The organism is Promicromonospora iranensis, from assembly GCF_028994775.1.
GTDB lineage: Bacteria > Actinomycetota > Actinomycetes > Actinomycetales > Cellulomonadaceae > Promicromonospora > Promicromonospora iranensis_A.
On sequence record NZ_JAJQMN010000013.1, the window covers coordinates 56,915 to 113,593 of the forward strand.

55 protein-coding genes (2 of these 55 only partly in view) are annotated in these 56,679 nt (G+C 70.3%); 38 read left to right on the forward strand and 17 right to left on the reverse strand.

Features of this window, described 5'->3' with window-relative positions; translation table 11 throughout:
* The 4 genes from LUU90_RS21805 to LUU90_RS21820 form a co-directional block, all read left to right on the forward strand.
* A protein-coding gene (locus tag LUU90_RS21805) for a hypothetical protein (RefSeq protein ID WP_275006058.1) crosses the window boundary here: on the forward strand, positions 1-267 show its final stretch. Its footprint begins 1,347 nt before the window's first position; 267 of the gene's 1,614 nt are visible here — the last part of the coding sequence; its start codon lies off the left edge, out of view; its stop codon occupies positions 265-267.
* A gap of 61 nt (positions 268-328) precedes the next feature.
* Complete coding sequence (locus tag LUU90_RS21810) at positions 329-1,120, forward strand: DinB family protein (RefSeq protein WP_275006059.1); 792 nt, start codon at positions 329-331, stop codon at positions 1,118-1,120.
* An 11-nt stretch (positions 1,121-1,131) separates the two neighbouring features.
* Positions 1,132-2,217, forward strand: coding sequence for a redox-regulated ATPase YchF (gene ychF / locus LUU90_RS21815; RefSeq protein WP_275006060.1), 1,086 nt, complete (start codon positions 1,132-1,134; stop codon positions 2,215-2,217).
* A gap of 323 nt (positions 2,218-2,540) precedes the next feature.
* Positions 2,541-2,738, forward strand: coding sequence for a hypothetical protein (locus LUU90_RS21820; protein ID WP_275006061.1), 198 nt, complete (start codon positions 2,541-2,543; stop codon positions 2,736-2,738).
* Between the two features lie 356 nt (positions 2,739-3,094).
* Here the strand turns inward: LUU90_RS21820 and LUU90_RS21825 are convergent, their stop codons facing one another.
* The 4 genes from LUU90_RS21825 to LUU90_RS21840 all read right to left on the reverse strand — a co-directional run bounded on the left by LUU90_RS21825 (position 3,095) and on the right by LUU90_RS21840 (position 6,295).
* Entirely contained in the window at positions 3,095-3,394 is a 300-nt protein-coding gene (locus LUU90_RS21825; protein ID WP_275006062.1) for a carboxymuconolactone decarboxylase family protein, read from the reverse strand.
* Between the two features lie 75 nt (positions 3,395-3,469).
* The gene (locus LUU90_RS21830) at positions 3,470-4,900 is read right to left on the reverse strand and encodes an MFS transporter (RefSeq protein ID WP_275006063.1); all 1,431 of its coding nucleotides are present in this window, start codon (positions 4,898-4,900) and stop codon (positions 3,470-3,472) included.
* A gap of 602 nt (positions 4,901-5,502) precedes the next feature.
* A complete protein-coding gene (locus tag LUU90_RS21835) occupies positions 5,503-5,790 on the reverse strand; it encodes a transcriptional regulator (protein ID WP_123815438.1) in 288 nt (95 codons plus the stop codon).
* 7 nt (positions 5,791-5,797) lie between these two features.
* A complete protein-coding gene (locus LUU90_RS21840) occupies positions 5,798-6,295 on the reverse strand; it encodes a hypothetical protein (protein ID WP_275006064.1) in 498 nt (165 codons plus the stop codon).
* Between the two features lie 333 nt (positions 6,296-6,628).
* Between LUU90_RS21840 and LUU90_RS21845 the strand changes: the two genes are divergently transcribed.
* Positions 6,629-7,066: a hypothetical protein gene (locus LUU90_RS21845; protein WP_275006065.1), complete on the forward strand. Its 438-nt coding sequence runs from the start codon at positions 6,629-6,631 to the stop codon at positions 7,064-7,066.
* 386 nt (positions 7,067-7,452) lie between these two features.
* Entirely contained in the window at positions 7,453-7,872 is a 420-nt protein-coding gene (locus LUU90_RS21850) for a hypothetical protein (protein WP_275006066.1), read from the forward strand.
* A 297-nt stretch (positions 7,873-8,169) separates the two neighbouring features.
* Here LUU90_RS21850 and LUU90_RS21855 read toward each other — a convergent pair whose 3' ends face one another.
* Entirely contained in the window at positions 8,170-8,637 is a 468-nt protein-coding gene (locus LUU90_RS21855) for a VOC family protein (RefSeq protein WP_275006067.1), read from the reverse strand.
* 107 nt (positions 8,638-8,744) lie between these two features.
* On the opposite strand from LUU90_RS21855, the gene LUU90_RS21860 reads away from it, so the two are divergent.
* The 3 genes from LUU90_RS21860 (at position 8,745) to LUU90_RS21870 (ending at position 12,340) form a co-directional block, all read left to right on the forward strand.
* Positions 8,745-9,782, forward strand: a complete 1,038-nt coding sequence (locus LUU90_RS21860; protein WP_275006068.1) for a helix-turn-helix transcriptional regulator — start codon at positions 8,745-8,747, stop codon at positions 9,780-9,782.
* Between the two features lie 106 nt (positions 9,783-9,888).
* Positions 9,889-10,257, forward strand: coding sequence for a nuclear transport factor 2 family protein (locus LUU90_RS21865; RefSeq protein ID WP_275006069.1), 369 nt, complete (start codon positions 9,889-9,891; stop codon positions 10,255-10,257).
* Between the two features lie 313 nt (positions 10,258-10,570).
* On the forward strand, positions 10,571-12,340 hold the full coding sequence (locus LUU90_RS21870) for a thiamine pyrophosphate-requiring protein (protein WP_275006070.1): 1,770 nt from the start codon (positions 10,571-10,573) through the stop codon (positions 12,338-12,340).
* A gap of 52 nt (positions 12,341-12,392) precedes the next feature.
* Here LUU90_RS21870 and LUU90_RS21875 read toward each other — a convergent pair whose 3' ends face one another.
* Together LUU90_RS21875 and LUU90_RS21880 are read right to left on the reverse strand one after the other, a co-directional pair.
* Positions 12,393-13,337, reverse strand: coding sequence for an RNA polymerase sigma-70 factor (locus LUU90_RS21875; RefSeq protein ID WP_275006071.1), 945 nt, complete (start codon positions 13,335-13,337; stop codon positions 12,393-12,395).
* Complete coding sequence (locus tag LUU90_RS21880) at positions 13,334-14,530, reverse strand: NAD(P)/FAD-dependent oxidoreductase (protein WP_275006072.1); 1,197 nt, start codon at positions 14,528-14,530, stop codon at positions 13,334-13,336. Before LUU90_RS21880 ends, LUU90_RS21875 begins: the two co-directional genes overlap by 4 nt.
* A 149-nt stretch (positions 14,531-14,679) precedes the next feature.
* On the opposite strand from LUU90_RS21880, the gene LUU90_RS21885 reads away from it, so the two are divergent.
* Positions 14,680-15,054, forward strand: a complete 375-nt coding sequence (locus tag LUU90_RS21885; protein WP_275006073.1) for a VOC family protein — start codon at positions 14,680-14,682, stop codon at positions 15,052-15,054.
* A gap of 85 nt (positions 15,055-15,139) precedes the next feature.
* On the opposite strand, the gene LUU90_RS21890 is transcribed toward LUU90_RS21885, so the two are convergent.
* On the reverse strand, positions 15,140-16,849 hold the full coding sequence (locus LUU90_RS21890) for a DUF1349 domain-containing protein (protein ID WP_275006074.1): 1,710 nt from the start codon (positions 16,847-16,849) through the stop codon (positions 15,140-15,142).
* Positions 16,850-17,119: 270 nt separating this feature from the next.
* Between LUU90_RS21890 and LUU90_RS21895 the strand changes: the two genes are divergently transcribed.
* The 7 genes from LUU90_RS21895 to LUU90_RS21925 all read left to right on the forward strand — a co-directional run bounded on the left by LUU90_RS21895 (position 17,120) and on the right by LUU90_RS21925 (position 25,897).
* Entirely contained in the window at positions 17,120-18,256 is a 1,137-nt protein-coding gene (locus tag LUU90_RS21895; RefSeq protein WP_275006075.1) for a LacI family DNA-binding transcriptional regulator, read from the forward strand.
* Positions 18,253-19,875, forward strand: coding sequence for an FAD-dependent oxidoreductase (locus LUU90_RS21900; RefSeq protein ID WP_275006076.1), 1,623 nt, complete (start codon positions 18,253-18,255; stop codon positions 19,873-19,875). Before LUU90_RS21895 ends, LUU90_RS21900 begins: the two co-directional genes overlap by 4 nt.
* A 102-nt stretch (positions 19,876-19,977) precedes the next feature.
* Positions 19,978-21,300 (forward strand): ABC transporter substrate-binding protein, encoded by a 1,323-nt coding sequence (locus tag LUU90_RS21905; protein WP_275006077.1) that lies wholly within the window; start codon positions 19,978-19,980, stop codon positions 21,298-21,300.
* Positions 21,301-21,302: 2 nt separating this feature from the next.
* Entirely contained in the window at positions 21,303-22,208 is a 906-nt protein-coding gene (locus tag LUU90_RS21910) for a carbohydrate ABC transporter permease (protein ID WP_275006078.1), read from the forward strand.
* Positions 22,198-23,058 carry a carbohydrate ABC transporter permease gene (locus tag LUU90_RS21915; RefSeq protein ID WP_275006079.1) on the forward strand — a complete coding sequence of 287 codons (861 nt, stop codon included), beginning with the start codon at positions 22,198-22,200 and terminating at the stop codon, positions 23,056-23,058. The genes LUU90_RS21910 and LUU90_RS21915 overlap by 11 nt, the downstream gene beginning before the upstream one ends.
* Before the next feature lie 161 nt (positions 23,059-23,219).
* On the forward strand, positions 23,220-25,061 hold the full coding sequence (locus tag LUU90_RS21920) for a BCCT family transporter (RefSeq protein WP_275006080.1): 1,842 nt from the start codon (positions 23,220-23,222) through the stop codon (positions 25,059-25,061).
* A 47-nt stretch (positions 25,062-25,108) separates the two neighbouring features.
* The gene (locus tag LUU90_RS21925) at positions 25,109-25,897 is read left to right on the forward strand and encodes a GNAT family N-acetyltransferase (protein ID WP_275006081.1); all 789 of its coding nucleotides are present in this window, start codon (positions 25,109-25,111) and stop codon (positions 25,895-25,897) included.
* A gap of 3 nt (positions 25,898-25,900) precedes the next feature.
* Here LUU90_RS21925 and LUU90_RS21930 read toward each other — a convergent pair whose 3' ends face one another.
* The gene (locus tag LUU90_RS21930; RefSeq protein ID WP_275006082.1) at positions 25,901-26,431 is read right to left on the reverse strand and encodes a GNAT family N-acetyltransferase; all 531 of its coding nucleotides are present in this window, start codon (positions 26,429-26,431) and stop codon (positions 25,901-25,903) included.
* Entirely contained in the window at positions 26,428-27,036 is a 609-nt protein-coding gene (locus LUU90_RS21935; protein WP_275006083.1) for a histone deacetylase, read from the reverse strand. The genes LUU90_RS21930 and LUU90_RS21935 overlap by 4 nt, the downstream gene beginning before the upstream one ends.
* Positions 27,037-27,220: 184 nt before the next feature.
* Here LUU90_RS21935 and LUU90_RS21940 point away from each other — a divergent pair, with 184 nt between their 5' ends.
* The 5 genes from LUU90_RS21940 (at position 27,221) to LUU90_RS21960 (ending at position 34,293) form a co-directional block, all read left to right on the forward strand.
* The gene (locus LUU90_RS21940) at positions 27,221-27,676 is read left to right on the forward strand and encodes a cold-shock protein (RefSeq protein ID WP_275006084.1); all 456 of its coding nucleotides are present in this window, start codon (positions 27,221-27,223) and stop codon (positions 27,674-27,676) included.
* Positions 27,677-27,914: 238 nt separating this feature from the next.
* Complete coding sequence (locus tag LUU90_RS21945) at positions 27,915-29,735, forward strand: ABC transporter substrate-binding protein (protein WP_275006085.1); 1,821 nt, start codon at positions 27,915-27,917, stop codon at positions 29,733-29,735.
* Between the two features lie 194 nt (positions 29,736-29,929).
* Positions 29,930-31,450: an ABC transporter permease gene (locus LUU90_RS21950; protein ID WP_275006086.1), complete on the forward strand. Its 1,521-nt coding sequence runs from the start codon at positions 29,930-29,932 to the stop codon at positions 31,448-31,450.
* A 27-nt stretch (positions 31,451-31,477) separates the two neighbouring features.
* A complete protein-coding gene (locus LUU90_RS21955; protein WP_275006087.1) occupies positions 31,478-32,476 on the forward strand; it encodes an ABC transporter permease in 999 nt (332 codons plus the stop codon).
* 2 nt (positions 32,477-32,478) lie between these two features.
* Positions 32,479-34,293, forward strand: coding sequence for an ABC transporter ATP-binding protein (locus LUU90_RS21960; protein ID WP_275006088.1), 1,815 nt, complete (start codon positions 32,479-32,481; stop codon positions 34,291-34,293).
* A 102-nt stretch (positions 34,294-34,395) separates the two neighbouring features.
* Here the strand turns inward: LUU90_RS21960 and LUU90_RS21965 are convergent, their stop codons facing one another.
* Positions 34,396-35,364, reverse strand: coding sequence for a hypothetical protein (locus LUU90_RS21965; protein WP_275006089.1), 969 nt, complete (start codon positions 35,362-35,364; stop codon positions 34,396-34,398).
* Between the two features lie 25 nt (positions 35,365-35,389).
* Positions 35,390-36,337, reverse strand: coding sequence for a 2,3,4,5-tetrahydropyridine-2,6-dicarboxylate N-succinyltransferase (gene dapD / locus LUU90_RS21970; protein ID WP_275006090.1), 948 nt, complete (start codon positions 36,335-36,337; stop codon positions 35,390-35,392).
* 43 nt (positions 36,338-36,380) lie between these two features.
* Here dapD and dapE point away from each other — a divergent pair, with 43 nt between their 5' ends.
* The 4 genes from dapE (at position 36,381) to LUU90_RS21990 (ending at position 39,606) form a co-directional block, all read left to right on the forward strand.
* The gene (gene dapE / locus LUU90_RS21975; RefSeq protein WP_425596287.1) at positions 36,381-37,508 is read left to right on the forward strand and encodes a succinyl-diaminopimelate desuccinylase; all 1,128 of its coding nucleotides are present in this window, start codon (positions 36,381-36,383) and stop codon (positions 37,506-37,508) included.
* Between the two features lie 9 nt (positions 37,509-37,517).
* Entirely contained in the window at positions 37,518-38,372 is an 855-nt protein-coding gene (locus LUU90_RS21980) for a TIGR00730 family Rossman fold protein (RefSeq protein ID WP_275006091.1), read from the forward strand.
* Complete coding sequence (gene folP, locus LUU90_RS21985; protein WP_275006092.1) at positions 38,373-39,305, forward strand: dihydropteroate synthase; 933 nt, start codon at positions 38,373-38,375, stop codon at positions 39,303-39,305.
* A gap of 133 nt (positions 39,306-39,438) precedes the next feature.
* Entirely contained in the window at positions 39,439-39,606 is a 168-nt protein-coding gene (locus tag LUU90_RS21990) for a DUF3117 domain-containing protein (RefSeq protein WP_119138860.1), read from the forward strand.
* Positions 39,607-39,658: 52 nt separating this feature from the next.
* Here LUU90_RS21990 and LUU90_RS21995 read toward each other — a convergent pair whose 3' ends face one another.
* A complete protein-coding gene (locus LUU90_RS21995; RefSeq protein ID WP_342470966.1) occupies positions 39,659-40,231 on the reverse strand; it encodes an O-methyltransferase in 573 nt (190 codons plus the stop codon).
* Positions 40,232-40,409: 178 nt separating this feature from the next.
* Between LUU90_RS21995 and sigE the strand changes: the two genes are divergently transcribed.
* The 7 genes from sigE to LUU90_RS22030 all read left to right on the forward strand — a co-directional run bounded on the left by sigE (position 40,410) and on the right by LUU90_RS22030 (position 46,598).
* On the forward strand, positions 40,410-41,015 hold the full coding sequence (sigE, locus tag LUU90_RS22000; protein WP_275006093.1) for an RNA polymerase sigma factor SigE: 606 nt from the start codon (positions 40,410-40,412) through the stop codon (positions 41,013-41,015).
* Positions 41,012-41,962, forward strand: a complete 951-nt coding sequence (locus LUU90_RS22005) for a zf-HC2 domain-containing protein (protein ID WP_275006094.1) — start codon at positions 41,012-41,014, stop codon at positions 41,960-41,962. Before sigE ends, LUU90_RS22005 begins: the two co-directional genes overlap by 4 nt.
* The gene (locus LUU90_RS22010) at positions 41,959-43,440 is read left to right on the forward strand and encodes a trypsin-like peptidase domain-containing protein (RefSeq protein WP_275006095.1); all 1,482 of its coding nucleotides are present in this window, start codon (positions 41,959-41,961) and stop codon (positions 43,438-43,440) included. The genes LUU90_RS22005 and LUU90_RS22010 overlap by 4 nt, the downstream gene beginning before the upstream one ends.
* 55 nt (positions 43,441-43,495) lie before the next feature.
* Positions 43,496-43,882 carry a twin-arginine translocase TatA/TatE family subunit gene (locus LUU90_RS22015; RefSeq protein ID WP_275006096.1) on the forward strand — a complete coding sequence of 129 codons (387 nt, stop codon included), beginning with the start codon at positions 43,496-43,498 and terminating at the stop codon, positions 43,880-43,882.
* A gap of 40 nt (positions 43,883-43,922) precedes the next feature.
* Positions 43,923-44,996 carry a tryptophan--tRNA ligase gene (gene trpS / locus LUU90_RS22020; RefSeq protein ID WP_275006097.1) on the forward strand — a complete coding sequence of 358 codons (1,074 nt, stop codon included), beginning with the start codon at positions 43,923-43,925 and terminating at the stop codon, positions 44,994-44,996.
* Positions 44,993-45,529: a 2'-5' RNA ligase family protein gene (locus tag LUU90_RS22025; protein WP_275006098.1), complete on the forward strand. Its 537-nt coding sequence runs from the start codon at positions 44,993-44,995 to the stop codon at positions 45,527-45,529. Before trpS ends, LUU90_RS22025 begins: the two co-directional genes overlap by 4 nt.
* A gap of 115 nt (positions 45,530-45,644) precedes the next feature.
* Positions 45,645-46,598 carry a YihY/virulence factor BrkB family protein gene (locus LUU90_RS22030; protein ID WP_275006099.1) on the forward strand — a complete coding sequence of 318 codons (954 nt, stop codon included), beginning with the start codon at positions 45,645-45,647 and terminating at the stop codon, positions 46,596-46,598.
* 102 nt (positions 46,599-46,700) lie between these two features.
* On the opposite strand, the gene LUU90_RS22035 is transcribed toward LUU90_RS22030, so the two are convergent.
* The 4 genes from LUU90_RS22035 to sdhC are packed head-to-tail and all read right to left on the reverse strand — an operon-like array spanning position 46,701 to position 50,198.
* Entirely contained in the window at positions 46,701-47,459 is a 759-nt protein-coding gene (locus LUU90_RS22035) for a succinate dehydrogenase iron-sulfur subunit (protein WP_275006100.1), read from the reverse strand.
* Positions 47,459-49,291, reverse strand: coding sequence for a succinate dehydrogenase flavoprotein subunit (gene sdhA, locus LUU90_RS22040; RefSeq protein WP_275006101.1), 1,833 nt, complete (start codon positions 49,289-49,291; stop codon positions 47,459-47,461). The genes LUU90_RS22035 and sdhA overlap by 1 nt, the downstream gene beginning before the upstream one ends.
* Positions 49,292-49,350: 59 nt before the next feature.
* The gene (locus LUU90_RS22045; protein WP_275006102.1) at positions 49,351-49,815 is read right to left on the reverse strand and encodes a succinate dehydrogenase hydrophobic membrane anchor subunit; all 465 of its coding nucleotides are present in this window, start codon (positions 49,813-49,815) and stop codon (positions 49,351-49,353) included.
* A complete protein-coding gene (sdhC, locus tag LUU90_RS22050; RefSeq protein WP_275006103.1) occupies positions 49,815-50,198 on the reverse strand; it encodes a succinate dehydrogenase, cytochrome b556 subunit in 384 nt (127 codons plus the stop codon). Before sdhC ends, LUU90_RS22045 begins: the two co-directional genes overlap by 1 nt.
* Before the next feature lie 269 nt (positions 50,199-50,467).
* Between sdhC and LUU90_RS22055 the strand changes: the two genes are divergently transcribed.
* The 5 genes from LUU90_RS22055 to LUU90_RS22075 all read left to right on the forward strand — a co-directional run.
* The gene (locus LUU90_RS22055; RefSeq protein WP_275006104.1) at positions 50,468-51,601 is read left to right on the forward strand and encodes a mannose-1-phosphate guanylyltransferase; all 1,134 of its coding nucleotides are present in this window, start codon (positions 50,468-50,470) and stop codon (positions 51,599-51,601) included.
* Between the two features lie 159 nt (positions 51,602-51,760).
* Complete coding sequence (locus LUU90_RS22060) at positions 51,761-52,990, forward strand: amidohydrolase (RefSeq protein WP_275006120.1); 1,230 nt, start codon at positions 51,761-51,763, stop codon at positions 52,988-52,990.
* 153 nt (positions 52,991-53,143) lie between these two features.
* Positions 53,144-54,220 carry a BMP family lipoprotein gene (locus LUU90_RS22065; RefSeq protein WP_275006105.1) on the forward strand — a complete coding sequence of 359 codons (1,077 nt, stop codon included), beginning with the start codon at positions 53,144-53,146 and terminating at the stop codon, positions 54,218-54,220.
* A gap of 121 nt (positions 54,221-54,341) precedes the next feature.
* A complete protein-coding gene (locus tag LUU90_RS22070) occupies positions 54,342-55,865 on the forward strand; it encodes an ABC transporter ATP-binding protein (RefSeq protein WP_275006106.1) in 1,524 nt (507 codons plus the stop codon).
* A protein-coding gene (locus tag LUU90_RS22075; RefSeq protein ID WP_275006107.1) for an ABC transporter permease crosses the window boundary here: on the forward strand, positions 55,862-56,679 show its 5' portion. Its footprint extends 535 nt past the window's final position; the window shows 818 of its 1,353 coding nt (coding positions 1-818); it begins with the start codon at positions 55,862-55,864; its stop codon lies off the right edge, out of view. The genes LUU90_RS22070 and LUU90_RS22075 overlap by 4 nt, the downstream gene beginning before the upstream one ends.

The window sequence follows — 56,679 nt, forward strand, 5'->3', positions numbered from 1 at the left end:
AGCCCGCTCAAGTCTCCGCAGGGTGCCGCGATGGCGACCATCGTGTCGCAGGGCATCGGGTTCATCGTCACGGTGGGGCTGGCGTTGCCGGTCTTCGCGGTGGGTATCGCGGCGATCGTGGTGGGCGGACTGCTGTGGGGAATCGCGACCCTTGCGGTCGGTCTCCTCTACGGCGCCCTCATCCTGGTGCTGGCCGTGCGGTTCGGCGCTCGTGTGTACGACCGGCGCCTGCCGGAGCTGCTCCAGCAGGTGCAGTCGTTCCCCTGACGTCGACGTAGCGTCGCCCCAGGTCAGCCGTCGTGTCAGTGACCCGGCCTAGCCTGGGGCGATGACGCGATTCACGGCCGATGACGACCTGCGGGACGCCGAGTTCGTCGCGGCGGACCTGACCGGTTCCCGGTTCCGCTTCACCGACCTGGACGGTGCGACGTTCGACCAGTCGTACCTGCCCCGCGTGGTGATGCGCGGCGTCGACCTGACCGGCGCGGACATCGACGGGCAGATCGATGGCCTCAAGATCAACGGCGTCGAGGTGCTGCCGTTGATCGAGGCCGAGCTGAACCGTCGCCATCCCGGCAGGGAGCACGCCCGATCCCAGGTGCTGGCCGAGCAGCGAGAGTCGTTCGAGGCCGCGCTGCGCACCTGGTCGGCCACGCTCGACCGGGTGGCCGCCATGCCCGCGGGGACGGTGGACGAGCAGGTCGACGGCGAGTGGTCGGTCGCCCAGACGCTGCGGCACCTGGTGTTCGCTGTCGACGGCTGGGTGCGGCACGGGATCCAGGGCCTCGACGGTGCGTTCAGCCCGATCGGCCTGCCGTTCTCCGAGTACGACGACGAGGCGCGTGCGCTCGGCGTCGACGTCACGGTGACTCCGTCGTTCCAGGAGGTGCAGACGGCGTTCGCCGACCGCACGGCCCAGGTGCGCGCGCTGTACGACTCCCTCACGCAGGAAGCCTTCGAGTCGCCGGCCCGTCGGCTGCCGCCGTGGGAGCCAGAGACCCGCAGTCTTCCCGTATGGCGCTGCCTCGGGGTGATCGTCAACGAAGCCTGGGAGCATCACCGGTTCGCAGAGCGTGATCTCGACGAGCTCGAGCGCAGACGATTGGCGCCGGGCACGTAGAATGTGGCGACGTGGCTCTTACTATCGGCATCGTCGGCCTGCCCAACGTCGGCAAGTCCACCCTCTTCAACGCTCTGACCCGCAACCAGGTGCTCGCCGCGAACTACCCGTTCGCGACGATCGAGCCCAACGTGGGCGTGGTCTCGCTGCCGGACGAGCGGCTCAACAAGCTCGCCGAGATCTTCGGGAGCCAGAAGATCCTGCCGGCGACCGTGTCGTTCGTGGACATCGCGGGCATTGTCAAGGGCGCGTCCGAGGGTGAGGGCCTGGGCAACAAGTTCCTCGCCAACATCCGCGAGGCCGACGCCATCTGCCAGGTCACTCGCGCGTTCGACGACCCCGACGTCGTGCGCGTCGACGGCTCCATGGACGCCCCCGGTGACATCGAGACAATCTCCACCGAGCTGATCCTCGCCGACCTCCAGACCCTCGAGAAGGCCCTGCCGAGGATGGAGAAGGAGGTCAAGATCAAGCGCGGCGACCCGGTCCTGTTCGCCGCCGCCAAGAAGGCGCAGGAGATCCTGGACAAGGGCGTGACCCTGTACCAGGGTGCCGCCGACGCCGGTCTCGACCTGGCCGAGATCGCCAGCCTGCAGCTCATGACGGCCAAGCCGTTCATCTACGTCTTCAACACGGACGACGCCGGCCTCGCGGACACCGCGTCCCAGGAGGCCCTGCGCAAGGTCGTCGCGCCTGCCCAGGCGATCTTCCTGGACGCGAAGTTCGAGTCCGAGCTCGTGGAGCTGGAGCCGGACGAGGCCGCCGAGATGCTGGCGGAGTCCGGCCAGCCGGAGTCCGGCCTGGACCAGCTCGCGAAGGTCGGCTTCGAGACGCTCGGCCTGCAGACCTACCTCACGGCGGGTCCCAAGGAGGCGCGGGCCTGGACCATCCACAAGGGCTGGACAGCCCCGCAGGCCGCCGGCGTGATCCACACCGACTTCGAGCGCGGCTTCATCAAGGCCGAGGTCATCTCGTACGAGGATCTGGTCGAGGCCGGTTCGGTCGCCGCGGTGAAGGCGGCAGGCAAGGCGCGCATCGAGGGCAAGGACTACGTCATGCAGGACGGTGACGTGGTCGAATTCAGATTTAACGTCTGAGTGTCGACCGGCATCTGGCCTGATCTCCTGGCCTGCCCAGACGCAGGTTGACCTGCGGCAATACCTCCGCCCCCCGGGACGGTAGTGGACAGAAGTGGCCTCCAAGGGCCACCCATTCCCCCACAGTTCCCCACGGGGTCGGAGGCCTTTTCGCAGGTCGGCGCTCGGGTTGGGGGGCGGGTAGGGCGATCTGTTCCCCCACAAGGAGGCTGCGGTGCATCTGGCGGGTGGAGAGGACCACCCACGGCAGGCAAACCCGGCAAGCAGTACTGGAGGATGTGATCGCCGAGATCCTCGAGCTTCTCGGGCTGAGCTTCCCTGGAATGAGAGCCTCCATCAGACCCGGGGCGAGACACACGATCTTCGACGACGACAAGGACCATCATCAGTACGACCAGATCGCGTGGTTCAGTGACCCCACCCAGCCCGGCGCACCGTCGCTCCTGGACGGGCTGACCCACACAGGACACGGCGGCAACTTCGACTTCATCCCGCACGCGCTGCGGGACCCGCCCGAGTAACCGATGAACGGGGGCACTCGCTCGGACGCGTTCGCTAACTGGATGCTCTCGTGCCAGGTAATCAGAATCCAGGCACGCCGTCCCGGATGAACCTACCCGGACCCGACGGGCAGGTACCAGAGGGCGTAAGCGGGCCGTTTACAGTAGTGCCAGGCAGTAGGCACGACCGTGCCGAAGGTTTTCCGGGTTGCCGCCCACGAAAGGCCGCTCCCTCGAGGTCGAGCGGCCTTTAGTGTGGTGCACCTCGGCGGTCCTCGTGCGCATTTGCTTCGACTTCGCCTACAACGCCGATATGTCCGTCCGGCGGCATGCGGTAACGCTGGGTGCGTCATCCGGCCGCTGGGCGATATCTGGGACTACTCGTCCTCGTCGATCGCCCTCATCGCCTTCCACCCGTGGGTGACGCCGCCGCCGGCCCGTAGGGCGGCGGCGACCATGACGGCTTCGGCGACGTCGCCCTTGGACGCGCCGGCCTTGACGGCGCGCTTGGCGTGGTCCTCGATGCAGAACGGGCACTGCGTGGTCACTGCGACGCCGACAGCGATCAGCTCCCGGGTGGCCAGGTCGAGTTTTCCGGTGTCTTTGCTGAACACTGCTTTGTCGAATCCGAAGAAGGCTGAGACCATCTCCGGCGCGGCCTCCTTGATGTCAGCCATGAACCGTGCTTCTTCGTTGTGCGAATGCATATCTGCTCCCGTTCGTCTGGTTGTTTCCGTTGCCGAGTGCTTGCCTCACGCGCGCGGGTGATCGAGGCCCGGAGCTGCCGACTCCTCGGCGTTCACTCGACTGCTGAGGGTGAGCAGCGCGAGGACCGCCGCCGCGAGCAGGATGCCCGTGCCGACGACCAGTGCGGTGCTGTAGCCGTCCACGAGCGCCTGTGGCGTGGTGCTGCCCGTCCCCGCGGTGACAGTGGCGGCGACCCCGGCGAGGATCGCTAGGCCGAGGGCGACGCCGATCTGCTGGGCGGAGTTCAGGAGGGCCGAGGCGATGCCGGCCTTGTCGTCGTCGACGCGGGACACGGCGGCCTGGGTGAGCGCGATGACGCCGAGCCCGAAGCCCAGGGCGATGACCAGCATCGCCGGGGCCATTCCCGTCCAGTAGACGGTGCCGACGGTGATGCGGGAGAACCAGAACGCGCCGGACGCGCCGAGCATTGCCCCGAGGGCTGCCACGTATCGGGGAGCGACCTTCAGTAGCAGCTTGGGCGCCATCCCGGCTCCGAGGACGATGCCCGCTGCGAAGGGCAGCCAGGACAGGCCGGTGAGCAGCGGGCTGTAGTCGCGGACCTGCTGCAGGTAGAGCGTTATGACGTAGAAGGTACCCATCGGGCCGATCGCGAGCCCCAGCATGGTCAGATACGCGCCCGTTCGGTTGCGGTCGGCGAACAGGCTCAGCGGGATGAGGGGGCTGCGGCTCGTGCGCTGGGTGAGGACGAAGGTGACGAGCAGTACTGCGGCGATGCCTACGAGGGCGTAAGCGATCGGGTCGCTGAACCCGTCCTCGCCGAAGCGGGTGATCGCGTAGACAAGGGAGATCATGCCGCCGGTGCCCAGCACCGCGCCGAGGGTCCCCAGCCGGCCGGCGTGAGGTTCGGCGGCGACGAGCGTCCGGCTGCCGACCAGGACCAGCAGGCCGATGGGGACGTTGATGAAGAACACCCACCGCCAGTCGAGCAGGTCTGTGAGAATCCCGCCGAGGACGAGGCCGAGGATGATTCCGATCCCGGACATCGCGCCGTAGAGCGACAGCGCGGTGTCGCGCATCTTTCGGCTGTCGAACGTCGTCGCGATCAGGGCCAGAGCGTTCGGTGCTGCCAGTGCCGCGCCGATGCCCTGCACTGCGCGCGCGATGACGAGCATCTCGACGTTCTGACCGAGGCCTCCGTCGAACGAGGCGACGACGAAGACCGCGATGCCGACCTGGAGCGTGCGCCTCCGGCCCCACAGGTCGCCGATCCGTCCTCCCAGAAACAGAAGCGCTCCGAAGGCGAGGATGTAGGCGTTGACCACCCAGGGCAGGTGCACCGGGTCGACGGCCAGCTCGCTCTGGATGCTTGGCAGCGCGATGTTCACGATCGAGTCGTCGAGCACGAGCATCAGCTGCGCCGTCGCGATCACCAGCAGTGGCAGGAGCCCGGCCCGGGCCTTCGTCGACGCTGTCATCCTCGTTCTCCTTCGTGCGGCCTGGAACCGGCCGGGATCGCGTGCATGGTCGTGCCCGCCGGCTGTGACGATTCGCCGACGAGCACCTGTACCATATACCCCTATGGGGTAGCGTCGTTCGTGATGTCCGACACCGCAGCACAGCGAGGAACCCTGCTGCCTCCTGGGCGACCGGGTTCCTTCGGCTTGGGAGCGCGCCGACCTCGATCCGCGCCAAGACGGTCGCGCCGCAGCCGGAGACGCCCGGAACGCTGCAGGGCCTGGCTGCTCTCGACCAGAACCGGCGCAAGGGCACGGTCCTGCTCGGCGGGACCGGTAGCCCTGTCACCGTCGATGTCGAGGGGCTGGAGCCGTCGGTGTTCGGCACGGAGGTCGACGTGCGCCTCGAACGCACCCGGTTCACGGGTCAGGAAGGCCTCAGCGGCGCTCCGCAGACACTCGGCGGAACGAATCCGGGTCGTTCGCGTAGGTGAGGCCGATGTCATAGTCACCTGGCTCGGTCAGAGGGTTCGCCGCACACCGGGTGGGGGAACTACGGGGAATCGGGTTCGTGTGTCGCTTCCCTGCACGCTTCAACGTCCAGGTTCCTGGTTGTCCCGTGCTCACTGCCCGGCAATGCGGTTCAGTGAGGTCAGGAGTTTCTTGAACGCTTCCTGCCCCTCTGGCGTCAGCCGCACCACGGTCGCGCCATACCGCGTTCGTCGCTCCTTGGTGACGTGGACGAGTCCGCGCTCCTCGAGATCGCGGATGATCTTCGACAGGTCCGGCGTCGAGAGTTCGGTCGCCTCCTGTAGCGCTGGATAGTCTGCCTGCTCTACCTGGTGCAGATGGGCCAGGGTGACGAAGCGCTTCGGTGCGATGAGGTGGGCGTCTATATCTCTGAACGTCATCGTCGTCTCAGCGGCGGATCAGCAGGATGAGGTAGAACACGAGCCAGGCGATCGGCGCGAGGCCCGCGAAGAGAAACGCTTCCGGGAGGGGGATCGTCTCGCCGCGAGTGATGCCCCGCCAGATGGGGATCGAAAGCCATGTCGTGAAGGCGATGCTCACGGCCAGGGTCGCCCTGAGCCGCGGCTCGTTGGCTCTGCCCCGGCGTGCACTCAGCCAAGAGTGCGAGATGACCAGGGCACCTATGGCCGGCAGGACCGCCCACCAGGGGTGGCCACCGAGCGCGAGCAGACCTGCGACGAAGGCGAGGACGATCGTCGCGACAGCGCACACGTGATCGACAGCCGCGAGCCGCCGTCGGGGTCTCCGTGGGACGGACGCGAGCAACTGTCGAGCCTGCTCGGGTGTCACGGGTGTGTTGTCGAACGGCGCGGACGAAGGTCGGTCGGTCACACGCTCGAAAGTAGCAACCACTTGCAATATCTGCAAGTAGTTGCTGATCGGCAATCAAGCGGGCGAGGGTATGCGCGGCATGCCTCCGACACTCCTGTGGTGCGGCGATCGGACGCGAGAGCCTTGGCTGCGCATCGCGTCGATCTCCTGGCACATCCTGACGTTCCGACCGCGGGAACGTGGTGGCCCGGGTTCGGTCACGCCACGCAAGCCCGACCTGACAGCTGAATCAGCGCACCACCTGAGTCATCGAGGCTGGTTGCAGGTTGATGCAACGTGTCGCCGGTTCGATGCGTAGCCTCCCGGTTTGCGACGTATCGACTACGTCGTAGACGACGTACCGACTACGTCGTAGACCTAGAGGAAGGCAACCGTATGAGAACGAGAATGCGATTCACCATCCTGGGGATCGTTGCGACCTTTGTCGCATCTCTCCTTGTGGCGTCGCCAGCCGCCGCCCTGCCCCACACCTCTCCAGAGTGCTTCACGGACCGGGGGGTCACGAGGTGCGTGCGCTTCGATGTCAACGCGGGTCTGGTTCAGGCCAGGGCGAGTATCGCCGACATCCAGACCGACAACACCAACTTCGACGTCTCGGTCACGCGGGTCGTGCTGCAGTACACAGTTCCTGGCGCGGGCGCCTGGGCGAACGCGAGCACGGGAAGCAGCCCTGGGTGGGACCCCGTCGATGACACCGCAGCGACGGGCTGGGTGACGTGCCAGAGGGGTTATCAAGTGCGAGTCGCTGCGGACTTCCACTGGAGGATCGTCTCCACCGGGGCCGAAGGCACCGAGCGGGTGTATTCGCTCACCTGGGACTGCTAAGAAATTGCGCGGGTAAATGGGTGGCGGTCATGGTCGTCGGGCGGGGCGAGTGTCCCAGCGGTGGGTGGCCCAGGCTTCGCGGACCAGGCGTCGGACAGAGATGATCGCGTTGATCATCGCGAGGTAGGCCTATATGACTGTGCTGCGTCGTTTGATGCAGGACAGGACGAAGTTGTCGCCGCGGTTGTCCCCGTCTGGCTGTACCCGGCTGAGTGCTGGCGCGATCCAGCGACGGCGCTCAGCCCGGACCGCGACGGGCTTCCGGCTGACCTCACCGCGGAGATCGACCGGCTACGGGACTCGGCCGAGTTTCGCTTCGGCGATAGCCTGTGGCCTGCACGGGCACCAAGGAGCCACGCCGGACAGCGAACCAGGAGACAGGCCCGATGAGCGACCGGATCTCGCAGAGCCAGTGGCACATCACGACCGACGGGTCGGTCATCAAGTCGTACCCGAAGGCGCTGGACCACTCCGACCCGCAGCGCGACCCGCCACCCGGTCGGAAGTACCTGCGTTACACCACCACCCGACAGGTCGGACTCGCGGACCTGTACGCCCTGGACGAGGGCCTTGCCCGGTCCAACACCTTCTTCGACCGGCTCAGCATCGTGCTGCGCGTCCCGGCTTGGGTGGGGCTGGTGGGCGTGGTGCTCCTCCCCGGCGTGATGCGCCGCCGTTTCGAGCGAATCCACGTCGACGGAGGGCTTGCGTCCTCGACGCCCGAGGTCCTCAAGGAGCCCGAGGCGAAGGCGCTGATCGACACCCGTGGGACCATCTCCGGGAGCCCGAGCGGCGACGGGCGCTGACGGCGAGGCGTCAGCGAGTGGCGGGGACCGCGGTTCAACCGCCGGCCCCCCGAGGAGCGCACGCCCTCGCCCGGTACCGAGCTCGTCCTCGGCCGTGCCCCGCGCTCGTTCAGCGACTGGGTCGCCCGCAACGTCGACGCTTTCCGGTAGAGCGCAGAGCCCCGGGCCGCCGTCGGCAGAACACGGCGTCCCGGGGAGCGGCACGGCTGACAGGGGCCGCGACCAGATCGGACGACCGAAGCTGAGGTACGGCCGGCCCGGCTGCGGCTCAGGTCCAGTGGTGATCCGGTACCAGGTTCAGGACTGGGTGTACTCGGCCGCGACCTCGAGGATCCAGGTGATGCCGAAGCGGTCGGTCAGCATCCCGAAGGCGGGTGCCCACTGCGCCGGGCCGAAGGCCTCGATGACGGTGGCACCCTCGGCCAGCCGCTCCCACAGCGCGCGGACCTCCTCGACCGTCTCGCCACGGACGGAGAGGAAGAACGGCTCCTCGGTGACGGTGGTGCCGTTCTCGCGACGGGTGGTCGGCGCACCCTGCGTGACGGGGGCGCCTTGGCCCGGGACGTCATACGCCATGACGCGGAAGCCGGTGTCGGCGACGACCTGGCCGAACACCACCTTGGCGGCGTCGGGCAGCTCGGCGGGCATACCGAAGTCGCCGTAGGTGGCGATGGTCGCCTGTCCTCCGAACACGGACCGGTAGAACTCGAGGGCGCTACGGGCCTGACCATGGAAGTTCAGGTGGGCAACAGCGTTGATCGACATGATGGTCCTCACAGGTGGTCGTCATCGCCGGAGTTCTCCGCCGACAGACGCAATCTGTCACCAGTTCCGGACAGGGAACGTCCTGAACTCGTGGCAGTGTGAGAGACATGCCGATCGCCTCCTCGACGGCGACCTCGGGTCGCCTCCTCTACCTGCTGTCCTTGCTCCAGGCCCGTCGCGACTGGCCGGGGGAGCAGCTCGCCCACCGCCTCGGCGTCAGCGAGCGCACCGTGCGCCGCGACGTCGACCGCCTGCGCGAGCTTGGGTACCCCGTTCAGGCGGCCAGGGGTCCCGACGGCGGCTACCGGCTCGAGGCAGGCAGCGAGCTGCCGCCCCTGCTGTTCGACGACGAACAAGCGGTGGCGCTCGCGGTGGCACTACGGATCGCGGTCGTGACAGGGGCGGGCATCGAGGACGCCGCCGCGCGAGCCCTGGCCACGGTGCGGCAGGTCCTGCCCTCGCGCCTGCGGCAGCGCGTTGACGTCCTGGCGGTCACGGCGGCCGAATCGGCAGGCCGCGGGGCCGGCCCGCAGGCGGACACCGACGTCCTGGTCGCGCTGAGCGCCGCCATCCGCTCCGGGGAGGAGGTCCGGTTCGACTACCGCTCGCCAGGAGGAGCGGAGGCAGGGGCGGACGGCGACGGTCCGCAACCGCCTCGGCGGGCCCAGCCGCATCACCTCGTGGTCCGGCAGGGACGCTGGTATCTCGTCGGATGGTCCCCGGACCGCCAGGACTGGCGGATCTACCGCGCCGACCGGATGACGCTCCGGGTCCCGAACGGGCCGCGGTTCACGCCCCGCGAGGTACCGGGTGGCGACGTCGCCGCGTTCCTGTCCGCCCGCTTCAAAGGCGCAGGGGGCGCAGAGGGCGTGGACGAGTGGCCCTGTCGCGGCGAGGTGATCCTCGACCTGCCCGCCGCGCGGGTCGCGCCGTTCGCCGGCGACGGGTTGGTCGAGGAGCTGGGCCCCGCGCGGTCCCGGCTGCTGATCGGGTCGTGGTCCTGGGCCGCGATGGCCGCCACGCTGGCCCGGTTCGACACGGAGATCGAGGTCGTCGGCCCGACCGCACTGTGTGACGCGTTCGCCGAGCTGTCGCGCCGCGCCGCGCGCGCCGCAGGATTTCTGCCGGCTGGGCGCGGGTCGTGACACCTCCGGCAGGGGCAGAATGGTCACGGTCCCCAGGCGCCGTGACCACAGTCGTGGCTTCGGACGCGACGCAGAAGTGACGCAGAACAGAAATGAGGACGGTCCGATGCCCGAGCGGAGCACGCAGTTCTTCGTCGACCTCGAGTCGAAGGTCTGGGACGCACTGGTCAGTGGTGACGCGGATGCCGAGTACGAGCTGCTCTCCGCGGACTTCCTCGGCGTGTACCCCGCGGGGTTCGCCACCAGAACGGAGCACGCCGACCAGCTCTCGGACGGGCCGATCACGACGTCGTACTCCATCGAGGGCGCGCGGCTGATCGAGGTGTCCGATGATGCGGTGCTGCTCTGCTATCGCGCCGACCACCAGCCTGCCGGCAGCGCTGAGCCGGAGTCGATGTTCATCAGCTCACTGTGGGTCGAACGTGACGGCCGCTGGTGGAACACGTTCAGTCAGGACACCCCAGCCAGCTCCTGACACCGCGCCCGGCTGCCGGCGCAGCCGTCAGCGCCGTGCCGCAGCGCACGAAGGTACCGCCGGCGATACACCCGCTGGGCGACCAGGATCAAGGGAAAGAGCCCACGCCAACTGTCACCAGGTCATCCTCTCGCGGCGGAGCGGCAGGTCGCGGCGGCGGCAGTGCGTTCGGGGCCATGAGCCTCGTGGCCCGTGCGAGCGCCGCCCGGCCCGTCCATGATGAGACGAGGGCGCCTCCTGGTGGAGCCGACGCCGGCGTGGGCGCCTACCGCCGACAGGCCTACCGACGGGCGGACGAGCACGGGGAGAACGCATGAGCTCCACGACCGTGGCAGACGGGATCGTCGACCGGCTGGTCGACTGGCGCGTGACACGAGTCTTCGGGTATGCGGGTGACGGGGTGGACCCGCTCCTGGCGGCCCTGCGCAGGCAGGAGGACCGGGTCGAGCTGGTCACGGCACGGCACGAGGAGATGGCCGCCTTCATGGCGACCGGCCACGCGAAGTACGGCGACGGGGTCGGCGTGTGCCTCGCCACGCAGGGCCCCGGCGCCGTCCACCTGCTCAACGGCTTGTACGACGCCAAGCTGGACCGCAAGCCGGTGGTGGCCATCGTCGGCCAGGTGGTGACCAGTGCGCTCGGGTCCGGCTACCAGCAGGAGGTCGACCTGCACACGCTCTTCAAGGACGTCTGCGCGCAGTACCTGCAGGTCGTGTCGTCCCCGCAGCAGCTGCCGCACGTGCTGGACGACGCCTTCCGCACCGCGCTGGCCACGTCCAGCCCCGTGTGCGTCATCGTGCCGCACGACGTCCAGCAGGCCAACGCCCCCGCCCAGGACGAGCAGGCGCACGGGGTGGTGCCGTCCTCGACAGCCTTCGCGCAGGGGCGCACCGTTCCCGACGACGACCAGCTCCGTGCCGCCGCAGACCTGCTCGGTGCGGGGCAGTGTGTCGCCGTGCTGGTCGGTCAGGGTGCTGCCGGTGCTGAGCGTCAGGTGCGCGACGTCGTCGAACGCCTGGGGGCCGGGCTGACCACCTCGCTGCTCGGCAAGCCGCTCCTGGACGAGTCGCTGCCCTACCACTGCGGAGTTATGGGACACCTCGGCACCACGGCGTCGGCCGACCTGATGTCCGGGTGCGACACCCTGCTCATCGTCGGCAGCAACGACCCGTGGACCGAGTACTACCCGGCGCCGGGCCAGGCCAGAGCCGTGCAGATCGACGTGACGGCGCGCAACATCGGGACGAAGTTCCCCGTCGAGGCTGCCCTGCCCGGGGATGCTGCCGCCACCCTGGACGCGCTCCTGCCTCTGCTCCCCGAGCGGGACGGCTGGCGCCAGGACGTCGAGCGCTTCGTCGGCGGGTGGCGCGACGTCATCGAGCAACGGGTCGCGCAGCGGTCCGCACGGCTCAACCCGCAGCTGGTCCTGAACGAGCTGTCCGCGCAGCTCCCGTCCGACGCGCAGGTGGCCGTCGACGTCGGCTCGGTGACCTACTGGTACGCGCGGTTCCTCCGGCTGCCGGACGGAGTTCCCGCGCACCTGTCGAGCACGCTTGCCTCGATGGGGTCCGCGATGCCGTACGGGATCGCCGCGAAGCTGCTGCACCCGGATCGGCCGGTCGTGGCGCTCGCGGGTGACGGGGCGATGCAGATGAACGGCCTGTCCGAGCTGATCACCGTCGCGCACCGCTGGCGCGACTGGGCGGACCCGCGGTTCGTCGTCCTGGTCCTGAACAACGGCGACCTGGCGGAGGTCAGCTGGGAGCAGCGGGAGATGGAGGGCGACCCCCGGTTCCCGACCTCGCAGACGGTGCCCGCGTTCCCGTACGCCGACTACGCCAAGCTCCTCGGGCTGGACGGCGTGCGGGTCGAGGAACCCACGCAGGTCCGGGAGGCGTGGACGGCTGCGCTGGCCGCCGACCGGCCGGTGGTCGTCGAGGCCGTGGTCGACCCCGACACCCCGCTCCTGCCGCCCCGCCAGCCGGCGGAGAAGGTGGAGTCCACCCTGCGTGCGATCGAGCACGAGCCCGACGGCGGCCAGGCGGCCGACCTGCTGCGCGAGCAGCGCGACGACGAACGGTAGGGCCCGCCTGCCGAACGACGCGACGAGGCGTCGCGAGCCCGCGACCTCCGCGTCAGGCCGTCCCGACGTCGTACCGGGTGCCCTCCGCCACGGCCCGGAGCTTGTCCGGGTTGGCCACGTTGTGGATGGCGGTGATGCGCCCGCCGGCATCGACGTCGAGCGTCATCGTGGCGACGACGCGGCCCGCACCGCTGAACATCAGGCCCGGTCCGCCGTTGATCTCGACGAGCTCCGCATTCATGTCGGCCGGTTCGATGCCCTGGTAGGTCGCCGTCCCGAGACCCGCGAACCACGTGGCGACCGTGGACGCGCCCACCACGGGTCGCAGCGCCTGGCGGACCTTGCCACCGCCGTCGGTCCACAGCGTGACGTCGGGGGACAGCAGTTCCATCAGGGAGTTGATGTCACCTCCGGTGGCGGCGGCGAAGAACCGTTCGGTGACCGCGTGCTGCTGCCTCCGGTCCGCCTCGAAACGCGGACGGCGGGCCTGCACGTGCTCGCGGGCCCGGTGAGCCGCCTGTCGCACCGCCGCCTCGGAGCGTTCGGTCGCGTCGGCGATCTCGGCGTGGCTGAAGCCGAAGACCTCCCGCAGGACGAAGACCGCACGCTCGAGCGGGCTCAGCGTCTCCAGCACCACGAGCATCGCCATCGACACCGACTCCGCCCCGACGGCGGCTTCCGAGGCGTCGCCGCCGGTGAGGATCGGCTCCGGCAACCACGGCCCGACATAGGTCTCCCGCTTGTGCCGGGCAGAACGCAGCCGTTCCAGCGCTATGTTCGAGACGATCCGCGTGAGGTAGGCCCTGGGCTCGGCCACCTGCGAGCGGTCCGCGGCCGACCACTTGAGCCACGCGTCCTGGACGGCGTCCTCGGCGTCCGCCGCGCTGCCCAGCAGCCGGTAGGCCACGGAGAACAGCAGTCGACGGTGCTGGTGGAAGACCGATTCCTGAGGTCCGGCGGGCCCGGCGGGCTCGGTAGACGTCGACGGGTCGCTCACCGCGCCTCACGGATTCGGGTGAGGCGTCCACCGTGGGGCCAGAGCGCGCCCGAGGCGGGGACCTTCTTCATGCGGCCGTAGGTGGGCCAGGGGGATGCGGTCACCGTCTCCTTGTACCGCATGGCCGTGCGTCCGGTCAGGACGATCCGGCGCGGGCTGTCGTCAGGGCGGGTGAACTGGACGACGCCGTCGGTCCGGCCCAGGCTCACGGGCGTGTGGTAGTAGCCGAAGCGGAAGGGCTTGAGCCGCCTGCCGCGCATCGCGCGGTCGATCGAGAGCGCGGCGTGCACACCGGTCGGCATCCCGCTCTGGCAGGTGCCGTGCATCACGCCGTACCCCTGGCGGACGGCCGCCGCGTCGCCGATGGCATACACGTCGGGATGGGAGACGGACCGCAGCGTGCTGTCGGTGACGATGCGTCCGCGCTCGTCGACCTTGAGCCCGGCGGCGGCTGCCAGGGGAGACACTCTCGTGCCGCCCGTCCAGAGCAGGACGTCGGCGCCGATGCGTCCGCCGTCCGCCAGCTCGACGGCATCGGGCAGCGCCTTCGTGATCTCGACCCCCGCGCGTACCTCGACGCCCAGCCGGTCGAGCGCGGACCGTAGGTATGCTCTCGCCCGGGGATCCATCGTCGACCCCGGCTCGCTCCGGCCCACCAGCACGACGTCGAGGTCCGGGCGCTGCTCGGCGATCTCGGCCGCGGACTCGACGCCGGTCAGCCCGGTGCCGGCGACCACCACCGTGCCGCTGTCGAGCTGCTCCAGGCGGTCGGCCAGCAGCTCTGCTTCGCGGGGACCGCTCAGGGTGTAGGCGTGCTCCTCCGTACCGGGCACGCGCGTCGTGTCGGCGACGCTGCCCAGCCCGTACACGAGAGTGTCGTAGCGCAGCACCTCCTGGTCGTCGATCCGCACCGACCTCGCCTCGGCGTCGACCGCTGTCACCCAGCCGTGCACGAACCGCGCCCCGGTCCCGTCGAGCATCTCCGGGATGCTCAGCTCGGCGACGCGCTGGCCGGTCGCCGAAATGTGCAGTCGGAGGCGCTCGGTGAAGCGCTCCTCCGCGTTGACGACGGTCACCTCGACCGGCTGGCGCCCGCGCGTGCGGCGGGTTCGGGCCGCGAGCTGCACGGCCGCGGCCATGCCCGCGTAGCCGGCGCCCAGGATCACCACGTGATGTGTCTGCTGTTCGGTCATCGTTTCCGCTCCCTTGTTCCGTGCTGATGACCATGTGATGGGAGCGGGCTTCCGGTCTGTGACATCGAGCCGGTGTGACGCCCGACACAGACCGGACGTCGATAGGTTGGGCACAGCGTCTGTCGGATCGAGAGCAAGGAGAACCAAGGATGATTCGCAAGCTGCAGGCTGTCGCTGTGGACTGCCCGGACCCGGTCCGGCTCGCCGAGTTCTACGCGGAGCTCCTGGGTGGGCGGGTCGAGGTGGACCCGGACGATCCGGACTGGGTAGAGGTGCGCGGTTTCGAGGGCACGCCGCTCGCCTTTCAGAAGGTGGAGGGCTATCGGGCGCCGCAGTGGCCGGGGCAGGAGTCACCGCAGCAGATGCACCTCGACTTCGACGTGGACGACATCGAGGCGGACGAGAAGCGCGTGCTGGAGCTCGGCGCAACGGTGCTGGAGCGCACCGACCAGCTCCACCAGGAGGCGAACTGGCGGGTGTACGCCGACCCGGCGGGTCACCCGTTCTGTCTCTGCGCCCACTGATCTCTGCGCTCACTGACAAAGGCAGCCCTTCAGCCGACCGGCGGCGTCGGACGGGAAGCGCGTCCGACGCCGCCGTCGGGGCAGGTCACGCGCAGCCTGCCAGCTCCTCCTCGTCCGGGGTGAACCGGACCCAGTCGAACGCCGCAGTGAGCTCGGGCGTCGCGGCGGGGCCGCGGTAGGCGAACGGTCCGACGTCCGTGGCGGCGAGCTGGTCAGCAGGAGCGGCGCGCCCGAGGTTCACGAAGGTTTCGCCGTCGACACTGTACGAAGCGGTCAGCCACGTGCCGTGGTTCGTGATCCGCAGCCACACGGTGTCGCCGGTCCCGGGCGGGGCCAGGGCGGAGTCCTCCGCCGTCCACGCGTTGTTCCGGTCGACCCCGTTGCTGCGCCAGACGAAGTCGAACCGCTTGCCGGCGTCCACGTGCGAGATGTCGATGCGTACCGAGTTCGCGTCGTCGCGCCGGACGATCAGGCCCGCCTGCTGGAAGTTCACCTGCGGGTCCAGCGTGACCTGCGTCGTCACCTCCCACGGCGCGTCGGGCACCGGCTGCAGGAGGAGCGGCGCCGACGTCGAGTTGCCCTGGTACGTGGGGATGCGCCACGCGCCGTCCGCCACGGTCGAGCGGTCCAGGCTGCCCCGCACCGCCGTCGACCAGAGCGACCGGTCGAGCGGACCGTCGAACTCGTCGGAGCCCGCACCCGTGCACTGTGCGTACATCGGGTCCTCGGGCCGGGTGTTCAGCGGGTCCCGCACCCCGTCCGGGTCGAGGACCGCGTGGGCGATGGTGGTGTGCGAGCGCTCGCCGTGCTCGTAGACGAGGTGCAGCGTGCCGTCCGCCCGCACGATCTGCGGTGACGTCGCACGGCCCGCTTCGGGTGGGGCCGGCTGGGGCACGAAGAGCGGCTCCGGTGCGCCGACGTCGGTCAGGGTCCGGTCGACGGGCCGGGCGAGGATGGTGCCGACGGTCGCGCCGTAGACGATGTAGTCCTGGCCCTTCCACCGCCACAGGTCGGCGGCCGACACGTTGATGCCTTCCACCGGCCCGGGGGTCACGATCGGCTCGGGCTCGACCTGCCAGTCGCGGCCGTCCGCCGAGTAGGCGAGGTTGATGTGCCGGACGTTGGTGTCGTAGTTCGTCATGAAGAACATCGCCCAGCGGTGCGGTGACGAGCGGTCGGGATTGCGGAACACCCGCGCGTACGACGTCTCGGTAGCGTGCCGGCCGGGCTGTGCGGCGTCGACCATCTCCGTGGTGACGGCCTCACCGCCGTAGGCGAACGTCACCCCGTCGGTCGACGTCGCGTACCTGGTCACCGTGTTGTCACCGTGGAAGTACAGGTACATCCGCTGCTCGGCGGCGTTCCACACGGCGTCGGGCGACGACACGTGCGGCACGTCGTAGATGTCCTCCCACGTGTTCGCGACCACCGGGCTGGCCTCGTGCTGGGTCCACGGCCCGTCGAGCGAGTCGGCGTACATCAGGTTGATGCCGCCCGGGTCGTCGTGCGGCGCGTAGTAGACGTACCACTCACCGAGCGGGTCCTCCAGGTGCTTCCCGGCGTGGAACACCGACGGGAAGATGAACTCCTGGTTGGGGTTGTGCGGGAGCGTGTCGTCGAGCGGATCGACCAGCGCACCAGTCGTGGTGAAGATCGGCAGCTCGCGCCCGGGCGGCCCGTCGGGCGCGGCCGAGGACGGCGCCGCGTGGGTCACGCCGGGAGCTACCCCGGCCGTGACCGCCAGGGCGGCCAGCGCGGCACCGGCGAGGGTGCGGCGCAGGGTGAGGACGGCCATGATGCGTACTCCTTTGTCGCGGTGTCATGACGGCGTCAGCCTTCGGCCGGACCCCGAGCGGGGTCAAGGGAGGTAATCAGATCTACCAGCGCCCAGCTGGATAATGCGCCCCATCCGAGGTGGCCCGACGGCGCAGCCAGGTGTTTCCGTGCACACGGGGTCGCGCCGGGGAGTTGCTAATAATGCGCATCATCAGATTGACCGGCGCTTCCGCCGACCGTGACACTCCTGACGTCAGCCACCGGGTCTGAACGGGTTCAAGGAGGAGCCGTGCCACGTCGCCGCATCACGCAGACGGACGTCGCCGCGATGGCCGGCGTCAGCCAGGCCACCGTCTCGTTCGTGCTCAACGGCAGCACACCCGCCGGGGTACGCATCAGCGAGGAGACCCGCCAGCGCGTCCTCGACGCCATCCGGATCACCGGCTACACCGCCAACCCCGCCGCGCAGCGCCTCGCGGGCGGGCTCGCCCAGATCCTCGGCGTGTTCACCTACGAGGCGACGTTCCCCCGCGCCAGCCGCGACTTCTACGGCCCGTTCCTGGTCGGGATCGAGCATGCGGCCGAACGGCTCGGTGTCGACCTGCTGCTGTTCACCAGCGCACCCGTCGCGGACGGGCGCCGCAGGCTCACCCGTGACGGTTGGCAGCGGCTCGGCGTGGCCGACGGCTGCCTGCTCCTCGGGCAGCACGAGGACCGGGGCGAGCTGCAGCACCTGCTCGACACGAACTACCCCTTCGTCTTCATCGGCAAGCGTGGCAGCGACGGGGGCCGGCTCCCGTACGTGGGCGCCGACTACGTCGGGGGCACGGTGCGGCAGATCGACCGCCTCGTCGCCCTCGGCCACCGGCGGATCGGTTACGTCGGCATGCGCGGCACCGACCAGCCGACTCTCGACCGTGTCGAGGGGTACCGAAGCGGCATGAAGGGGCACGGCCTCACCACCCGGTTCGTCGAGCTCGACGACGTCGCTGCCACGGCAGCGGAGATCGTCGACCAGCGCTTCACGGCGGTCGTCGTCGCACCCGAGAACCACCCGGAGGAGCTTGCCGACGAGCTCGAACGCCGCGGCAGGCGCGTGCCCGACGACGTGTCGGTCCTGCTGCTCGGGCAGCCGCACCACCCCCGCCGCGGCGGCAGGAACTGGTCGGGCTTCTCCGTGCCGCGCGAGGAGATGGGCGCCCGGGCGCTGTACCTGCTGTCCCGCCTGGTCTCCGACGACAGCCCCAGGCGCGAGCGTGAGGCGAGCCGCACCCCCGCGGTCGCCGAGGCCGACCTGCACCAGATCCTCGTGTGCCCCGACGTCGAGGGCGGCACGGCCGCACCCGCACGCACCGACGACACGCCCCGCACCGACGACACACCCGACGACACACCCCAGACCGACGACAGGACGGACCCCGCGTGACCCACCAAGACCTGCAGACCGACGTGCTCGTGGTGGGCGCGGGCCTCGGCGGCATCGCCGCGGCGCTCGCGGCCGCCGACCGTGGCGCCTCTGTCGTCCTCACGGAGGAGTACCCCTGGATCGGCGGGCAGCTGACCTCGCAGGCGGTGCCGCCCGACGAGCATCCCTGGGTGGAGCGGTTCGGCGTGACCGCCCGCTACCGGGCGCTGCGCGACGGGATCCGCGACGTCTACCGCCGTCGCTACCCGCTGACCGACGCGGCACGCGCGTGGCCGGAGCTCAACCCGGGCGCGGGCTGGGTCTCGAAGCTGTGCCACGAGCCGCGGGTCGCCGTCGGCGTGCTGGAGGAGATGCTCGCCCCCTACCGCTCCACCGGCCGCATCCGGCTCCTGGAGCGGGTGCGTCCCACGTCGGCCACCACCGACGGCGACCAGGTGACCTCGGTGACGCTCGCCTCGGTGGTCGGTGGTCCCGAGGTGACGGTGAGCGCCGCCTACACGATCGACGCCACGGAGACCGGCGAGCTGCTTCCGCTGACCGGCACGGAGTACGTCACCGGGTTCGAGTCGGCGCGCGTGACCGGCGAGCCCAGCGCTCCCGACGAGGCCCAGCCGGACAACGTCCAGGCCCTGAGCGTGTGCTTCGTCGTCGAGCATGTCGACGGCGAGCACACGATCGACCGCCCCGACCGCTACGACTTCTGGCGCTCGTACGCGCCGGGCGCCTGGGGCGGTGAGCGGCTGCTCTCCTGGACCGCGCCCAACCCCCGCACGCTCGCGCTGGAGCAGCGGTCGTTCACACCCAACCCGGGTGACGACCCCCTGGCGGTCGACGCCGACCAGTCGAAGAACGCCGGCGACGGCAACCTGTGGCTGTTCCGCCGCATCGCCGCGCGTGACCTCCACGAGCCGGGCTTCTACGCGGGCGACCTGTGCCTGGTGAACTGGCCGAGCATCGACTACTTCCTCGGCCACGTCCTGGACGTGCCCCGCGACGTGGAGGAGGCCCGGATCGCCGACGCCCGGCAGCTCAGCCTGTCGATGCTCTACTGGATGCAGACCGAGGCACCGCGACCCGACGGCGGCACGGGGTTCCCCGGCCTGCGGCTCCGGCCCGACGTCATGGGGAACGCGGACGGGCTCGCCCAGGCCCCGTACCACCGCGAGTCCCGGCGGATCCAGGCGGTCACGACGGTCACGGAGAACGACGTCTCCTACGCCGTACGCGGCGACCGGGGCGCCACGCGCTACGCGGACTCCGTCGGCGTGGGCATGTACCGGATCGACCTGCACCCGTCCACGGGCGGCGACACCTACATCGACGTGCCGTCGACGCCGTTCGAGATCCCGCTCGGCGCCCTGCTGCCCCGGCGGACGACCAACCTGCTCGCGGGCAACAAGAACATCGGCACCACGCACATCACCAACGGGTGCTACCGGCTGCACCCCGTCGAGTGGAACGTCGGCGAGGCCGCCGGCCACCTGGCCGCACACTGCCTCGCCACCGGACGCACGCCCCACGCGGTCCAGGCCGAGCCCGACCTGCTCGCCGACTACCAGGCGGAGCTCGTCGCCGCCGGGGTCGAGCTGCGCTGGCCGGACGGCGTCCACCCGTACTGACGGAGTCCACCCGTACTGACGGCGTCCACCCGCACTGACGGAGTCCACCCGCACTGACATACCCGGCGACACCTCGTCCCGGATCAGTCCAAAGGAGAACTGATGTCTGCACAGCACACACCCCCCAGCCCCCGACTTCGAGCGGCCGTGGCCGCGGCCGCCACGAGCTCGCTGCTCGTCCTGACCGCGTGCGGTGGAGGAACCGACGCACCTGTCGGCGAGCCCGAGGCCCCGTCCGAGCCCGTCGACCTGCGGATGACCGTCTGGACGGCGGACGAGGCGCAGCTCGAGCTCTTCCAGAGCATCGCCGACGACTACGTCGCGGAGAACCCCGAGCTGGTCTCCAGCGTGACGTTCGAGACCATCCCGTTCGAGGACTACACGACGTCGCTGACCACCCAGCTGGCCGGCGGCAACGCCCCTGACCTGGCCTGGATCTTCGAGAGCAACGCGCCGGAGTTCGTCGCCAGCGGGGCGCTCGTCGACCTGCGCCCGCTGCTGGAGAGCACGGACGGCTACGCCCTCGACGACATCGTGCCGAGCGCCCTCGGCCTCTGGGAGGACGCCGAGGGGCTGTACGCCTACCCGTTCTCCACCAGCCCGTTCGCGATGTTCGTCAACACCGACCAGATCGCCGCCGCGGACCAGACCGACCCCGCCGAGCTCGTCGCGTCCGGGGAGTGGACGTTCGACGCCGCCCGGGACATCGCCGCGGCCACCGCCGAGGACTCGGGCAAGCAGGGCCTCGTGGTCCGGGACTTCGACTACCAGACGTGGGAGAACCTGGCCACGGTCTGGTCCGGGTGGGCCGCCGCCCCGTGGAGCGAGGACGGCACGCAGTGCACCTTCACCGAGCCGGCGATGGTCGAGGCCATGACCTGGATCCACGACGCGGCGTTCGAGGACGGCGCCATGCCGGGCCCGGGCACGACCGCCGACTTCTTCGCCGGTGACGCCGCGATGACGATCACTCAGATCAGCAGGGCGTCGGCGCTCGACGGCTCGTTCGACTGGGACGTCGTGCCGCTGCCCGCGGGACCGGCCGGCAAGCAGAACGTCGTCGGGCAGGCCGGGATCGGCGTGTTCGCCGCGGGGGAGCACCCCGACGTCGCCGCGGACTTCCTGGCGCACTTCACCGACCCCGAGAACGCCGAGCAGCTCGCCGCCTACTTCCCGCCGCCCCGCGCGTCCCTCCTGAACGCGGAGACCCTGGCCGACGCCAACCCGAGCCTGACCGCCGAGCAGCTGCAGGCCGTGGTCGTGGAGGGCGTGGAGGACGCCGTCACCAAGCCGGCGCACAAGAACTTCGCTCAGCTGTCGGAGACCGTGCGCGCCGAGCTCGACGCGCTGTGGACCGAGGACGCGGACGTCGAGGCGGTCCTCACGGACACCTGCTCGACGATCACGCCCCTGCTGGAGGAGTGACCGTGGCGACTCTGTCCGCGGGAAATGTCTCAGCGGCGGTGCGCCGCGACTGGCTCGTCGGCTACGCCATGGTGGCGCCGGTGGTCCTCGGCGCGCTCGCGTTCGTCGTCCTCCCGCTCGGCATGGTGGTCTGGTACTCCCTGCACGAGTGGAACGTCCTGGCGAACACCTTCACCTTCGTCGGAGCAGAGAACTACGGGCGCATGGCGTCCGACGACGGCCTGGCGGACGCGCTCCTGGCCAGCCTGTGGTTCTCGATCGGGCTCGTCGTGCTCAACATCGTGCTGGCGTTGCTGCTCGCCGTCCTCCTCAACCAGCGCCTGCCCGGCACCACGACGTTCCGGACGTTCTTCTTCTCGCCCGTCGTCGTCTCGCTGGTCGCCTGGACGATCGTGTGGAGCTTCCTGCTGCAGGCCGACGGCGGCATCAACGGGTTCCTCGCGGTGCTCGGCGTCGACGGACCGAACTGGCTGCGGCACGAGACCACCGCGATGATCGCGGTGATCATCGTCCAGGTCTTCAAGAACGTCGGGCTCAACATGATCCTGTTCCTCGCGGCGCTGCAGGGCGTGCCCGAGGAGCTCCAGGAGGCGGCCCGGCTGGACGGGGCCGGCGCCTGGCGGCGCTTCCGGTCGATCACCCTTCCGCTGATCAGCCCCACGATCCTGCTCGTGTCGATCATCACCATCGTCGGCTCGCTCGAGGTCTTCGCGCAGATCGACGTCCTCACGGGCGGCGGGCCGGGGAACTCGACGACCGTCCTCGTCTACTACCTGTACCAGCAGGCGTTCCGGTTCAACGAGTTCGGGTACGCCAGCGCCATCGCGGTGCTCCTGTTCGTCATCGTCCTCGTACTGACGCTCCTGCAGTGGCAGTCGCGCAAGAGGTGGGTCTTCCATGAGGTCTGACGTGCTGTCCCCCCGAGCCCGCCGGGGCTGGTCCCGGTGGCTGCTCGTCGCGCTCCTGGCCCTGCTGAGTGTCCCGTTCGTCTTCCCCACCTGGTGGATGGCGACCTCCAGCCTCAAGCCGATGAGCGAGATCCTCCGCCGGGTGCCGACGATCTGGCCGCAGGACCCGACGCTGGACGCGTACGGCCAGGTGTTCACGCTCCAGCCGTTCGCCCAGCAGTACTGGAACTCCCTCTACATCGCGGCTCTCGTCACGATCGGCACCATGCTCGTGGCCGCCATGGCGGGCTACGCGTTCGCGCGGATCCGGTTCCCCGGCGCGAACGCCCTGTTCGTGCTGGTGCTCGTCGGCCTGCTCGTGCCGTCGGAGGTGACGATCGTCCCGCTGTTCCGGATCGTCAACAGCCTCGGGCTCATCAACACGCACTGGCCGCTGATCGTCATCCCGATCCTCGGCGCGCCCGCTGTGCTCGCCGTCTTCATCATGCGGCAGTTCTTCCTGGCGCTCCCGACGGAGCTCGAGGAGGCGGGCCGGATCGACGGACTCGGACGATGGGGGATCTTCTGGCGCATCGCCCTCCCGCTGTCGCGGTCGGCCCTCGGCGCCGTGGCCATCTTCACGTTCCTCAAGTCCTGGAACCTCTACCTGGAGCCCATCGTCTACCTGTCCAGCAAGGAGAGCTTCACGCTGCCGCAGGCACTGACCCAGTACGTCGACGCCTACGGCGGCCCCATGTGGAACGTCCAGCTCGCCGCCACGACCCTCACCGTGCTGCCCGTCCTCGCCGTGTTCCTCGTGGCGCAGAAGCAGTTCGTCCAAGGGCTCGCGCACAGCGGGCTCAAGGGCTGAGCCGGCGCCGGCCGCCGCGCGCGTCCGCTCAGGCGCACGCCGGGTGAAAAATGGATGTGGTGTTAACGTGAAGCGCTCTGCATTCACCGCGTCATCTGTAAAGGAGTTCTGGCGCCCCGGTGTGACAGCCCCGAAGCACGGGCGGGCGGGGGGCCGTCGTGATGAGTACTTCAGAATCCACCAAGTCATTGCTCGGACAGGTCCAGCGTGCCGCGCGCCGTGTCGAGCGCGCGGCGCGCGGCCCTGCTGAGCAGCGTGTCGGCATCGACAAGACCGTCTTCGGCGTCGCAGGCCTGATCGCCGTCGCCTTCATCGTCTGGGGCTTCGTGAGCCCCGGCAGCCTCGGTACGGTGTCCGACGCCGCCCTCGCCGGCGTGCTGCAGAACTTCGGCTGGCTGTTCGTGATCGCCGCCACCGTCTTCACGGTCTTCGTGCTGGTCGTCGCGATGGGCCGGTTCGGCCGGATCACCCTCGGCCAGGACGGCGAGAAGCCGCAGTACAAGACCTCCTCCTGGATCGCGATGATGTTCGCGACCGGTATGGGCATCGGCCTCATGTTCTACGGCGTGGGCGAGCCGCTGTACTTCTACATGGCCCCGCCGCCCGGAACCGTCGAGGGCTCGACGCCCGAGGCCGCGGCCACCGCCATGGGCACCACGCTGTTCCACTGGACGCTGTACCCGTGGGCCATGTACGCGATCGTCGGCCTCGGCATGGCCTACGGCACCTACCGCCTGGGCCGCGCCCAGCTGTTCAGCTCGATGTTCACGTCGCTGTTCGGGCGCAAGGCGGTCAACGGTGTCGGTGGGCGCGTCATCAACATCCTGGCGATCCTCGCGACGCTGTTCGGCTCCGCCTGCTCGCTGGGCCTCGGCGCCCTCCAGATCGGCGGTGGCCTCCAGCACTCGGGCTTCCTGGGCAACATCGGCACGGCCGGGCTCGTGGTCGTCATCGCGATCCTGACCGCCCTGTTCGTCATCTCGGCCGTGTCCGGCATCGAGCGGGGCATCCAGTGGCTCTCCAACGCCAACATGTGGCTCGCGCTGGTGCTCGCCATCGTCGTGTTCATCGGCGGCCCCACCCTGTTCATCCTGAACGTGCTGCCCGCTTCCCTGGGCGCCTTCGTCGGCGACCTGCCCGAGATGGCCTCGCGTACCGCGGCCTCCGGCGATCAGTCCCTGTCCGACTGGATGGGTACCTGGACGATCTTCTACTGGGCCTGGTGGGTGTCCTGGACGCCGTTCGTCGGCCCGTTCATCGCCCGCATCTCGCGCGGCCGCACGGTGCGCCAGTTCGTCGTCGGCGTGCTGCTGGTGCCCTCCATCGTCTCGACCCTGTGGTTCGCGATCTTCGGCGGCGGAGCCATCGGCCTGCAGGAGCGGGCCGAGCAGGCGCAGGACGCCGGGTCGGCGCTCGCCGCCATCGGCGAGGCCGGTGCCGACATCAACTTCGACCTCATCCTGTTCCAGACGCTCGGCGCCCTGCCGGTGCCGGGCTGGGTGGGCCTGGTCCTGATGGGGCTGGCGGTCGTGCTCGTGGCGATCTTCTTCGTCACCGGCGCCGACTCCGCGTCGATCATCATGGGCGGCCTGTCCGAGAACGGCGCCGAGCACCCCACCCGCAGGTCGGTGGTGTTCTGGGGTGTGAGCACCGGTGCGGTGGCCGCCGCGATGCTGCTGGCCGGCGGCAGCGATCCGACCAGCGCCCTGAACGGCCTCAAGAACATCACCATCGTCTCGGCGCTGCCGTTCGTCGTGGTGATGCTCGTGCTCTGCGTCGCCCTGTGGAAGGACCTGTCGAGCGACCCGCTCGTCCTCAAGGGCGAGCTGGCCGTGCAGGTCCTGCGCGAGACGGTGGACACCGGCGTCGAGAAGCACGACGGCGAGCCGTTCGAGCTCTCCACCTCGGCGTCGGCCACCGAGGAGGACCCGGACGAGACCCCGACGACGCCGGAGAACGGTGTGCCGGTGGTGGCCCAGGGCGGGCCGGAGGCCAGGGGCTGACCGATAATCCGTTGCCGGGCCACGGCCCGGCAACGGACGGTGTACCCATGACCGACCCCTCCCGCCTGCTCCAGGCCTATGACGACCAGCTCCGCACCGACGCCGAGACGCCCAGCGCGATCTCCGTCACCCGTGTCGGTCCGCTGCGGCTGGTGACGTTCCTGGGCGGGCGGGGCTTCGTCACGTACCGCGACCTCGGCGGGGCCGACGAGCCGGCGGTGCGGAAGCTCGTCGCCGAGGCCATCGCCCACTTCCGGGCCGACGGCGGCATCGCGCAGGTCGAGTGGAAGACGCGCGGCCACGACCACGCCCCCGGCCTGCACGAGGCGCTGCTCGAGCACGGGTTCGCGCCGGAGGATCCGGAGTCGATCATGATCGGCGAGGCGGCGGCCCTCGCGGTCGACGTCCCCCTGCCCGACGGCGTCACCGTGCGGCGGGTGACCGAGGAGCACGAGGTCCGCGCGATGTGCGCGATGCAGGACGAGGTGTTCGGTGCCCCGCCGTCGGACAGGACGGCCGACGCGATCCTGCGCCGCCAGGCGGTGGACGACAGCATGGAGCTGTGGGTCGCGGAGGCCGAGGGGCAGTTCGTGACCGCGGGCCGGCTGGAGCCGGTGGCGGACACGGTGTTCGCGGGGATCTGGGGCGGCAGCACCCGGCCCGAGTGGCGCGGGCGTGGCATCTACCGGGCGCTGACGGCGGCCCGTGCACGCTCGGCCCTGGCGTTGGGCAAGACCCTGATCCACAGCGACTCGACCGAGTACTCGCGCCCCATCCTGGAACGCTACGGCTTCGTCAAGGTCTCCACGACGACGCCCTACGCCTGGCAACGCTGAACGTCAGTCCGACCGCCGTCGGCCCATGAGGTTCGCCGGCTCGGACAGGCCCGCGTACCGGAACCCGGGCACGAGGTCCACGAACCCGAGCCGGCGGTAGAGCACCTTGGCCCGGTCGGCGGGGTCGGCAGTGGTGGACAGCAGGATGTGTCGATGCGCGGTCCGCTCGAAGAGCCCGCGCAGGAGAGCCGTCCCGTGGCCCTTGCCCTGGTGCTCCGGCAGGATCTCCAGCTCGTTGAGCTCGAACGCGTCGTCCGTCCAGCCGGCGTGGCCGGCCCGCGCCAGCGCCGGGCCCACCTGCTGGGGCCACCAGTGCTCGGGCTGGTAGTCGAACCCGTACACGAACCCGACGAGGTCGTCGTGGTCGAACGCGCCGAGGGTCAGGGCGCCGTCGTACAGCGGCAGGTAGGCGAGCCGGGTGTCCCGGAAGTGGTCGCGGCGCTCGTCCGAGTAGCCGAACGCGCGCTGGAAGATCCGGGCGACCTCGTCCGCGCGCCGCAGCACCTCCGAGGTCTCCAGCGCGCGAATCGTCATGTCGGCACGCTAGCGCCGGCGAGCGGTTTCGTCGCGGGAAGGTCGTCGCGGGGGAGCACGGTGGCCAGATAGGCGGCGACCTCCGCCTCGGACCAGCCGTGGGACTCGCGCAGCCCCGCCCCGATCATCGCGACGTACGCGGCGGACGGCGCCGCGTGGGGCACGTCCGCGTGCCCGTGCGGCGCCGTGAAGGTGAGCATCGGCAGCCCGTCCAGATGCCCGACGGCGACCAGCGTCTCGTACCGGCCGGGCCCCGCCGCGTGCCGGTCGTCGATGCCCGCGAGCAGCACCGCCTCCAGCGGGTCGTCCGGCGTGGGGGAGCGGTGCATCTCCTGCGCCGCCACGTCCGCGAGCTGGGCCGCGGTGATGCGGTACGCACGGGCCGGCGTCGGGCCGACGGCGTCGTGGTCGTAGAACGCCATGCCGCCGCCCCACACCGAGGACTCGCCCGCGAACCAGAGGCGTCCGGGCAGGTGGACCGCCCGGTCCTCGCGCGGGAGCGACCGGTCCCGCGCCCCCGCGTACCGCCGCCGCGCCCCCTGCGGGCGCCCGCCCGCCAGGTAGCAGACCAGGCGGGCCCGGGCCATGTTGGACCCGTAGCTCACGTACCAGACCTCTGTGCTCAGGGCGAGAACTCCTCGGGGACGGCTGTGCGACACAAAACGACGTTCACGTTACGCGTCGGCCACGGAGGGAACCAGGCCGGCACGACGTGCGTTTGACCACCCGGAGTTGGACAAGCGTCCTAGACTCGGTACGCAGGGATTCTTACGAGGCGGAGTGTGTGTCGTGGTTCAAGGCAAGGTCATCAGGTTCGACGAGGTTCGCGGTTACGGGTTCGTTGCGCCCGACACGGGCGGCGACGACGTGTTCATCCATGTCAACGACCTCGAGTTCGACAAGCGCCACCTCGCGGTGGGCGCGGTGGTCGACTTCGCGGTGGAGGACGGTGACCGGGGCCTGAAGGCGTCGACGGTCACCCTGGTGGCGCCGGCCCCGGCTCCCGCCCCGGCCCTGGCGGCGGCCGCCGTCGCGTCGGGGGCGCACTCCGCGCCCGTCCCGGCGTTCCTCCCGCCGCTGCCCGACATCGGCTCCCGGCCCGACGGCGAGGCGCCGTCCGAGCGGGAGCTCGCCGTGGAGGTCACCGAGGTCCTCCTCGCGGGGGTGCCGACCCTCACCGCCGAGCAGGTCCTCGCCACCCGGGGTGCCTTCGTCGCGGTGGCACGCTCGCACGGTTGGGTATGACCTTCTCGCTGGGGTGTTAACTCCCTGTTTCCGCTATGGATGCGTGGCGACGGTGGCGCTACGGGGCGATATCAGGTCGGTAACGATCAGATCCAGCAAACGGCGAAGTAGGGCAAACCCTCCCATCGCGTGAGTAGCGTGAGCGGAAACCATGACGGTGACGGACGTCTCACCCCCCGGCGCGCGCTGCGGCGCGCCGCCAGGAAGTCCGATACCGGCATCCCCTTGAGGAGGAACATTGAAGATCAGGCGACTGAGCGCCGCCGTCGCAGTGGCCGCCAGTGGCGCGCTGCTGTTCTCGGCGTGCACCAGCCCGGCGGGCAATGACGACCCGGCGGACGGCGAGTCCACCGCGACCTCGGCTGCGGCCAGCGGTCCGTGCAAGGCCGATCTCGGCGACGTGGAGACCGCTGACGGCGAGATCAAGATGTCGATCGAGGACGAGTTCCTCAGCTACAACGGGCTGACCCCCGAGGCCTACTCCGTGTACAACAGCGCGGTCGTGGACCAGCTGTTCGGCAACTTCTACTACTTCGGCACCGACGGCACGATCTGCACCGACGAGAACTACGGCACCTACGAGGCCATCTCGGAGGACCCGCTGCAGGTCCAGTACACCCTCAACGACGAGGCAGCCTGGTCGGACGGTACGCCGGTCACGTACGCGGACTACATGCTCGACTGGGCGGCCCGGGCGATCACCGAGGACGGCAAGGTCACCGACGACGGCTCCGAGACCCCGCTCTTCAACCACATCGACGGTCTGTCGCTGGGCGACTACGTGCCCGAGGGTCCGCAGGCGGACTCCCCGGACGCCAAGTCCTTCACGTACGACTACGAGCGGGTGTACGCCGACTGGAAGATCCACGCGTACCCGCCGCTCCCCGCGCATGTCGTCGCCGAGCAGGCGGGCGTCTCCACCGAGGAGCTCGTCACCGCCATCCAGGAGCTCGACATGGATGTCCTGAAGGACGCCGCCGAGTTCTGGAACAAGGGCTGGCTGTCCAAGCCGGGCGAGGTCCCGGACCCGGCGATCGCTCCCGTCACCGGCCCGTACGACTTCAAGGCGGACGGCTGGGAGAGCGGTCAGTACATCACCCTCGAGGCGAACTCCGAGTACTGGGGCACGCCGGCCGCCACGAAGGAGCTCACGTTCCGCTTCATCGGTGCCGACGCGCAGATTCAGGCACTGGCCAACGGTGACCTCGACGTCATCCAGCCGAGCGGCCCGACCGTCGACACGACGACGCAGCTCGAGCAGCTCGGCGACGCCGTGAATGTCGACACCAACCAGAACCTGACCTGGGAGCACCTCGACTACAACTTCAACTCCGGCATCTTCGCCGACAGCCTGGAGGCGCGTGAGGCGTTCGCCCACTGCGTGCCGCGCCAGAAGATCGTGGACGACCTGATCAAGCCGATCGCCCCCGAGGCGGTCATCATGAACGCCCGCGAGGTCTTCCCGTTCCAGGACAACTACGAGGACGTCGTCTCCGCGTCCTACGACGGCCGGTACGACGAGGTCGACCTGGACGCCGCCAAGGAGAAGTTCGAGGCCGCCGGCCTCAAGGAGGGCGAGAAGGTTCGCATCGGCTACGCCGCGCCGAACCCCCGTCGTGCCGCCGAGGTCGAGGCCATCAAGTCCTCGTGCGACCAGGTGGGCTTCGAGATCATCGACAGCGCCTCGCCGGACTTCTTCGACAAGGACCTGCCGAACGGTGACTACGAGGTAGCGCTGTTCGCCTGGGCCGGATCGGGCCAGATCGCGTCGGGCGAGAACATCTACTCGACGCCCGGCACGCAGAACTACGGCGGGTACTCGGACGAGACCGTCGACGAGGCGTGGAAGACGCTGTCCTCGTCCACGGACGAGGCGGTGCACGCCGAGCAGCTGCCGATCATCGAGAAGCAGCTGTGGGACACGCTCTACGGCATCCCGCTGTTCGCTCACCCCGGTGTGATCGCCAGCAGCTCGAACCTGGTGAACGTGCACAACTCGGCCGCCCAGACGGGTGTGCTGTGGAACGCCGAGCAGTGGGCGGCGAACACCGCCTCCTGACGCGAGCATGACGTAAGGCCTGCGGGGAAGGGAGCGTGTGTTCCCTTCCCCGCAGGGCTGTCTGCCGCCGTTCAGGAACTTTTCCCAGGCCTCCCTGGGTGAATGGCGGCAGTTTTTATCCGGTGTCCTATAGTGACACGCTGATCGCTTTCCCCAGCAGACGCCGTGCTGCGTCCGCCTCGAAGGGCCAACCCGTGCTCAAGTTCATCCTCCGGCGCATCGGCGCCTCGGCGCTCGTGCTGCTCGGCGCCTCTTTTCTCATGTTCATCCTGACCGTCAACTCGGGTGACCCGCTCCAGGACCTGCGCGAGTCCAACGATCCGAACCGGGACCAGCTCATGGCCGAGCGTACCGAGCGCATGCGCCTCGACGACTCGGACTGGGAGCGGTACTGGGACTGGCTGAGCGGCGTCGGCGGCTGCTTCACCGGCAGCTGCGACCTCGGTGTCACCATCAACGGCATCGACGTGCTCAACCTGACGCAGCAGGCGGCGTCCTCGACCCTGCGGCTCATCACTCTGTCCACGCTGCTCGCCATCGTCGTCGGTGTAGCGCTCGGCATCATGACCGCGATCCGCCAGTACTCCGGCTTCGACTACGCGGTGACGTTCAGCGCCTTCCTCTTCTTCTCGCTGCCGGTGTTCTGGGCGGCGACGCTGCTCAAGGAGTACGCGGCCATCCAGTACAACAACTGGATCGCGGTGGGCCAGTACGCGCCATGGACGATAGTGATAGCCGCGTTGCTCGCAGGATTCCTGCTCCAGGCGGTGCTCGGCGGGTCCGCGAGACGACGGCTCGTCACCGGCGCTGCGACGTTCGGGTTCGTCGCTGTCCTGCTCTTCGCCTTCAACGCGCTCGACTGGTGGCGCAACCCGATGTTCGGCATCGCCGGTGTCCTCGTGGTCTCCGCCGCGGCGGGCGTGCTCGTCACGGCCCTGGTGGCCGGGCTCCGTAACCGGCGAGCGCTCTACGCGGCGCTCACCACCGTCGTCGTCGGCGTGATCGCCTACTGGTTCACCGCGCCGCTCCTGGTCAACGAGCCGTCCTGGCTCCTGCTCATCGGTCTGTTCGTGGTCTCCCTCGTGGTCTCCGTGGCGATCGGCGCCGCCTGGGGCGGCTATGCGCGCAAGGACTCCATGCTGGTCACCGGCATCACCGGTGTCATCACCAGCATCATGGTCGTGGCGGACGTCCTCATGGCGCACTGGAACAGCTTCCTGGGCGTCAAGTCGCGTCCGATCTCGACCATCGGCTCGCAGACGCCGAACTTCAACGGCGAGTTCTGGGAGCGTGTGCTCGACATGGGCACGCAGATCCTGCTGCCGACGATCCTGCTGACCCTGGTGTCCGTCGCCACGCACTCCCGCTACACGCGGTCGTCCATGCTGGAGACGCTGAACCAGGACTACGTGCGCACGGCCCGGTCGAAGGGCCTGTCCGAGCGCGAGGTCATCGTCAAGCACGCGTTCCGCAACGCGCTGATCCCCATCACGACGATCGTCGCGTTCGACTTCGCGGCCCTCATCGGCGGTGCGATCATCACCGAGCAGGTGTTCGGCTGGAAGGGCATGGGTGCCTTGTTCCAGGACGGTCTGCGCGCGGTCGACCCGGCGCCGGTCATGGCGTTCTTCCTCGTCACCGGCATCGCGGCCGTGCTGATGAACCTGCTGGCAGACATCGCGTACGCGGCCCTCGACCCCCGGATCCGGCGCTGAGCGCGGGCGAAGGCAGGAGACACAGACATGAGTGACATCAGGAACAGCAACCCCGGCGGTGAGGACTACGAGCCTCAGGTGTCGGTTTCCAGCACCGATGCGGTCGGCCTGGCGGCCGGCGGCTCGGCAGCCCCGCAGCCCGGCGAGGACAAGTCCTACAGCCAGGGCCAGCTCGTGGCGCGCCGCTTCTTCCGGCACAGGGGCGCGCTCACCGCGATGATCGTGCTCGGCATCGTGATCGTCGTGGCGTTCACATCGATCGGCGTCGGCCCCATCCCCGGCTGGTGGCCCAAGGACTACACGCTCCAGTACGACAAGATCGGCGACGGCGCCCCCACCTGGGAGTACCCGTTCGGCCAGGACACCGGCGGCAAGGACTACTTCGCGCTGGTCATGCGCGGCACCCAGTTCTCGTTGATCATCGCGTTCTCGGTCGGCATCATCTCGACGCTCGTGGGCACCTTGATCGGCGCGCTGGCCGGCTTCTACCGCGGTTGGGTCGAGTCGGTCCTCATGCGCATGACCGACGTCTTCATCGTCATCCCGCTGCTCGCCGTGGCGGCCGTGCTCGGCCGGATGGCCGGCGGCGACGGGATCCTCGGGCTCGCCCTCGTGCTCGGCCTGGTCACCTGGACCAGCCTGGCCCGCCTGGTGCGTGGCGAGGTGCTGTCGCTGCGCGAGCGGGACTTCGTGCTCGCCGCCCGGGCAGTGGGCACCGGTGCGTGGCGCATCATCACCCGGCACGTGCTGCCCAACGCCGTCGGCGTCATCATCGTGTCCGCGACGCTGTCGATCTCCACCGCGATCCTGCTGGAGACCTCGCTCAGCTTCCTCGGGTTCGGCGTGCAGCCGCCTGACACCTCGCTGGGCACCCTGATCTCCGAGTACCAGGCGGCGTTCGCGACGCGGCCGTGGCTGTTCTGGTGGCCCGGCCTGATGATCCTGACGATCGCCCTGTGCGTGAACTTCATCGGCGACGGCCTGCGCGACGCGTTCGACCCCCGCCAGAACCGGAGCAAGGACTGAGCATGACAACTCTCGACATCAGCTCTTCCGGTCCCGTCTCGGCCACCGGCGACGCCGTCCTCTCGTTCGAGGACCTCACCGTCACGTTCAGGACCGAGTTCGGCGACGTGCACGCCGTCAAGGGCATCGACCTGGAGGTGCGTCCCGGCGAGGTCGTGGCGCTCGTGGGTGAGTCCGGCTCGGGCAAGTCCGTCACCTCGATGACGGCGCTCGGCCTGCTGCCCCGCAACGCCCGGGTCAGCGGCACCATCCGTGTCGGCGACAAGGTGGTGGGCGGACTCGACGGCAGGGGCCTGCGCAACATGCGCGGCAACGACGTGGCGATGGTCTTCCAGGAGCCCATGACCGCGCTGAACCCGGTCCTCACGATCGGCGACCAGCTCACCGAGGGCCTCCAGCTGCACGGCATCGCCTTCGGCAAGCAGGCGATGGCGCGGGCCGCGGAGCTGCTCGCCATGGTCGGTATCCCCGAGCCCGAGCGCCGGCTCAAGCAGTACCCGCACGAGCTCTCCGGGGGTCAGCGCCAGCGCGTCGTCATCGCCATGGCGATCGCGTGCGACCCCAAGGTGATCATCGCCGACGAGCCCACCACCGCCCTCGACGTGACGGTGCAGGCCGATATCCTCGACCTGCTCCGCTCGCTCAAGGACAAGCTGGACACCGGCATCCTGCTGATCACGCACAACATGGGTGTGGTGGCGGACATGGCGGACCGTGTCGCCGTCATGCTCAAGGGCGACATCGTGGAGACCGGCACAGCCGACCAGGTGCTGAACCACCCGCGCCACGACTACACGAAGCGACTGCTGGCCGCCGTGCCCCACCTGGGGTCGGGTCCGGGCCAGTTCGGCGACGTCGCCCCCGTGGTCGCGACTCCCGAGGACCTGCCGGCCCTCGACCTGGGCAAGCTCGTCATCGAGTACCACCGGCTCGGCAAGCCGACGTTCCGGGCCGTCGACGACGTGTCGCTGTCCGTGGCGCAGGGCGAGATCGTGGGCCTGGTGGGCGAGTCGGGCTCCGGCAAGTCCACCATCGCCAAGTGCGCCCTCGGTCTCATCCCGGCGGCCTCGGGCTCGGTGTCGATCCTGGGCAACGACCTCACGAAGATGCGCGGCAAGGAGCTCAAGGCCCTGCGCCGGCGCATCGGCGTGGTGTTCCAGGACCCGGCGTCGTCCCTGAACCCGCGCCTGCCGGTCGGCGACGTGATCGCGGAGCCGCTGGTGGTGCACAAGGAGGGCGACGACAAGTCGCGGCGCCGTCGTGTCCTCGAGCTGCTCGACGCCGTCGAGCTGCCCCGCAGCGCGTACAACCGCTACCCGCACGAGCTCTCCGGCGGCCAGCGCCAGCGCGTCAGCATCGCCCGTGCCCTGACGCTCGACCCCGAGCTGCTGGTGGCGGACGAGCCGACGTCGGCCCTGGACGTCTCCGTACAGGCCAACGTGCTGAAGATGTTCACGGCGCTGCAGGAGCGCTACAAGTTCGCGTGCCTCTTCGTGAGCCACGACCTCGCGGTGATCGACCTGCTCGCCCACCGGGTGGTCGTGCTGCAGAACGGCAGGATCGTGGAGCAGGGCCCGCGCGACGAGGTGCTGCACCACCCCCGCGAGGAGTACACCCAGCGCCTCATCGCGGCCGCGCCCGTGCCGGAGCCGCTGGAGCAGCGCCGACGCCGTGAGGCCCGGCACGCCCTGCTGACCCAGCTCGGCGAGGACGTCGCGGAGCTGCACATCGACGAGGACTACGAGCGCCCCGAGCCGAAGCGGGACGAGGGCGGCAACGCCTCCGGCCTGGGTGGCCTGGGAGCCGGCGGCCTCTGAGCCGCCGAGGTAGTCACGTGGCGAGGTAGTCACCCAGGGAGATCTGGGTGACTACCTCGCCGCATGTCTACCTCGCTGGATGACTACCTCGGCGGGATGCGGCTACTCCGCGGCGTCCACCGTGATGCGGACCTCGCCCGGGCTCAGCCGAGTCTCCGCCTCGACCCAGGCGGCCTCGTCGCGGAGCCATACCCGGTCGGCGACATGCACCTCGACGGTCTGCGTGGCCTGGGCGGAGGCGACGGCCCACTGGCCGGTCGCCCACGCGCCGCGCCGCGGGTCGTCCGGCGTGAGCGGCGTCGCGTCGACGGTCACCGTGGACGACGCAGGGTCCTGGCGGTTCGGGTCCGCGGCGCCGGTCGCGGAGGCGAGTCCCAGATCGCGGCCCAGGCGGCCCACGACGACGTCGCGGGCCGCGTCGGGTGCGATCTGGTCGGCGTCGGCGACGGGGGCCAGCTCGCAGGACAGGGACGCGGGGGAGTTGCCGGTGAGCGCGGAGGCCCACGCGCGCGACCGCGTCTCGTGCTGCGCGTACGCGTCGGGGAAGCCCGAGCGCTGGACGGTCTGGGCGGCGTCCGTCACCGCCATGTCCTCATACCCCTCGACCTCGACCAGCACGTCGTAGAACGCGTTGGTCGAGTACACCGGGTCCATGATCTCCTCGACGGTGCCCCAGCCCTGGGACGGCCGCTGCTGGAACAGGCCCACGGAGTCGCGGTCGCCGTAGTCGATGTTGATGAGCTTCGACTCCTGCAGCGCGGTGGCCAGTCCGATCGTCGCGGCCCGCGCGGGCAGGCCGCGGGCGACCGAGGTGCCGACCACGAGCGCCGCGTTGTCCGCCTGGGCGGGCGACAGGTACCAGTCCGAGCCGTCGAGCTCGGCGGTGCATCGTTCCGTGACGGGTCCGGTGCCCGTCAGCCGGTTCAGCCCCACGATGATGCCGATCGTCGCGACGGCGCTCACGGACCCAACGGCCACGACGTACTTGAGCGCGCGTCTCACGGGCCGGCGCGGCGGGGGACCGTCGGCCGGCGGCGGGACCGATGAACCGGCCTCGGCCAGGAGTGCCATGCGAGCTCCCTGATGTCCGTGCTGGTCAGTTGGCGTGCAGGGCCTCGTTGAGCTCGATCCCGACGCCGGTCCGGTCGAGGACCTCGACGGCGCCGTTGGTGGAGTTGCGACGGAACAAGAGGTTGCTGCGGCCCGCGAGATCGCGTGCCTTGACGGTGGCGGTACCGTCACCGGTCGGGTCGACGGCGGCGCCCAGCACGGTGATCTTGGTCCCGGCGGTGACGTACAGGCCGGCCTCGACCACGCAGTCGTCGCCAAGGGGGATGCCGAGACCCGCGTTGGCGCCCAGGAGGCACCGCTCGCCGAGGGACACGACCTCCTTGCCGCCGCCGGACAGGGTGCCCATGATCGAGGCGCCCCCGCCGACGTCGGACCCGTCACCCACGGTGACGCCGGCCGAGATGCGGCCCTCGACCATGGACGAGCCGAGGGTGCCCGCGTTGTAGTTCACGAAGCCCTCGTGCATCACGGTGGTGCCGGGGGCGAGGTGCGCGCCGAGGCGGACCCGGTCGGCGTCGGCGATGCGGACGCCCGACGGGACCAGGTAGTCGACCATGCGCGGGAACTTGTCGACGCCGAACACGGTGACGTGGCCACGAGCCCGCAGGCGCACCCGGGTCTCCTCGAAGCCCTCGACGGCACACGGGCCGGCGCTGGTCCAGACGACGTTGGTCAGCACGCCGAAGATGCCGTCGAGGTTGAGCCCGTGCGGGCGCACGAGGCGGGCCGAGAGCAGGTGGAGCCGCAGGTACGCGTCGGAGGCGTCCTTGGGCGGGTCAGCCAGGTCGATCTGCGTGCTGACCACCTCGAGCCGGACACGGCGTGCCTCGTCGGCGCCCGCGAGCCCCGTGAGGGCCTCGGGCGGCGCGGCGTCGGCGGGCGCCTCGCCGAGGGCGGGCGCCGGGTACCAGGTGTCGAGAGTGGTGCCGTCGTCGGCGATCGTGGCAAGGCCGAAACCCCATGCGGTCGTCATGGCTCCAGCCTAACGGGCCTGGCCAACGCATAGGGTTGCCCCTGTGGACACCGTGATCGACCCCGCCCTGCTCGACCCGTCCGGTGAGGAGTCCGACCTCGTCGCACTCACCCGGGTCATCTGCGACATCCCGTCCGTCAGCGGCGACGAGAAGGCACTTGCCGACGCGATAGAGGTCCTGCTGCGCGGGTGCGCGCACCTGGAGGTACTGCGCGACGGCGACGCCCTGGTCGCCCGCACGAACCTGGGCCGGGACCGCCGCGTCGTCGTGGCCGGGCACATCGACACGGTGCCGATCGCGGACAACCTGCCCACGCGCCTGGTGGGCGCAGGGGACGACGCGGTGCTGTGGGGTCGGGGGACGGTCGACATGCTGGGTGGGGTGGCGGTCGCCCTCGCGCTGGCCGTCGAGCTCGGGGCGCCGGGCAGCGAGCCGGCGCACGACCTCACGTGGATCTTCTACGACCACGAGGAGGTCGACTCGGCCCTGAACGGGCTGGGCCGCCTCGCGCGCAACCACCCGGAGCTGTTGCGGGGCGACTTCGCGATCCTGGGCGAGCCCACCGACGCCGGGATCGAGGGCGGCTGCAACGGCACGATGCGTGTCGAGCTGCGCACCCGCGGCGTCGCCGCGCACTCGGCGCGGGCGTGGACGGGCGAGAACGCGATCCACGCGGTCGCCCCGGCGCTGGCCCGGCTCGCCGCGTACGAGCCGCAGTCGATCGAGGTCGACGGCCTGGTCTATCGCGAGGGCCTCAACGCCGTGCGCATCGAGGGCGGGATCGCGGGCAACGTCATCCCGGACGCGTGCACCGTCGAGGTGAACTACCGCTTCGCGCCGTCGCGCTCCGTCGAGGAGGCCGAGGCCCACCTGCGGGAGGTGTTCGAGGGTTTCGACCTGGTGGTGACCGACGCCGCCGGGGGTGCCCGGCCGGGCCTCGACGACCCGCTGGCCGCCCAGTTCGTGAAGTCGGTGCTCACCACGACCGGGGGCGTTCCGGCGCCGAAGTACGGGTGGACCGACGTCGCCCGGTTCTCGGAGCTGGGGGTGCCGGCGGTGAACTTCGGGCCCGGCGACCCGCTGCTCGCGCACAAGGACGACGAGCATCTTCCGGTCGCTCAGCTCGCGCAGTGCCGTGACGCGCTGCGAGCCTGGCTGCTCGGCGGATAGTTTGGTCGCATGAGCGACGACGGCATACCCCAGTCCGGCCGCGGATACCGCCGCGGCCCGGTGCTGCTCCGCGGGAACCAGGTCCCGCAGACCACCACGGACCAGCGACTTCTGGCATCCGACCAGGAGTCCGACTGGCTGCACAGCGACCCGTGGCGCGTGATGCGCATCCAGAGCGAGTTCGTCGAGGGCTTCGGCGCGCTCGCGGAGCTCGGCCCGGCGGTGTCGGTGTTCGGCTCGGCACGCACCAAGCCGGACCACGAGGACTACCGCGCGGGGGAGACCGTGGGCCGGCTCCTGGTGGAGGCGGGGTACGCCGTCATCACGGGCGGCGGGCCCGGCGTGATGGAGGCCGCGAACAAGGGCGCGGCCGAGGCGGGCGGCACCTCGGTGGGCCTGGGTATCGAGCTGCCCTTCGAACAGGGCGTCAACGAGTTCGTGAATCTCGGCATCAACTTCCGGTACTTCTTCGCGCGAAAGACCATGTTCCTGAAGTACGCCCAGGGATTCATCGTGATGCCCGGGGGATTCGGCACCTTCGACGAGCTCTTCGAGGCAGTCACCCTTGTTCAGACGCACAAGGTGACGCAGTTCCCGCTCGTCCTGGTGGGTAAGGACTACTGGGGCGGGCTCCTGGAGTGGATCCGCTCGACGGCCCTGACGCACGGCACGATCAGCGAGGCCGACCTCGACATCATGTACCTCACCGACGACCCTGCGGAGGCGGTGCACCACGTCGTCGAGCGGGTGCACCAGATCGAGGCGGAGCAGGCCGCCCTGCAGGCGGCGGCAGCCGCGGAGCGCGCCACCGAGGAAGCGGCACTCGAGGGGCCGGGTCTGCCGAGCACCGTGGGCGGCGCGTAGGTGAACGGTTCGGACGTCCCTGGCGCGGCCGTCCCGCGGGCGTCCGCGCCGCTCGTGCTGCGCGGACGCGAGCTGGGGCGCGAGGGGCGGGCGGTGCGCCCGGTCGTGATGGCGGTCCTGAACCGCACCACCGATTCGTTCTACGCCCCTGCCCGCGTGCCCGACGACGCCGCCGCGCTGGCCGCCGCGGAGCGCGCGTTCGCGGACGGCGCGGAGATCCTGGACGTCGGTGGCGTCCGTGCGGGCAACGGGTCGCCCGTGGACGAGGCGGAGGAGATCCGCCGTGTCGTCCCGTTCGTGGCGGCGGTCCGCCGCGCGGTGCCGGACCTGATCGTCTCCGTGGACACCTGGCGTGCGGGCGTGGCCCGTGCGGCGATCGACGCCGGGGCGGACCTCGTCAACGACACCTGGGCCGGGCACGACCCGGCGCTGGTGGAGGTGGCGGGGGCGGCCGGCGTCGGCGTCGTCTGCTCCCACACGGGCGGTGCGACACCACGCACGGACCCGTACCGCGTGGAGTATCCGGGCGGCGGCGACGGTCTGCTGGACGACGTCGTGGCGACCCTCCGGGCCGCCGCGGAGCGTGCGGTGGAGTGCGGGGTGCCGCGCGAGTCGGTGCTCGTCGACCCGACGCACGACTTCGGCAAGAACACCTGGCACTCGCTGCACCTCCTGCGCCGCACCGGCACGCTGGCCGGGCTCGGCTTCCCGCTGCTCATGGCGCTCTCCCGCAAGGACTTCGTGGGGGAGACGCTCGACCTCCCGCCCGAGGACCGGCTCGAGGGAACGCTGGGCGCGACGGCGGTGGCCGCGTGGCTCGGCGCCCGGGTGTTCCGTACGCACGACGTGGCCGCCACACGACGCGTTCTGGACCTGGTGGCGGCGGTCCGGGACGAGGCGCCACCGGCCGTCGCGCTGCGCGGTCTTGCCTGATCCGGCGAAGGGCGACGAATTGGCGCGTGGAAAGTAAGGGGCGCCAATTGAACTAGAATGTGTCTGTGCCCTCGGCGTTCGCCGGGAACATGAATGCTGCTACACACCGGACAACGGAATGGGAGAGCCACACATGGCTGCGATGAAGCCGCGAACGGGTGACGGACCGCTCGAGGTCACCAAGGAGGGGCGCGGCATCGTCATGCGTGTGCCGCTCGAGGGCGGCGGTCGGCTCGTCGTCGAGCTCAACGCGACCGAGGCAAGCGAGCTCGGCGACGCTCTCCAGACCGTGGTCGCCTGAGCCTGAGCTCCACTGCCGGCCGTCCGTCGCGGGGGACCGGCCGTGCGGCAGGTCAGCGACGGACGGCCAGCAGCAGGCCGTCTCCGCTCGGCAGCATGGCAGGCAGCACCCGCTCGTCGCTGCGCAGCGTCCGGCCCACCTCCCGCACGACGGTGGTGAGCTCGTCGCGGCGGGCAGGATCCGCGACCCGGTCCCGCAGCAGCGCGCCGTCCACGGCCAGCACGCCGCCCGGCCGGAGCAGCCGCAGGGCCTCGTTGACGTACTCGGGGTAGCCCAGCGGGTCGCTCGCGACGAGCACCAGGTCGTAGGCGCCGTCCGCGAGCCGGGGCAGCACGTCACCTGGCCGACCGGGGATGATCCGGGTGCGCTGCGGGGCGACGCCGTCCTCGGCGAACGCCATCCGCGCGGCCCTCTGGTGCTCCACCTCCCGGTCGATGGTGGTGAGCTGACCGTCGAGCGGCATACCGCGGAGCAGCCACAGGGCAGCGACCCCCGCACCCGTACCGACCTCCACCACGGCGTGCGCGTTCGTGGCGGCGGCCAGCACCCGCAGCACCGCGCCGACACCGGGCAGCACGGCGGGACAACCCAGCTCCGAGGCGCGCTCGCGGGCGCGCAGCAGCACCTCGTCCTCGGGGACGAAGGACTCGCTGTAGACCCACGCCGCGACCTTGCCGTGGCCGGACGGCTCCGCTGTGCTGATGGGTTTCCTCCGCTGGCGCTGGGCAAGATGTGTGCATCACGTGCGGCGTCAGGGTACAGCCCGTGGGAACGACTGGGCTTCAGCGTGCGTTGAGAGGACGATGACTTCTGTGAGTACTCGTGCAGCAGCAGACGTAAGTGCGTCGGTACCTTCCGGGCCCGGCGGCGCCGACCTGCCCTGGCAGCCGCCGACGTGGGAAGAGATCGTGCGCGAGCACTCCGCGCGCGTCTATCGGCTCGCCTACCGGCTGACCGGCAACAAGCAGGACGCCGAGGATCTCACGCAGGAGACCTTCATCCGGGTGTTCCGCTCGCTGTCCAGCTACACGCCGGGCACGTTCGAGGGCTGGCTGCACCGCATCACCACCAACCTGTTCCTCGACGGCGCGCGCCGCAAGAAGCGCATCCGCATGGAGGCGATGGGGGACGACGACGGTCACGTCGCCGACACCGGTGACTTCGGCCGCCCGGAGCGCGGGTACGAGCACGCCAACCTGGACCAGGACGTGCAGAAGGCGCTGGACGCCCTGCGCCCGGAGTACCGCGCCGCCGTCGTGCTGTGCGACATCGAGGGCCTGAGCTATGAGGAGATCGCCGTGACGCTTGGCGTCAAGCTCGGGACGGTGCGCTCCCGGATCCACCGGGCCCGCGCCCAGCTCCGCGACGCGCTGGAGCACCTGGCGCCCACGCGCGGGGGCGTCCGATGAGTCACCTCGGGGACCTGATCAGCGCGCTCGCGGACGGACAGCTCTCGCCCGCGGAGACCGAGCGTGCCCTGTCCCACGTGACGATGTGCCGGCTGTGCGCCCGTGAGCTGGACTCCGCCCGCGCGGCCCGGCGAGCGCTGTCCTCTGCTGCGGACGTGGTGCCCGACCCGGCCCTGACCGCGCGCCTGATGGCGCTCCAGGCCAGCATCCCACCCACCTCCGACGACCCGCTGCGGCGCCCCTTCCTCGGCCCGGACCCGCTGTCGGCGCCCGTGTGGCAGGCCTCGACGTTCAACGGCGGCGACGGCTTCGACGGCCGGATCGACCGCCCGGCGCGGCGCCGTCGGGCCGCCCGGATCACCGCTCTCGGGGTCGGCGGCGTGGGTGTGCTGGGGCTCGCGCTCTTCACGCTCGGCGACGTCCCTGTCGTGTCCCCGCAGCTGTCCGCCCAGACCAGCATGACCATGCTGGGCCGCACGGGACCGGACACGGCGGCGGCAGGCCAGGACGTGCTCGCCACGCTCGACGTCCCTCCCGGCCAGATCACGCCCGCAGCGCTCGACTGGGCGTCGGACAACGGCTGGGCGGCCCCCACGGAGCTGCCCGAGGGATACGAGGTCTCGGCGATGCGCCTGGTGGGCGACCAGGGGCAGACGCTCGAGATCGACCTCACCGGGCCCACCGGCCACGCGGTGGTCCGCGAACGCCCGGGCCAGCTGGCCCAGGAGGGCACCGCCGGCGCCGGGGACGTCCAGGTGCTGGCCACCGAGCCCGCCCATGTGGCATGGCAGTCGGAGGACATGGTGGTCGACGTCGTGGCGGACGCGCCGGAAGAGGTATTGACCGAGCTCGTGGCGTCGTTCGGTGAGCATGGCTACGATGCCGGGGTCCTGCCCCGCATCGCCCGCGGGTGGCACACCGTGACAGGAGTCATCGAAAGCCCATGACCGACGAGAACCCGTTCGCGCCGCCCACGCCGCGTGCAGCAGTGCCTTCCGCGAACGAGCCGAGGACTCCGGCAGCGGGCTCCGCGCCAGCGCCCGGCTCCGGGGCCGCGCCCGCAACCGGGCCGGAGGACCAGGGGCCGCGGCCGGTCGCCGCGCAGGAGCAGGCCACCGAGCAGCTGCCGCAGCGGCCCGGTGAGCAGCCCACCGCGCAGCTCCCGGCGTCGGGGTTCCTGACCACCGTGGCAGCTCCCTCCCTGGCCGGGACAGGAGCCGGGGACCCCCACGGGCCCCACTCCTCGCAGCACCCGGCCCCGCACGGGACCGACCCGCATGCCTCGCCGCACGCCACCTCACCGCACGCCACCTCGACCCGGCGCGGCAGGCTCGGCGCACGCGCGGTGTCCGCCGTCGTGCTCCTGGGCCTGCTGGCGGGCGCCGGCGGCGGTGTCGCCGCCTTCGCGCTGCTGGACTCGCAGGACTCGGCGCGGCCCGCGGACGCCGCGCTCCCGGAGCCGGCTTCGGGCGCCACCCAGGTGCAGCGCCCCGAAGGGTCGGTGGCCGCCATCGCGGCCGCGGCGCTGCCGAGCGTGGTCTCGATCGAGGTGCGCGCCCAGCAGGGCGTCGCGACGGGTTCCGGCATGATCCTCAAGGCTGACGGCTACATCCTGACGAACAACCACGTGGTCGCGGAGGCGGCGTCGGGGGCCGACGTCACCGTGACGTTCTCCGACGGGCACGAGCAGCCCGCCGAGCTCGTGGGCGCGACCCCCGACTACGACCTCGCGGTGATCCGGGTCGACGAGAGAGGTCTGGAGCCGCTGGTGCTGGGCGACTCCGACGAGGTGGTCGTCGGGGACTCGGTGCTCGCTGTCGGCTCCCCGCTCGGCCTGGAGGCGACCGTCACCACCGGCATCGTCAGCGCGCTCCACCGCCCCGTGAAGGCGGGTGAGGCCGCCGAGGCCGCGTTCATCGACGCCATCCAGACGGACGCCGCCATCAACCCCGGCAACTCGGGCGGACCGCTCGTGAACTCCGCCGGCGAGGTGATCGGCATCAACTCGGCCATCGCGCAGGGGCCGGGCACGGCCGCGGCCACGGGCAACATCGGCCTCGGCTTCGCGATCCCGTCCAACCAGGCACGGCACACGGCCGAGCAGCTCATCGAGACCGGCACCGCCACGTTCCCGATCATCGGCGTGCTGCTCGACCCCAGCTACCAGGGCGAGGGTGTGCAGGTCTCCAAGGAGCCGCAGCAGGGCACACCGGCCGTGACTCCGGACGGCCCTGCCGACCGGGCGGGCCTGGAGCCGGGCGACGTGATCCTCTCGATCGACGGCCGGCCCGTGTCGGTGGCCGACGAGCTCATCGTGGCCATCCGGGCCAAGGCGCCCGGCGATCCGGTCACGCTCCAGGTGCGTTCCGACGGCGACGAGCGCGAGGTCCGCGTGGTCCTCGAAGAGCGGGCGAGCGGCCAGTGAGCCGGGTTCATCCGGCGTTCTCCGGCAGGTCCCGCGACGCGAGTAGGCTCTGAGCGTGTTCGGCATCAATGGCTGGGAGCTCGTGATCATTCTGGTGGTCGCGATGCTCGTGATCGGCCCGGAACGGCTACCCGTGTACGCGGAGCAGCTCGGCTCGCTCGTGCGCCGTGGCCGCGACCTGCTCCAGACCGCGAAGGCGCGCGTGGACGACGAGCTCGGGCCCGAGTTCAACGACGTCGACTGGTCCAAGCTCGACCCGCGCCAGTACGACCCGCGCAAGATCGTCCGGGACGCGCTCCTCGACGACACCCCGTACGCGGGGCCGGCAGCCGCCGGCTCGGCGGCCGCGGCGCGTGCGGCGGAGCGGAACGGCACGCCCTCGGCCTCGGTCGGGGCGGCCGCGGAACCCGGGAAGGCGCCGTACGACGACGAAGCGACCTGACGATTCGGTGAGCGCGCAGGGACCTGCCAGAATGTTCGCCATGTCGTCCGAAACCACTACCGCGGTGGGTGCTGGTTCGTCTGCCCACCGCCCCGCCCGGGAGCGCATCTTCTCCGGGATGCAGCCCACCGACGGGTCGCTCCACCTGGGCAACTACATCGGTGCGCTGTCCCAGTGGATCGCGTTGCAGGACTCCTACGACGCGCTCTACTGCGTCGTGGACCTGCACGCCCTCACCGTGAGCCCCGACCCGGCGCTGCTGCGCGAGCGCACCCGCCGTACCGCCGCGCAGTATCTCGCCGGGGGCATCGACCCCGAGCGGTCGATCCTGTTCGTGCAGTCCCACGTGGCGGCGCACGCCGAGCTGGCGTGGCTCCTGAGCTGCCAGACCGGGTTCGGCGAGGCCGGGCGGATGACGCAGTTCAAGGACAAGTCGGCGAAGCAGGGCAGCGAGGGCACCACCGTCGGTCTCTTCACGTACCCCGTGCTGATGGCCGCCGACATCCTGCTGTACGACGCCGCCCTGGTCCCCGTGGGCGAGGACCAGCGTCAGCACCTGGAGCTCACCAGGGACCTCGCGGCGCGCCTGAACGGTCGCTTCGGGGAGGACACCGCCGTCGTGCCGGACGCACACATCGTCAAGGCCGTCGCGAAGATCCAGGACCTGCAGGACCCGAGCGCCAAGATGAGCAAGTCGAGCACGGGCGGCAAGGGCGTCGTCTGGCTGCTTGAGGACCCGAAGAAGGCGGTCAAGGCCATCAAGTCGGCGGTCACGGACGCGGACGAGTCGTACGGCGTCCGCTTCGACCCGGCGGAGAAGCCCGGCATCTCCAACCTCCTGACGATCTTCTCGGCGGTCACGGGCCGCGACATCGACGAGATCGCCAAGGAGTACGACGGCCGCGGCTACGGGTACCTCAAGGTGGACCTGGCCGACGCCGTCGTCGCCTTCCTCGAGCCGTTCCAGGCCCGGGCGAACACTTACCTCGCCGACCCGGCCGAGCTGGACCGCGTGCTGGCCGACGGCGCGGACCGGGCGCGCGCGATCGCCGGCCCGGTGCTGAACCGGATGTACGAACGGTTCGGTCTGCTCCCCGCACGAGGCATCCGGTGAACGTGCCCGAGCGGGGCCCCGGCCAGGTGCGCATCGGGATCGCCATCGAGATCCCGGAGCCCTACGCCGCTGAGCTGAGCGCGGCGCGGGTCGCCGCCGAGGACCCGCTCGCCGACTTCATCCCCCCGCACATCACGCTGCTGGGTCCCACCCTGCTCGACGCCGGGCAGCTCGCCGAGGCGCGGGAGCACCTGGCGGCGGTGGCCGCCGCGGCGGCGCCCTTCACGGTGAAGCTGCGCGGCACCGCCACCTTCCGGCCGATCTCGCCGGTCGTCTTCGTGGCGCTGGCGCAGGGGATCTCCGAGTGCGAGCGGCTCGAGGCGAACGTGCGCTCCGGGATCCTCGACGGGGAGCTGCGGTTCAACTACCACCCGCACGTGACGATCGCGCACGAGGTGCCCGACTCCTCCCTCGACAAGGCCTTCGAGGCGATGTCCGACTACTCGGCCGAGTTCGACGTCGACCGCTTCTACCAGTACGAGCACGGCGACGACGGCATCTGGCGTCCTCAGGCGGCCTTCCCCCTCGGCTGAGCCGGAGGTACAGCGCAGGGTGTGGGCCGGGGAACGACGCACGCGCCCCAAGCGGAACCGCAGGTTCAGCCGATACCGATAGAGCCTGACCCGTTTGCGCATAGGCTCGGACGCGATGAAGCGGCTGACAGAGCTCGGAAAAGCTGCCTGGGAGTGGTGGGGCACGACGCGTGTCGGTCGCACGCTCGCCAGGTTCGACGGCGCGAACGGCGGCGTGCTCAGCGGCGGTATGGCCTACGCGGCGCTGTTCTCCCTCTTCGCCGCCCTCGCCATCGGCTACACGGTGTTCGTCCGGGTCCTGGGCGGCGACGCCGACCTGCGGGTCGCGGTGCTGGACCAGGTGGACACCTGGGTGCCGGGCCTCGTGGACACGGGATCGGGTGGCGTGCTGTCGCCCTCGGATCTGGTGCTGTCCACGGGCCTGAGCTGGACGTCGGTGGTGGCTGCGGCGGTGCTGCTCTGGTCCGCCACCAACTTCATGGGTGCGCTGCGAACGTCGGTGCGAGCGATGTTCGGCGAGACCGACGGCATCGGCAACCCGCTGACCGACCGACTGCGGCAGCTCCTGGGGTTCGTCCTGCTCGGCGTCGGCATGCTGGTCACGGCCGCGGCCAGTGTGGCGGTCTCGACCGCGGTGCCGTGGCTCCTGGACCTCGTCGGCCTGGGAGAGGGTGTCGGCTGGGCGGTCCGTGGGGTCGGTCTGGTCCTGACCGTGGTGCTCGACACCGCGCTGATCGCCGCCATGATCGCGTGGGTGGGCCAGGTCCGCCCGCCCCGGCGGGACCTGTTCCTCGGCGCGCTGAGCGTCGGGATCGTCGCGGGCGGGCTCCGCCTCCTGGGCACCGAGGTGATCGCCGGCATCGCCACGCGCAACGCGCTCCTGGCATCCTTCGCCGTCGTGGTCACACTGCTGCTGCTCGTCAACCTCCTGGCCCGTGCGCTCCTCCTGGCCAGCGCCTGGATGTCCACGTCCGACATCCTCGAGCAGGACTCCGACGCCGACACCCCTGCACCGGCGAGGGACGTTCCGAGCGGGCACGCCGACAGCAGAGCCGCGGGCGGAAGATAGGGGCGGCCGGCCGTCAAGCCGTAGCGGAGCGCCCCCTGGGGCGCGTGAGCGAGGCCGGCCGCCCCTACCTTCCGCCCGCGGCGGAGGTGGAACGAAGGACGATCAGAAAGCCCGAGTAATCATCGCCCGCTTCACTTCCTGAATGGCCTTCGTGACCTCGATCCCACGCGGGCAGGCCTCGGTGCAGTTGAAGGTCGTGCGGCACCGCCACACGCCCTCCTTGTCGTTGAGGATCTCCAGGCGCTGCGAACCACCCTCGTCACGGCTGTCGAAGATGAACCGGTGCGCGTTCACGATCGCCGCCGGGCCGAAGTACTGGCCGTCCGTCCAGAACACCGGGCAGGACGACGTGCACGCGGCGCACAGGATGCACTTGGTGGTGTCGTCGAACCGGGCGCGGTCCTCGGGGGACTGGTAGCGCTCCTTGGAGGGCTCGTTCCCGGTGGTGACGAGGAACGGCATGATCTCGCGGTAGGAGGCGAAGAACGGCTCCATGTCGACGACGAGGTCCTTCACGACCGGCAGGCCCTTGATGGGCTCGACCGTGATCGGCTTGTCCGGGTTGACGTCCTTGAGGAGCGTCTTGCAGGCCAGCCGGTTGCGGCCGTTGATCCGCACCGCGTCCGAACCGCAGACGCCGTGCGCGCAGGAACGGCGGAACGTGAGCGAACCGTCCATGTCCCACTTGATCTTGTGCAGCGCGTCGAGCACGCGGTCGGTGCCGTGCGCCTCGACCGTGAAGTCCTCCCAGGTGGCCTCCTCGGACACCTCGGGGTTGAACCGCCGGACGCGCAGCGTCACCGTGAACGAGGGGATCTCGCCCGCGGGGGCAGGTGCGTCGGCTTCGAGTGTGGCAGTCATCAGTACTTACGCTCCATCGGCTCGTACCGGGTCTGGATGACGGGCTTGGAGCCCAGGACGACCTTGTAGCCGTCGAACTCCTCGACGTGGTCGAAGTAGCCCTCGATGTGGCCTTCGGCCTGGTCCGACGCCTCAGGCGGACGACGGTAGGCCATCGTGTGCAGCATGTAGTGGGCGTCGTCGCGGTTCGGGTAGTCCTCGCGGTAGTGACCGCCGCGCGACTCCTTGCGGTTGATGGCCGCCACCACGGTGACCTCGGCGATGTCGAGCAGGAAGCCCAGCTCGATGGCCTCGAGGAGGTCGGTGTTGAAGAGCTTTCCCTTGTCCTGCACCGACGCGTTGCGGTACCGCTTCTGCAGCTCACGGATGTCGGCCAGGGCCTCGTTCAGCGAATCGCCCGTGCGGAACACCTGGGCGTTGAGGTCCATGGTCTCCTGGAGCGCCTTGCGGATGTCCGCCACGCGCTCGCCGTCGGGCCGGTTGCGCATCTCGTCGAGCTGCGCGACCACGCGGACGGTCGGGTCTTCCGGGAGCTCGTGGAACGACGCCGTCTTGGCGTACTCCGCGGCCGCCCGGCCGGAACGCTTGCCGAACACGTTGATGTCGAGCAGCGAGTTGGTGCCGAGACGGTTGGAGCCGTGCACGGACACACACGCGACCTCGCCGGCGGCGTAGAGGCCCTTGACGACGTTGACGCCGTCGCGGAGCACCTCGCCCTTGACGTTGGTCGGCACGCCGCCCATCGCGTAGTGCGCGGTGGGGTAGACGGGCACGGGCTCGGTGTAGGGCTCGATGCCCAGGTACGTGCGTGCGAACTCGGTGATGTCCGGGAGCTTGGCGTCGATGTGCGCGGGCTCCAGGTGCGTCAGGTCGAGCAGCACGTAGTCCTTGTTCGGACCGGCGCCCCTGCCCTCCCGCACCTCGTTCGCCATGGACCGGGCGACGATGTCGCGCGGCGCGAGGTCCTTGATCGTCGGGGCGTAGCGCTCCATGAAGCGCTCACCCTCGGAGTTGCGCAGGATGCCGCCCTCGCCGCGGGCCGCCTCCGACAGCAGGATGCCGAGCCCCGCCAGACCTGTCGGGTGGAACTGGAAGAACTCCATGTCCTCCAGGGGCAGGCCGCGGCGGTACGCCAGGGCCATGCCGTCACCGGTCAGGGTGTGCGCGTTCGAGGTCGTCTTGAAGATCTTCCCGGCACCACCGGTGGCGAAGATGATCGCCTTGGCCTGGAACACGTGGATCTCGCCGGTGGCGAGGTCGTAGGCGACGACGCCGGTCGCGTTGACCTCCTCGCCCTCCGCGATCTCCTCGGTGGTGAGGTCGTGGTCCGTGATGAGGTCCAGCACGTAGAACTCGTTGAAGAACTCCACGTCCTGCTTGACGCAGTTCTGGTAGAGCGTCTGGAGGATCATGTGACCGGTGCGGTCCGCGGCGTAGCACGCGCGGCGGACGGCGGACTGCCCGTGGTCGCGGGTGTGCCCGCCGAAGCGGCGCTGGTCGATCTTGCCCTCGGGGGTGCGGTTGAACGGAAGGCCCATCCGCTCCAGGTCGAGGACCGACTCGATCGCCTCCTTGGCGAGGATCTCGGCCGCGTCCTGGTCGACGAGGTAGTCACCGCCCTTGACGGTGTCGAACGTGTGCCACTCCCAGTTGTCGTCCTCGACGTTCGCGAGGGCTGCCGCCATGCCGCCCTGGGCGGCACCGGTGTGGGATCGGGTGGGGTACAGCTTGGAGATCACCGCGGTGCGGGCCTCCTTGGACGACTCGAGGGCGGCGCGCATCCCGGCGCCGCCGGCGCCGACGATGACAACGTCGTACTGATGGGTCTGCATCGGGCTCGATGCCTCCTGCTGAAGAGTTTCGGAGTGTGGGGCTGGGGGAAGTGCTGGTGCTACGCCGTGCAGAAGGAGGGCAGCAGCTCCGCGGGGGAGTTGGCCGGGCACGGGTCGAACGTGAAGATCACCAGGGTGCCGAGCACGACCACGACGGTGAACGCCAGGTAGAGCAGGCCCTTGAGGATGCCTCGCGTCATGTCACGCGTGGCGTAGTCGTTGATGATCGTGCGCACGCCGTTGGTGCCGTGGATCATGGCGAGCCACAGCATGAGGAGGTCCCAGACCTGCCACATCGGGTTGGCCCACTTGCCGGCGACGAAGCCGAAGTCGATCGCGTGGACGCCGTCGCCGACCATCAGGTTGACGAACAGGTGCCCGAAGATGAGGACCAGGAGCACGACGCCCGAGGCCCGCATGAAGACCCAGGAGTACAGCTCGTAGTTGCCGCGCGTCGTCCTGCGCCGCACGTACGGGGAGCGCGGGGAGTCGATCTTTGCCACCGCTGCGGTTCCGTGTGCCATCAGTGACCCCCGGTGAAGACGTTGATGAGGTGCCGCGGCAGGAAGCCTGCCATCGTCACGACGAAGAGACCGATGACCACCCAGAGCATCGTCTTCTGGTACCGAGGGCCCTTGGCCCAGAAGTCCACCAGGAGGATGCGGATGCCGTTGAAGGCGTGGAAGACGATCGCGGCCACGAGCCCGGCCTCGCCGAGTCCCATGATCTCGGTCTGGTAGGTGCTGATCGCTGCGTTGTACGCCTCGGGGGACACGCGCACCAGCGCTGTGTCGAGCACGTGCACGAGCAAGAAGAAGAAGATCAGCACGCCGGTCACGCGGTGCGCGACCCATGACCACATGCCTTCACGGCCGCGGTATAACGTGCCTGCTGGTGCGGTGGGCACTTCGGGAGCCTCCTATGGCTGTCCGGCTGGGGGTGGCTGGTCCCCACTGTAATGACAACTGGTCGCCTTGATCGCCGCCCGGCGGCCCTTACGGGCATCAAGACGCGGCATTTGTGACTGATCCCACAGGGGAGATGTCGCCGCTTCGGGCACCCGTCAGGTTGCTCGCGCGTTGCTGCCCGGACCCGCCCCTGGGATCAACCAGGGTTCGCCCGGATTTCGGCGAGTTTTGGCTGCGGGAACACTGTCCGGCTGACATCCTGCGGGGCATGACTTCGGCCGCCGCCCCATCGTCCCCGATCGACGACTTCTTCGCAGTGGTACCGGCCGGTGGGTCCGGCACCCGGCTCTGGCCGCTCTCCCGCGGCGGGGAGCCCAAGTTCCTGCACGACCTCGTGGGCTCGGGCATGTCCCTGCTCCAGGCCACCGAGCACCGGCTGCGTCCGCTGGTGGGACCGGACGGCATCGTCCTCGTGACCGGGGAGCAGCACGTCGCCGCCTGCCGTGCGCAGCTGCCCGGCCTGTCCGCCGACTCCGTGCTCGCCGAGCCGTCGCCGCGCGAGTCCATGGCGGCGATCGGCCTGGCGGCGGCCGTGCTGGAGAAGCGGCACGGCGACGTGGTGATCGGGTCGTTCGCCGCGGACCACGTGATCCATGGCACGCGCGCGTTCGAACTCGCGGTCCGGGAGGCGGTGGCCGCGGCGCGCGCCGGCTACGTGACGACCGTCGGGATCGCGGCCTCCCGGCCGTCCACCGCGTTCGGGTACGTGCGCTCGGGCGAGCCGCTCGGGGTCGAGGGGGCACCGCACACGCTGCACGTGCGGGGATTCACGGAGAAGCCGGACGCCGCCACGGCACGGCTCTACCTCGCCTCGGGCGAGTACCGGTGGAACGCGGGCATGTTCGTCTCGCGGACGTCTGTGCTCCTGGGGCACCTCGCCGAGCAGCGGCCCGAGCTGCACGACTCCCTGCGGCTCGTCGCGGACGCGTGGGACACCCCGCGCCGTGCCGAGGTGCTCGCGGACGTGTGGCCCGGCCTGGAGAAGATCGCGATCGACCACGCGGTGGCCGAGCCGGTCGCCGAGGCAGGCGGTGTCGCCGTCGTGCCGGGGACGTTCGGCTGGGACGACGTCGGGGACTACAACTCGCTCGCCGTCCTCCTGCCGTCCGACGACGACCGCGGTGCCAAGGTCCTGGGCGACCCGGCCGACGTGCTCCGCATCGACAGCGCCGGCTCCGTGGTGGTTCCGGCGTCGGGCCGGCTGGTGACGGTCCTGGGGCTGGACGACGTCGTGGTCGTCGACACGCCCGACGCGTTGCTCGTCACCACGCGGGCCCGTGCCCAGCAGGTGAAAGAGGTGGTGGCGGCGGTGCGTGAGCGGGGCCGCGAGGACCTTCTCTGACCCAGCCCGGAGCCGCAGGTCTCACGGTCGTCCGCATGGTGGGACGGATCGTCCGCCACTGTGTCTCGCGGGCCGGACAGCGCTACCGTGGGTCAGGTGAACCCGACCCCGCAGCCCGTCAGTCTCGCCGACTTCGATCAGATCGTTTCGGGCGATCAGATGCCGGTGGGAGACGTGCCCGGAGGCAACGTGACGGATGTCGTAGCGGCGCTGGCCGCCCGTGTGAGGGAGCTGGCCGGGGCCCTGGACGCCGAGCTGATCGCGTTCCGCCGCGACGTGCACGCCCACCCGGAGCTGTCCCGCAAGGAGACCCGCACCACGCACGCCGTCGCCGCACGCCTGCGGGAGGCGGGCCTCGAGCCGCGCCTGCTACCCATCGGCTCGGGCCTGGTGTGCGACATCGGCCCCGACCGCGGCCCCGACGGCGAGGGCCGGGTCGGCCTGCGCGCCGACCTCGACGCCCTCCCGCTGCAGGAGACCAGCGGTGTGGAGTTCGCCTCGACCGAGCCGGGTGTCGCGCACGCCTGCGGGCACGACGTGCACACCACCGTGGTCCTCGGAGCGGGCCTCGTGCTCGCCCGCCTGGCGGAGGAGGGGCGGCTGCGGCGCGGCGTCCGGCTCTTCTTCCAGCCGGCCGAGGAGGTCTTCCCCGGCGGCGCCGAGGACATCATCAACCGCACCTCCGAGCTCGACGGCGTCGACCGCATGACGGCGCTGCACTGCGACCCCAAGTTCGACGTCGGCCACGTGGGCACCCGGATCGGCCCGATCACCTCGGCCAGCGACTCCGTGAGCGTGACGATCTCGTCGCCCGGCGGTCACACCTCCCGTCCGCACCTCACCGGTGACGTCGTCTTCGCGCTCGGCCAGGTCATCACGCAGACACCCGCCGTGCTCGGCCGCCGGCTCGACCCGCGGTCCGGCGTGAACCTGACGTGGGGCGCGGTCCAGGCGGGCTCGACGCCCAACGCGATCCCGTCCACGGGCATCGTCAAGGGCACCCTGCGCTGCCTCGACGTGCGCGCGTGGGAGAAGGCGGGCGAGCTGGTGCGCGAGGCCGTGGAGCAGATCGTCGCCCCGTACGACGTGAGTGTCACGGTGACCGTGACGCACGGCGTGCCGCCGGTCGAGAACCAGGCGGCGGCCACCTGCGACCTCGAGGACGCGGTCCGCGAGGTCGTCGGCCCCGACGCCGTGCAGCTCACCGAGCAGTCCATGGGGGGCGAGGACTTCGCCTGGTTCCTCCGCAAGGTGCCCGGCACCATGGCCCGCCTCGGCGTGCGCACCCCCGGCGGCCGCACCTACGACCTGCACCAGGGCGACCTCGTGGTCGACGAGCGAGCGATCGGCGTCGGCGTCCGTGCCCTCGCCCAGTTTGCGGCGAGCTGACCGCAGGATGTTCCTGCCGATGACGCTTCGGTAACGACTTCCTCCGGTTACCGTCTCGAAACGCGAAATGCGGGATGCGCTGGCTACCCTCGGTGCGGTATAGGGCCCGGATCTGTTTGGATAGGGCCCGTCTGGACCATCGAAGGAGCACCAGTGAAGAAGGCTGTTCGGCTCACCGCCCTCGCGGGAGCAGCGGCACTCGCACTCTCGGCGTGCGGCGCCGCCCCTGAAGAGACCACCGGTGGCGAGGCCACCAGTGACTTCAAGCCCTGCATCGTGTCGGACGCCGGTGGCTTCGACGACAAGAGCTTCAACCAGCTCAGCTTCGAAGGCGCCACGGCTGCCGCCGAGGAGCTCGGCACGGAGCTGGTCGACGTCCAGTCCGCGTCGGAGAGCGACTACAAGGGCAACGTCGAGTCGCTCGTCGCCGAGGGGTGCGACGCGATCGTCACCGTCGGCTTCGCGCTGTCCGCCACCACCATCGAGTCGGCCACGGAGAACCCGGACATCGACTACATCCTCGTCGACGACGCCGCGGACGCGGACTTCGACGGAAACGCCGACGCCGAGAACATCAAGCCGCTGCTGTACGACACGGCGCAGGCCGCGTTCCTCGCGGGTTACCTCTCCGCCGGCTACTCGGAGGCGGGCAAGGTCGGCACGTTCGGCGGTATGGACTTCCCGACCGTGACGATCTTCATGGACGGCTTCAAGCAGGGCGTCGACTACTACAACGAGACCAAGGGCACCGACGTCGAGCTGGTCGGCTGGGACGGCAAGAAGGGCTCCTTCACGGGTGGCTTCGCGGCCGACCCGGCGGCGAAGACCACCGCTCAGAACATCCTGGACCAGGGTGTCGACGTGATCCTGCCGGTCGGCGGGCCCATCTACCAGTCCGCTATGGACGCCATCGCCGACTCCGGCGAGGACGTCGCCCTGGTGGGCGTCGACGCCGACTTCTACGAGTCGGACCCGGCCACGCAGGACCTCGTCCTGACCTCGATCCTCAAGGGGATGGACGTCTCGACGAAGGAGGCGGTCATCGCCTCGGGCAACGAGGAGTTCGACGCGACGCCGTACGTCGGCACCCTCGAGAACGGTGGGGTGGACCTCGCGCCGCTGCACAACTTCGAGGACAAGGTGGACCCGGCCCTCTGGGAAGAGGTCCAGACTCTCAAGGAGTCCATCATCGCCGGCGACGTCGAGGTGAAGTCCTACCTCGCCGAGTGATGGCCTGGCAGGCTGATCGGTAGCCGTCAGAGACTTGACGCAAGATGGTCCCGGGGGGCACGGCTCGCGCTGTGCGCCCCGGGACCTGTCATGAGCAGGACCCCTTTCGGGAAGGATTCCTATGCGGCTCGAGCTGCGCGGCATCACCAAGCGCTTCGGCGCGCTCGTCGCGAACGACCACATCGACCTGGTGGTTCAACCAGGCGAGATCCACTCGCTCCTGGGCGAGAACGGGGCGGGCAAGTCCACCCTGATGAACGTGCTCTACGGCCTGTACGAGGCGGACGAGGGCGAGATCCTGCTGGACGACGTGGTCCAGCACTTCTCCGGCCCCGGTGACGCGATGGGCGCCGGCATCGGCATGGTGCACCAGCACTTCATGCTCGTCCCGGTCTTCACCGTCGCCGAGAACGTCATGCTCGGCCACGAGCAGACCCGCGGCGGCGGCCGCCTCGACCTGGAGGCCGCCCGCGCGCAGGTGCGGGAGATCTCCGCCCGGTTCGGCTTCCACGTGGACCCCGACGCCGTCGTCGAGGACCTGCCGGTGGGCGTTCAGCAGCGCGTCGAGATCATCAAGGCGCTGTCCCGCAACGCGGACGTGCTGGTCTTCGACGAGCCGACGGCGGTGCTCACCCCGCAGGAGACCGACGAGCTGATGGCGATCATGCGCCAGCTGCGCGACGAGGGCTCCGCGATCGTGTTCATCACCCACAAGCTGCGCGAGGTGCGCGCCGTCGCGGACCGCATCACCGTGATCCGCCACGGCAAGGTGGTGGGGGAGGCCCTGCCGACGGCGTCGGACGCCGAGCTCGCCTCGCTCATGGTGGGCCGCTCCGTCGAGCTGACCGTCCGCAAGGACGCGCCCACGCTGCACGACAACGGGCTGAAGGTCACCGACCTGGTGGTCACCAGCGAGTCGGGCACCGTGGTGGTCGACAACGTCAGCTTCGAGGTGCGCGGCGGCGAGGTGCTCGTCGTCGCGGGCGTGCAGGGCAACGGGCAGACCGAGCTCACCGAGGCCCTGCTCGGGCTGGAGGGCGACGTGTCGGGGAGCATCACGCTCGACGGCAAGGAGCTCGTGGGCCGGTCCGTGCGCCACATCCTCGACGCCGGTGTGGGCTTCGTCCCCGAGGACCGCACGCACGACGGCCTGATCGGCGAGTTCACCATCGCCGAGAACCTCATGCTCGACCGCTCCGACGGCCAGCCGTTCGTCAAGGGCGGCGCGCTCCAGCTCGGGTTCCGGGACAAGTTCGCGGAAGAGAAGGTCGCCGAGTTCGACGTCCGCACGCAGGGCATCACCACACCGGTGGGGCGTCTGTCGGGCGGCAACCAGCAGAAGGTGGTGCTCGCGCGCGAGCTGTCGCGCGACCTGCGCCTGTTCGTCGCGGCACAGCCGACCCGCGGCGTGGACGTGGGATCGATCGAGTTCATCCACAAGCGGATCATCGAGACCCGGGACGCCGGTGTTCCGGTGATGGTGGTCTCCACCGAGCTGGACGAGGCGGTGGCCCTGGCCGACCGCATCATGGTGATGTACCGCGGCACGGTGGTCGGCGTCGTACCCGCGGACACCCCGCGCGACGTGCTGGGTCTGATGATGGCGGGGATCTCCCCGGAGGACGCGAAGGGAGAGGTCGCGTGAGCGCGCCTGAGTCCAACACGGGATCGAGCTCCGGTCCCGAGCAGGAGCCCGGGCTCGACCCGGGCACCGCGGAGGAGCTGGAGCAGGAGCGAGCCCGCGAGGCCGGGCCGGTCGTCGACCCGGTCGACACCGAGAGCCGCCTGGCCAAGGCGCTCCAGCAGACCATGAGCAGCTCGTGGACGGTGTCCGTGGGCGCGGTGCTGCTCGCCGTCGTGGCAGGCTCGATCATGATCGCCTTCACCAACGACGGGGTGAAGGCGGCCTCCTCGTACTTCTTCGCCCGGCCGGGCGACACCCTCGTCGCGCTCGGACAGGCGATCGGCGGCGCGTACTCCGCGCTGTTCCGCGGTTCCGTGGTGAACCTCCAGGCGACGGACTTCGTCACCGCCATCCGACCGCTCACGGAGACGCTCACCTACGCGACCCCGCTCATCGCGGCGGGCCTCGGCGTGGCGCTCGCCTTCCGGGCCGGCCTGTTCAACATCGGTGGCCAGGGACAGATGCTCGTGGCGGCCGCGTCGGCGGGCTGGGTGGCCTTCGGGGTGAGCGGCGTGCCGTTCCCGCTGCACCTGCTGATGGCGCTCGTGGCCGGTATCGCGGCCGGCGCGCTGTGGGCCGGGCTGGCGGGCCTGCTCAAGGCTCGCACCGGGGCGCACGAGGTGATCGTCACGATCATGCTCAACTACGTGGCGTTCTACCTGATCGCCTACCTCCTGGCGACGCCGGGCCTGCTGCAGGCTCCCGGGTCGTCCAACCCGAAGACGCCGCCGACACCCGAGTCGGCCCAGCTGCCGAGCCTCCTGGGTGACCGGTT

Bases quoted from the DNA above. Each gene is read 5' to 3' on its own strand.
- LUU90_RS21930 (WP_275006082.1), bottom strand. From the start codon at position 26,431: ATGACGATTCGCGCGCTGGAGACCTCGGAGGTGCTGCGGCGCGCGGAC.
- sigE (WP_275006093.1), top strand. From the start codon at position 40,410: ATGACTTCTGTGAGTACTCGTGCAGCAGCAGACGTAAGTGCGTCGGTA.
- LUU90_RS21855 (WP_275006067.1), bottom strand. From the start codon at position 8,637: ATGTCGATCAACGCTGTTGCCCACCTGAACTTCCATGGTCAGGCCCGT.
- LUU90_RS22035 (WP_275006100.1), bottom strand. From the start codon at position 47,459: ATGACTGCCACACTCGAAGCCGACGCACCTGCCCCCGCGGGCGAGATC.
- LUU90_RS21870 (WP_275006070.1), top strand. From the start codon at position 10,571: ATGAGCTCCACGACCGTGGCAGACGGGATCGTCGACCGGCTGGTCGAC.
- LUU90_RS22055 (WP_275006104.1), top strand. From the start codon at position 50,468: ATGACTTCGGCCGCCGCCCCATCGTCCCCGATCGACGACTTCTTCGCA.
- LUU90_RS21960 (WP_275006088.1), top strand. From the start codon at position 32,479: ATGACAACTCTCGACATCAGCTCTTCCGGTCCCGTCTCGGCCACCGGC.
- LUU90_RS21865 (WP_275006069.1), top strand. From the start codon at position 9,889: ATGCCCGAGCGGAGCACGCAGTTCTTCGTCGACCTCGAGTCGAAGGTC.
- LUU90_RS21860 (WP_275006068.1), top strand. From the start codon at position 8,745: ATGCCGATCGCCTCCTCGACGGCGACCTCGGGTCGCCTCCTCTACCTG.
- trpS (WP_275006097.1), top strand. From the start codon at position 43,923: ATGTCGTCCGAAACCACTACCGCGGTGGGTGCTGGTTCGTCTGCCCAC.
- LUU90_RS21850 (WP_275006066.1), top strand. From the start codon at position 7,453: ATGAGCGACCGGATCTCGCAGAGCCAGTGGCACATCACGACCGACGGG.
- LUU90_RS21925 (WP_275006081.1), top strand. From the start codon at position 25,109: ATGACCGACCCCTCCCGCCTGCTCCAGGCCTATGACGACCAGCTCCGC.
- LUU90_RS21880 (WP_275006072.1), bottom strand. From the start codon at position 14,530: ATGACCGAACAGCAGACACATCACGTGGTGATCCTGGGCGCCGGCTAC.
- LUU90_RS22070 (WP_275006106.1), top strand. From the start codon at position 54,342: ATGCGGCTCGAGCTGCGCGGCATCACCAAGCGCTTCGGCGCGCTCGTC.
- LUU90_RS21915 (WP_275006079.1), top strand. From the start codon at position 22,198: ATGAGGTCTGACGTGCTGTCCCCCCGAGCCCGCCGGGGCTGGTCCCGG.
- LUU90_RS22005 (WP_275006094.1), top strand. From the start codon at position 41,012: ATGAGTCACCTCGGGGACCTGATCAGCGCGCTCGCGGACGGACAGCTC.
- LUU90_RS21810 (WP_275006059.1), top strand. From the start codon at position 329: ATGACGCGATTCACGGCCGATGACGACCTGCGGGACGCCGAGTTCGTC.
- LUU90_RS22010 (WP_275006095.1), top strand. From the start codon at position 41,959: ATGACCGACGAGAACCCGTTCGCGCCGCCCACGCCGCGTGCAGCAGTG.
- dapD (WP_275006090.1), bottom strand. From the start codon at position 36,337: ATGACGACCGCATGGGGTTTCGGCCTTGCCACGATCGCCGACGACGGC.
- LUU90_RS21825 (WP_275006062.1), bottom strand. From the start codon at position 3,394: ATGGCTGACATCAAGGAGGCCGCGCCGGAGATGGTCTCAGCCTTCTTC.
- sdhA (WP_275006101.1), bottom strand. From the start codon at position 49,291: ATGCAGACCCATCAGTACGACGTTGTCATCGTCGGCGCCGGCGGCGCC.
- LUU90_RS22030 (WP_275006099.1), top strand. From the start codon at position 45,645: ATGAAGCGGCTGACAGAGCTCGGAAAAGCTGCCTGGGAGTGGTGGGGC.
- LUU90_RS21920 (WP_275006080.1), top strand. From the start codon at position 23,220: ATGAGTACTTCAGAATCCACCAAGTCATTGCTCGGACAGGTCCAGCGT.
- LUU90_RS21965 (WP_275006089.1), bottom strand. From the start codon at position 35,364: ATGGCACTCCTGGCCGAGGCCGGTTCATCGGTCCCGCCGCCGGCCGAC.
- LUU90_RS21835 (WP_123815438.1), bottom strand. From the start codon at position 5,790: ATGACGTTCAGAGATATAGACGCCCACCTCATCGCACCGAAGCGCTTC.
- LUU90_RS21905 (WP_275006077.1), top strand. From the start codon at position 19,978: ATGTCTGCACAGCACACACCCCCCAGCCCCCGACTTCGAGCGGCCGTG.
- LUU90_RS21885 (WP_275006073.1), top strand. From the start codon at position 14,680: ATGATTCGCAAGCTGCAGGCTGTCGCTGTGGACTGCCCGGACCCGGTC.
- LUU90_RS21820 (WP_275006061.1), top strand. From the start codon at position 2,541: ATGAGAGCCTCCATCAGACCCGGGGCGAGACACACGATCTTCGACGAC.
- LUU90_RS21845 (WP_275006065.1), top strand. From the start codon at position 6,629: ATGCGATTCACCATCCTGGGGATCGTTGCGACCTTTGTCGCATCTCTC.
- LUU90_RS21955 (WP_275006087.1), top strand. From the start codon at position 31,478: ATGAGTGACATCAGGAACAGCAACCCCGGCGGTGAGGACTACGAGCCT.
- LUU90_RS22045 (WP_275006102.1), bottom strand. From the start codon at position 49,815: ATGGCACACGGAACCGCAGCGGTGGCAAAGATCGACTCCCCGCGCTCC.
- LUU90_RS22060 (WP_275006120.1), top strand. From the start codon at position 51,761: ATGCCGGTGGGAGACGTGCCCGGAGGCAACGTGACGGATGTCGTAGCG.
- LUU90_RS21980 (WP_275006091.1), top strand. From the start codon at position 37,518: ATGAGCGACGACGGCATACCCCAGTCCGGCCGCGGATACCGCCGCGGC.
- LUU90_RS21990 (WP_119138860.1), top strand. From the start codon at position 39,439: ATGGCTGCGATGAAGCCGCGAACGGGTGACGGACCGCTCGAGGTCACC.
- LUU90_RS21830 (WP_275006063.1), bottom strand. From the start codon at position 4,900: ATGACAGCGTCGACGAAGGCCCGGGCCGGGCTCCTGCCACTGCTGGTG.
- LUU90_RS21890 (WP_275006074.1), bottom strand. From the start codon at position 16,849: ATGGCCGTCCTCACCCTGCGCCGCACCCTCGCCGGTGCCGCGCTGGCC.